Below are 57309 nucleotides of genomic sequence, written 5' to 3'. Positions count from 1 at the left end.
ATGGCAAAACCAAAACGATAACGAAACCTTAGCCGCCTGCACACCGCAAGCGGGCGACTTTTGCGTGTTAAATGACAAAGCCATTTGGCACAGTGCTTCGCCCGTTACTGCTATTGAAGAAGATCAAGCCGGCTACTGGGATTTGTTTGTCTTAACCGCCAACCGAACCTAAACACACCATTACAATAAAAAGGCCGTCTGAAAGCACCCCTGCCTTTCAGACGGCCTAATCGACCAAAGAGAACGAATATGAACTACCCTATTGATACCATCAGAAGCCATTTTCCCGCCCTGTCTCAAGCCGATGACAAAGGCCAGATGCCGCTGCTGCTCGACGGCCCCGGCGGCAGCCAAGTACCGACACAAGTATTGCTCGCCATCACCGATTATCTTGGCCGCTACAACAGCAATCTGGGCGGCTACGCCGAGGCCGGTTTGAAAACCCAAGCGGTAAATCAAGCTGCTCGCACCGCAGCCGCCGATTGGCTGGGCTGCAATGCCGATGAAATTGTGTTCGGCTTAAACTCTACCAGCTTGATGTTCAACATCAGCCGCGCGGTAGCGCAAACTTGGCAGGCCGGAGATAATATCATCGTCAGCAGCCTAGACCATTTTTCCCACGTTTCATCATGGCAGCGCGCCGCCGAAGATCGCGGCGTAGAAGTCCGCACCCTGCCGCTCACGGCAGATGGCACCGATTTGGATGCCGACAAACTGGCCAATTTGATTGATGACAAAACCCGCTTGCTGGCATTTTCACTCGCATCCAATGTGCTGGGCACCATTCCCGATGCCGCCAAACTGATTCAAATGGCCAAACAAAAAGGCGTATGGGTCAGCGTGGACGGCGTGCATGCGGCGGTGCATCGTTTGCCCGATGTGAAAGCCCTAGATTGCGATTTTTTCTTTGCTTCTGCCTACAAACTCGGCGGCCCGCACTTAGGCATGATGTACGCCAAAAAAGCGCATTTAACCGATTTGAAACCATACAAAGTTGAGCCCGCCGCCGAAATCGCGCCCAACCGTTGGGAGCAAGGCACGCAGTCATTTGAAGCGCAAGCCGGTTTTGTGGCCATGATTGATTACTGGGCAAACTTAGGCGGCAAAGTTTCAGACGGCCGCCGCGAAGCCTTAGCCGAAAGCTACCGCCGAGTCGAAGCCTATGAACAAAGCATCAGCGCGCGCGTGTTGGCGCATATCGCCCAACGCCCCTATATCCGCCTTTATGGCAAAAACAGCGAAAACGACCGCACGCCGACCTTTGCTTTCAATTTAGTCAAAGACGGCCAACTCTGCGATGCCGCCGCGGTCAGCCGCTGGTTGGGCGAAAAAAATATTGCACTTGGTGCAGGCAATTTCTATGCGCTGAATGTGGTACGCCATTTGGATTTGGTCGAACACGGCTTCTTGCGTATCGGTTGCCTGCATTACACCCACACCGATGAAATTGACCGCTTTTTTGCGCTGCTAGACGATTATGCGCGAGAGATTGGCGCTTTATAATACAAAAGGCCGTCTGAAAAAATATTTTTCAGACGGCCTTTGTTTATATCGTCGTTACATACGCCCCAATTCGCGTTGCAGGGCTTGAATGTTTTGCTGGCGGTCGAGTACCGAACCTTCCAGATTTTTGATTTGCTGGCGGTCGATGGTGCCGCCCTTCACGGCGCGTGCTTGTGCCAAAGATTTTTGCGCTTCAGACAAGGCTTTGCGCTCGTTGCTCAATTCGGTTTCCAAAATGGCGCGGCGGCTGTTGCTGGCTGCAGGTTTAGGCGCAGGTGCGGCAACAGATGGCGTGGTCGGGCGAATCGGTGCCGTCGGCGCTTTGGCTTTGGCACTCACTGTTTTATTTGAACTGCGCTTGGTGTGAGTAGCCGCTTTAGACGCTTTGGGCTGTGGTGCAGGTGCGGCCACCACTTCAGGCGCATCGTAGCGCGCGCTGCTGTATCGGCCAATCGGTGGCAAATCAGGCGCATGGCAGCCACCCGACGGGCGCGATGTATAGACGACTGTGCCATTGATTTCGCAGGTATAGATCTTGCTGGCTTCTGCTGCAACGCTAGAAACCGCGATGATGGCGGCAAATGTGTTTAAAGCAAAGTATTTCATGTTCATTCTGATACACCATGCCTGCTTTTCAGACGGCATGATGATAATAGTAAAGTGAGTGGGATAATGTGTATTTGGCCGCTTACGCAATCATTTCAACGATTTCTTTAAAATCATAATCTTGCCATGATTTTTCAGACGGCCTTTTTATTATTAAAATAGAAAGATTCAAGCAAACTCGGCATCAATTTGAGTCAAAATCTCTTCCAACTCTTCCTGCCACAGCAGCCAATTTTCTTCCAATTCGTTTAATTTTACTTTAGTTTCAGCCAATTGCGTGAGTGTTTCCTGCAATTTGGCTTTGTTTTCATCGGAATACGCGGCTTCTTGTGCCAAAAATGCTTCACAGGCCGTCTGAATCTCGGTCAGCTTGGCGATTTCTTTTTCGGCTTTGTCGATTTTCTGCTGAACCGGTTTGCCGCGCTTGGCTTTTTCCTGACGGATTTGCGCTTCGATGCGCTTGGTGTCTTTGCGGTTTTGCGATTGTGCGGATGCGGCCGGTGCGGCAGCAGCATTTTCCTGCGCCAAACGCCATTGGCGGTAATCGTTCAAATCGCCGTCAAACGGATTCAGACGGCCTTTGTCGATTAATAAGAAACCGTCAGTCGTGGCTTCCAGCAAGCTGCGGTCGTGCGACACCACAATCAATGCACCTTGGAAACTCTGCAAAGCCAGGGTCAAGGCGTGGCGCATGTCCAAATCCAAATGGTTGGTCGGCTCGTCAAGCAACAGCAGATTCGGCTTTTGCCACACAATCATCGCCAAAGCCAAACGCGCTTTCTCACCGCCGGAAAACGGTTCGATTTTCTGCAAAGCCATGTCGCCGACAAAGTTGAAACCGCCCAAAAAATTGCGGATTTCTTGCTCGCGCACTTCCGGTGAAAGCTGCTGAATATGCCAAACCGGGCTTTGGTCGTCGCGCAAGGTATCGAGCTGATGCTGCGCAAAATAGCCGATATTGAGTTTTTCCGAGCGCACAATCTGGCCGGAAAGCAAATCCAACTCGCCTGCCAATGCCTTGATAAACGTTGATTTACCGCTGCCGTTAACGCCCAGCAAACCATAGCGTGCGCCGCTTTCCAGCGACAAACTCAAATCGTGCAGCACCACATTGTCGCCATAGCTCAAATCCGCTTTATCCAGTTTCAACAATGGATTAGGTAAATGCGCCGGGCTTTCAAATTCAAACGAAAATTCACTGTCTAAATGTGCGGGAGCGATGCGCTCCAATTTTGCCAAAGCTTTCATGCGGCTTTGCGCCTGTGTGGCTTTGGTGGCCTTGGCTTTGAAGCGGTCGATAAACGACTGCAAATGCTTGATTTGCGTTTGCTGCTTCACATACGCGGCTTGCTGCTGCGCCAAACGCTGCGCGCGCTCGTTTTGGTAGAAATCGTAATTGCCGCCGTATTGGGTTAATTTTTGATTGGATAATTCAATCGTTTGCGTGGTAGTCGCGTTGAGAAAATCGCGGTCATGCGAAATGATGATTTGCGTGCAGGCCAAATTGGCCAAATGGTTTTCCAGCCATAACACGGTTTCCAAATCCAAGTGGTTGGTCGGTTCGTCAAGCAGCAGCAAATCAGCACGGCGCATCAAGGCTTGCGCCAAATTCAGGCGCATACGCCAACCGCCGGAAAACGCTTTCACCGGCTTGGTGTGTTCTTCTTGAGAAAAGCCCAAACCGCTCAATAATTTGGCCGCGCGTGCCGGTGCGGTGTAGGCATCGATTTCGTCTAACTTGGCATGATACTCCGCCTGCTTCATGCCGTCGTTTTGCGCTTCGGCTTGGCTTAAGGCCGTCTGAAACATTTGTAATTCCGTATCACCCTGCAACACATAATCCAGCGCCGAAGTTTCCAACGCCGGTGTCTCCTGCGCCACGGCAGCCAGCTTCCAAGTAGGCGGAATCAGAATATCGCCGCCATCCTGACTGATTTCGCCCTTAATTAACGCAAACAAGCTCGATTTACCCGTGCCGTTTTTACCAATCAAACCCACGCGCTGATTGGGGTTGATGGTGACGCTGGCTTTATCCAGCAACACTTTCAAGCCGCGTTGTAAGGTCAGGTTCTTTAATTCAATCATGGGAAACTCTATATCAAGATGGCTAAGCGTAAAGGCGGTATTTTACCTGAAATCGATACAAAAAGGCCGTCTGAAAAACAAGTTTTCAGACGGCCTGATCGGGTTTACAAATTAAGCATTTGTTTCTTTTCGTCCGTAAATATCGAAGCCCGGTTGCTTCACACGCAACAAGAAGGTAACGAAGAAAGCAAAAATATACAAAGCAGTACAAGCATAAACCACGCCGATAAAGCTAAACATTGGCAACACTAAAGTCGCAATCGCAGGAGCCACAAAGTTAGACAAACCGGCTGACAAGTTATACACCGAAATGGCCGCGCCTTGGTGTTTTGGTTCTAAAGTAGTGAATACCGCCGTCATTGGCACAAACGCCGCCACAAACCAACCCAGCAAAATCGCTGGAATCCACGCCATCATAAATTCGGAAGTGGATGCGCCTTCTACGCCTGCCGGTGCAACTTTGTTGTACCACTGAGGCAAATAGTAAAACACCAGTGACGATACCGCCATACCAATACAGCCAAACCAAAAATCAAAAACAACACGTGAAACACACACCACATGATAAAACCGATAATCATGGTTTTACGTGGCGTAATAATCTCGGCCAACACGCCGGAAATCCAAGCCAACAGCGCGGCAGCGAAACCATAAACCGCAAAAGCGGAAGAAGATTGCGCTTCGGTAAAGCCTAAATCGGTAATGTATTTCGACAAAAATGCCAACTCAAAACCGTCTCCGGTCATAAACAGGGCAATGGCAAGATAGCCCCATACCAAATTCAAGGGCATGCCCAGCCATTGTTTGTTTTCTGTTTCTAATTTATTCATCATCATCCTTTGATTTGAGATTCAATAAATGCCGTCTGAAAGCGAACAGACGGCATTCATCATTTGTTTATCATTGATAAAAATACTTTCAAAACTTTCAGACGGCCTCGGCTTGTCTAAAAGCTTTGTCTTGTTGGTACAAAGCACGGAAACGCGCATACCGCTCGGCCAAATAATCCGCATTAGCGGCTTCTGGTTCAAACACTTGTGCAATTTCAGGCTTGGTACAAACCTCTTTTTCATCGGCACCGACAGCTAAAGCCGCCAAACGTGCCGCACCCAATGCGCCGCCGGTTTCGCCACCTTTATGCGTCACAATCGGCAGTTGCAGCGTATCGGCCAGCAGTTTTACCCAGAGCGAGCTGCGTGCGCCGCCACCCAATAACGAACATTGTGCAATGTGCGTGCCACTTTCCTGTAATACACGCACACCGTCGGCAATGCCAAAGCCCACACCTTCAATCACGGCATAGCCCATTACTGCGCGGTCGCTGCTGTGGCGGATACCATGGAAAATACCGCTGGCAAACGGGTCGTTGTGCGGTGTACGTTCGCCTGAAAGATACGGCAGAAAAATTGGCGCATTGGCTTTTTGTTCCGCGCTCAAACTGGCGATTTCAACCAGCAAATCAGCCTCGCTCACGCCAATCAGTTTGCAATACCAGCTCAAGCAGGCTGCCGCACTCAACATCACACTCATTTGATGCCAACGATTAGGCAAAGCGTGGCAGAAGCAATGCACCGCATCTTTAGGCGCAGGACGATAGGCTTCATTCACCACAAACACCACGCCAGAAGTGCCCAGCGAAATAAACGCATCGCCCGGATTGACCGCACCGACACCGACCGCGCTGGCGGCATTGTCGCCACCACCGCCCGCCACAACAACTTCAGCGCTCAAGCTCCATTTTTCAGCAATTCCCGGCAAGAGCGTGCCGCTGTTGTCACTGCCTTCAATCAAGGCAGGCATGTGTTCGCGGGTCAAACCTGTGGCGGCCAATACTTCATCCGACCAATCGCGCTTGGCCACATCCAGCCACAACATACCGGCTGCATCCGACATTTCGGATACTTTTTTACCAGTCATCAAAAAGCGGATGTAGTCTTTCGGCAGCAATACCGAGGCCGTCTGAACAAAAATTTCCGGCTCGTGTTTTTTCACCCACAATAATTTCGGTGCGGTAAAACCGGGCATGGCCAAGTTGCCGGTGATGTCGTGCAAATCAGGAACAGCAGCTTCCAATTCGGTGCATTCTTCTGCACTGCGGGTGTCGTTCCACAAAATTACCGGACGCAACACTTGATTGTCTTTGCCCAGTAACACCGCGCCGTGCATCTGGCCGGATAAACCGATGGCCTTGACCGAATACCAAGCCTCACCGGCTTTTTCACGCATTTTCGCCATCAAGTCGTTGGTGACCTGCCACCATTCTGCCGCCGACTGCTCCGACCATTGTGGATGCGGGCGTTGAATGGAAAGCGGCAAGCCGTGTGTACACACGATATTGGCGTGTTCATCCAGCAATAAAGCTTTGATTTCGGATGTGCCGTAATCTAAACCGAGATACATAATGATTTCCTTCAAGCAATAAAAGGCCGTCTGAAAGACATCTTTCAAAGCTTTTTCTTTTCAGACGGCCTATTCGGTTTATTTCACAAATTCGCGTGCTTTGGCGACTTGTTCGCGCAACAAGGCTTCAAAATCGGCATTGGCAGACAATTCGCCGAACAAGGCTTTGTCAGTGGCGAAAACATGAATCGGATCATCAGATTCAAACATCGCATGCACCGCGGCTTCATCCAAAATACCGTCTTGATAGGCATAAGGCAGCTTACCTTGGTGCCATTGCTCCATAAAGACGAAGAAAATCGCCGGGATCAATGCGGTTGCCGCCGGACGCGCGCCTTGTTTGTAGCGCTCAATCAAGGTCGGCTGGATTTGCGCCGGAATTTTGAGAAGCCGTCGGCCGCCACGCGTTGGTTGGTGTCTTTGATGTGCGGATTGGTGAAACGCTCCAGCACCACGTCGCGGTATTTGCCCAAATCAATCAAATCGTTGCCCAAGCTGGCAATCACGTCTTCGGTGACATAGTCGTAGGCTACTTGGCGCACTTTGTCGTTTAAAGTGCTGTCGTGGATAAACAATTCACCTTGTAAAGTACCCGCCCATGCAATCGCTGCATGCGGCACGTTCAATACGCGGATTTTGGCTTCTTCGTAAGGAATCACCGACTCCACTAATTCCACGCCAACTTTTTCCAAAGCAGGACGGATATTGTCTTTGAAGTTGTCTTCGATGACCCATTGAATAAAGGTTTCGCCCATAACCGGGCGCCCTGTCGTCGATGCCGGTTTTTTCTTTGATACGCGCAGACAAATCTTCGGCAGGATGCGGCACAATGCGGTCAACCATGGTATTCGGCGTAGTAGCGTTTTGCGCTAGCCAATCGATCAAGTCGTTTTGCTTGGTCAATTGTAGAAACTCCACCAAACCGTCATGGAAGCGCTCGCCATTATGGCGCACGTTGTCGCAGCACAATAAAGTCACGCGGCCGTCTGAAAGTTTCATACGCTTACGCAGAATTTTGGCAATCACGCCATAGATGGTTTCATGACCGCCCTGCAAATCCGCCTGTAAAGCCACATCATTTTGTACCAGCTTGAATTTGCTGTCGAGATAATAGCCCGCTTCGGTAACGGTAAAGGCAATAACTTTAGTGTTTTCCGCCGCGCCCACGGCAATCAGCGACGCCAAATCGGCTGCCCAACGAATCGGCTGCTTGATGGATTTAATCACTTCATATTCACGCTCATCATGCGGGCTGACGGTTTCCAAGACATATTCGCCGTTTTGAGCCAACATTGCTTCCACAGTGTGTTCGCTGTCGTTGCGGATATTACCTGCCGCAATCGACCAACTGTCGTCGCCAGATTTAATCAATTCATTGATATACCATGCTTGATGCGCACGATGAAATGATCCAAGGCCGATGTGTAACCATGTATATTGTTGACTCATTGCAAACTCCTTAAAAAATTGCATTATCTGTGAAGCTGGTTTAACATAATTTAACGAATTTCGTCTTATATGTATGTAACTTACCGAAACTCAGATTCTGCTTTTACTTGAACTTAATTTCAGGTCAAGAATTTATTTTATTACAGAGCCTTCAATAAATTGTTAATATTATTTAGTCGTAAATTATTTAAATTCATAATGTTATATAAAACTACATGTGATAAAAGGTTAAGATTGATGATAAACTCGCTTAAATCAATTTTATATCTATCACCCTGTAAAGGTTAAATTATTTAAACTTACTACTACATGCCACTAGATTACTGATTTATGTCGGCTACATTTTTTGAAACATAATTTCACTGAAGTAATTCACATTTATGTCCTATTCAACAGTATTTTGAGTAATTTATATAAAAAACGTAAAGTTGATATTATTTTTTTAGGGGTCTTATCTCCTAAAAAGAGCTTCGTTTTCCCTTTAATAAAAGCATATCCCTTAAAAATTATCATTTTGAAACCAAAAAAGGCCGTCTGAAAAACAAGTTTTCAGACGGCCTCTAAATCGCTTTAATCAAATGCGAAACATTATGCGATTTCCAACCACATCACTTGATACGGACGCAATTCCACATCTTGATTCAATTTCACGGTTTCGCCGCTGATTAAATCTTTAGCTTGGAACGGCATCGCCTGCAATGCGTGTGCAGTAATGGTTTGCGGGAATTCGCTGAAGTTGGCAAAGGCCAAAAGCGCATTGTTGCGGATGTAGCCAATCACATGTTTATTGTGGGTGTAGAACGTGACCAAACGTCCACCATCAAAACGCGGATTATTTTGACGAATCTCAATCATGTGGCGCAAACCTTGGTAAATTTGGCCTGCCGTGGTCGATTCATCGTGACGCTGGTTGTACAACTCTTCGTTGTAACGCGGACGGTGCGCCCAACGGCTGTCGTCGCGTTTGTTTTCATCATGCGACCAATCGGTATCGTTTAAGGTACCGACTTCATCGCCCAGATAAATCAACGGCAAGCCGCCGGTGCTCATCACGATGCTGTAGAGCAGTTTCAAACGGTCAACGGCAAACGGATCGTTTTGCGCCAAACCCACCAAAGCCGCCGCCGTACCGCTCACGCGGCAATCGCCTGTGGTCGGATTGTATTGGAATGGTTCACCGCGGGCAAAGCTGCCATCGTAATGATTGACAAAGAAGCGGTTGAGAAATTGGCGGTGATCGTAGCCGTGAATGCCGAATTGGCCGGCATCTTCGTCGGCAAATGTCCAACCGATGTCGTCATGACTGCGTACATAGTTCACCCACGCAGTGTGTTCCGGCAAGTTGTGACGGTAAGTCAGCGCATGGTGCAACAGGTTCACTTCACGCGTGGCTAAGGTATTCCACAACAAGGCCATCTGCAATGGGTTGTAGCCGATTTGGCATTCGTTTTGGCCGATGTATTGCACCACTTCATCAGGGTGAACAATGGCTTCGGATTTGAAGAATACACCGGGTGCGGCAATGCGCATCACAGCATTAAACGCGCGAATCAAAGCATGGGCTTGCGGCAGGCTTTCGCAAGTAGTGCCCATTTGTTTCCAAATAAAGGCCACCGCGTCCATGCGCAGAATGTCCACGCCCAAATTGGCCAAGAACATCATCTCACCGGCCATGGCATTGAATACCCATGGATTGCTGTAGTTCAAATCCCATTGGAAGGAATTGAAGGTTGTCCATACCCAGCGGCCATCTTCCAATTGCGAGAAACCACCCGGATGCTGGTCAGGGAAGATTTCGCGCAAGGTGCGGTCGTATTGGTCGGGCATCCAGCGGTCGGGGAAAATATAGTAGAAATTGTCATACAACGGATTACCGGCCGCGCACTCTATTGCCCAATGATGCTCGTTTGACGTGTGGTTGAAAATAAAATCCACCACCGTCGAAATACCGGCTTCGTGCAAAGCCGCAATCACGTCGCGCAAATCGTCAATCGTACCCAAAGCAGGATTGACATCGCGGTAGCTGCTCACAGCATAGCCGCCATCGCTCTTACCCTCAGGACATTTAAACAGCGACATCAGGTGCAGATAAGTCAGTCCCAATTCTTTGAAATAAGGGATTTTTGCTTTCAAACCCTGCAAATCACCGGCAAACAAATCCACATAGCACACACCGCCGACTTGTTTATTCGACAAAATCCAATCCGGATCGGCTTCACGAGCGGCATCGGTTTGCTTCAGCGATTTGGCACGTTGCGAATAGCTTTGCCATGATTGGGCAAATAATTGCTCCAACATCGGCAAAACGGCTTCGTTATTGCCGTAAACATTATCCAACTCATACATTAAGCTCGGAAAATGCGTTTGCAAACGCTCGCTGAATTTTTGCCAATCTTCCGAACGCTCAATACTTGCGCGCTGCTCGGGCGTATAAATCGTCAATACACGCTCTTTTAAGTGCTGAAGGGTCAAATCGACCTGCTGGGTTTGAGTCAACATAATGCCTGCTCCGATTAAGGTAAAATATCAAACAGCCTGACTTAACAGGAAATTTTTTTTAAAATTCTTTTACATCGCCAAACATCATACTGCAACTCATAGCCCATGCCTAGTGGCTGCCGATAGCTTTTCATTACAATATTGACAATCGTTTCAGACGGCCATTTGCCTATTATGCGGATTTGATGAGATAACCATACTTATCCAATTGATTTAATGAGAACAAAATTTAAATCACGATTTAATTTTATCCATCATACGCTTTAAATAAATGGCCCTATTCAATAGCGAAATCGTGCATATCGTTTGACTCAAATCAAAGGCCGTCTGAAACTTAATCAGCCAAAAATCTGCTGATAATGCTCGGCCGAAAAGCCAACATAAAATTGGCCGTCTTTATCCAATACTGGGCGTTTAATCACGCTTGGATTGTCAACCATAATGCGGACAGCACCTTCCTGCTCGGCGGCTTGTGCCTGCGTTTGCTCATCTAATTTACGCCATGTTGTGCCGCGTTTGTTCAACAAGTTTTCTAAGGGGATTTGTGACAACCATGCCGTGATCAATTCAGGTGTCGGCGGTGATTTTTTGAAATCGACAAACTCGGCTTCTACACCGTTATCCGCCAGCCATACGCGGGCTTTTTTAACTGTGTCGCAATTCGGAATACCATATAATTTAATCATGTTCAGCCTTTCATTGATTTTTGCCCTGCCATTCTACCGAGAGCTTGTACAGTTTGCCACAAAATACGGTAGAATAAACAACAATGGCTTTGGCCGATATTCCGACACACGACATCATTACGGAGCGACCCGATGAAAAAAACCGTCACGCTTTCTTTAATTGCCGCTGCTGTGCTTATGGCCGGCTGTTCAGACGAAAAACCGAGCAATTCTTTATTTGAAAAAACCATCAATCAATATGCCAAAAATCAAGGTATTTGCCTGCCTTTGGTTTTGAATGTGCAAAATCCGCGCGGCAACGACAGCTTCACGCAAGTGCCGATTGGTACGCCTGAAATCAAGTTGGCGGAAAAAGACCGTAAAGGCAACGACATCAACAAAACTGCATTGAAGCAATTGAGTATTCTGGAAAAAGAAGATTTCTACGAAAAATCTAAAGAAACCATGCCGGTTGCTGCCAATAGCGATGAAACTGTCAAAGTATTGGTTTATAAGCTGACTGAAAAAGGCGAAAAACAAACCCGCGCCAAAGAAAAAATGCCGCATTTCTGCATCGGCCATCAAGAAGTCAATAAAATCAATTGGTACACCGAGCCTAGCCCATCCAACGGCATGACTGTTTCGCGTGTTTCTTACGAAGCAAAATTTGTGCCGGAAAAATGGATCGGTAATTTATTGAAAGCCGGTGGCAATGCCAAATTGCCATTGGATGAAGTGCGTGTGCAGACAGCCACATTGGTTAAAACCAGCGATGGTTGGAAAGACTCACGCGAATTACGTTGATTTGGTGAGTTTTATCAATATAAAAAGGCCGTCTGAAAATATTTAGGGGCTTAGGAAGCAAAATCATCAAAAAACCTGATAAGCTCCTAATATGAAACTAAAAAATAAGTATCAAAAGTTCAGCAAAATTTCAGAGCAAAAGTTTAGAGAAATAATCCGCTGTTTCGCTCTTGATTTGACCGCTTCCGATACTGCTAAAATGACCGGCATTAGTGTACGCAGTATCAATCCTATTTTCCTGAAAATCAGACACAGGATTGCTGCTCTGTGCGAACAAAGCTCACCACTGTCCGGTGTGGTCGAATTAGATGAATCTTACTTTGGTGCGCGACGTATCAGGGGTAAGCGCGGTCGCGGAGCGTCAGGTAAAACCATCGTATTTGGCATACTGAAACGCAATGGCGTGGTCTATACGGAAATCGTTCCCGACGCTTCGAAAGCCTCACTAATCAAGGTCATACGCGGTCACATATCTGCTGACAGTGAAATCAATACTGACGGCTGGAAAGCATATGACGGTCTTGTCGATATGGGCTATGAGAAGCATTACCGTATCCATCATGGTTCCAATGAGTTTGCTCGAGGAAAGTAACATATCAATGGTATTGAATCTTTTTGGAGTTATGCTAAGGGGCGTTTGGCTAAATTTCATGGTATTTCCAAAGAGATGTTTTATCTGCATCTCAAAGAAACGGAGTTTAGGTTTAACCACCGGCATGAAGATTTAGGTAAAATATTAATGAAGATGCTTCGAAATAACCCAATTTAATATTTTTGCTTCCTAAGCCCCATATTTATTTCAGACGGCCTTTTTATCTTTTTATATTTTATTTAATGCGCTTGAACACCAAATCCCAAACACCATGCCCTAAGCGTTTGCCGCGGGCTTCAAATTTGGTTTCCGGGCGGTAATCCGGTGTCGGCGCGTAATCTTCAGCCGTGTTTTGCAGGCTGTCGAAACCGCTTAATACTTCCAGCATTTGCACAGCATATTCTTCCCAGTCGGTCGCCATGTGGATGTAGCCGCCGATAGCTAATTTAGGCAATAGTTTTTCAACAAAATGTGTTTGCACCAAACGGCGTTTGTGGTGGCGTTTTTTGTGCCACGGGTCAGGGAAAAAGATGTGAATACCTGATAATGCGCCATCAGCCAGCATATTTTCAACCACTTCCACAGCATCATGGCGCATCACGCGAATGTTGCCGACTTGCTCTTCTTCAATCAGTTTCAAAATATTGCCGACACCAGGACCATGTACGTCAATTGCTAGAAAATCCGTTTCCGGCAAACGCTTGGCAATCTCGACCGTAGCCGTACCCATGCCGAAGCCGATTTCCAAAACTTTAGGATTGTCGCGGCCGAAATGTTGGTTTAAATCAATAATGGCATCTTGATAGTCGACACCGAATTGCGGCCACATGGTATCGATGGCGCGCTGTTGCGCTGCAGTCATATGACCTTGACGCAAAACAAAGCTGCGGATAGAACGCAAATGCTCGGCAGGCACTTGGTTTTCTTCGTGATTTTGAGTGGAATCTGTCATGCTGGTTAAATCTTTACAATCAAGATAAAAAGGCCGTCTGAAACAAACAGCTTGGAATATGGTGCGTAATTATACCTGATTATGCTTGTTCAGACGGCCTTTTCTTTGGGCTTATGCGTTCAGACGGCCTGTTGCCATTGTGCCAACAATGTTTTCAACACATCGGCTTGCTCATGGCCATTGTCAATCGCTTGTTGCAGCCATTTACAGGCTTTTGCAGGATTTTTCGGCACGCCCATGCCATGAAAATAGAGACAAGCTAAATTGTATTGCGCCATCGTATCTTGCTGTTCGGCAGCAGATTCAAACCATTGCGCGGCTTGGCTGAAATCATTCGCAACGCCCTGACCGCTGTAATACATCATGCCCAAATTGGTTTTGGCTTTGGTATGCCCTAATTCGGCTACTTGGAGGTAAAGTGGTAAGGCTTCGGCATAGCTTTGGCTGCGCTGTAAACCATAATGCGCGGCAAAGGCTTTTTGATAAAGGCTTTCTGCTTGCTGGCGTTGTAAAGCAGTTTGTTTGGCTGCTTCATAATGCTGATGGTCGTTCAAGGCGCTGTCGGACAATAATTTTTGATGCGCTGAGATGTCGCCCAAATCCGCCGCTTTTCGATAATATTCACGAGCTTTTTGCGGTTGCGCAGCCACGCCCAACCCATAGCGGTAAATATCACCCAATAAACGTAAAGCTTGCGGGTGATTGTTGGCAGCGGCTTGTTCAGCATGATGCTGCGCTTTTTGCGGATCGCGCTCAACATCTTGACCCAAAAGATAAATTTCTGCTAAAGCAGCATGGGCATCGTTATCGCCGTTTTCAGCGGCCGTCTGAAACCAAGTCAAGGCTTCGACACTGTTTTGCGGCAACAAAATCTCAGCCAATGCGGTTTGTGCAGGCGCAATGCCGTGTTGTGCGGCAACCTGCAAATGCGCCCTTGCTTGCGTTAAATCTTTTGCCACACCTTGTGCCAACTTGTATTGCAGCCCAAGCTGCCAATGCGCCGCGACAAAACCTTGCTCGGCAGCCAAACGGTAAAGCTGATGCGCTTTATATAAATCAGGTTCGGCAGCATATTGGTGATATTGCGCCACAAAATATTGTGCCTGCGGATGGTTTTGCTCCGCTGCTTTATTTGCCCACAGCAATGCCTGCTGGGCTTGCCCCATCTCGTTAAATGCACGCATCAAGCGCAATTGCGCATGCACCAAACCTTGTTCGGCCAATTCGATATAGTGTGGCAGAAGGGTTTGAATATCCGCATTTTCCGATTCTTGCAATTGCAGCAGATTATAACGGGCATACACATGCCCCGCTCTGGCCGCTTGCTTTAAATACTCAACACCGGCGGCAAAGTCCACTGCAATGCCATGGCCGTTAATCAGGCAGGCAGTGAGCTGAAAAGCCGCTTCGCTGTGGCCGGATTTGGCAGCGAGCTGCAATAATTGCGCTGCTTGCGCGTAGTCCGGCGGCGATTGCAACAAAAATTGATGGGCTTGTTGATAAAGATTTTCGGTTGTCTGTGTCATGTGGCGTTTTCTTATTGATATTGTTTTGACATTTTAGCTATATGTAAGAAGGTAAACTAAATTATGATGACAAACTGTTTGATTTTTGACTTAAGCGTAATCTGTTGTATTAAAAAGGCCGTCTGAAAAGCATTTTTCAGACGGCCTATCATTTAGATTAGCTGTTTTCCTTCAAAAACATATTCACACCGCTTTCGCAACGGATTTGCTGCGTTTCTAAAGTACGCTCTAAAAGCGCATCATTTTGTGGCAGAGAATCGCGTTCGGCTTCGTGATGCCACAAGTGATACGCAATGCCGGCGAATTTAAGATTGTGGCGTTTCATACCATTGTGGTAGCAGCGGGCAACAAACTCGCTGTCTTCGCGCCCCCAGCCGACAAACCAGTTATTAAAGCCGTTTACAGCTAAGGCATCTTCGCGGAAAAAGCTCATGTTGCAGGTTTTGATGCCACGGTGGTTTTGGCTGCCGTTTTTACCGACCAATGCAGACAAACAACGGCATCTTAAAGCAGAAAGGCGTTTCTCAATGCCTGAATCAAACACAGAAAGATTCGGCAATTGTTCGGAAGCCAAAATTTCTTGCGTGCGCGCTTCAGTCAAAATCACGCGTGAACCTTGTACCAAACGGCCTTTGAGTGCCAATTTTAAATGATCGGCAATAAATGATGCATCCAGCAACATATCGCCATCAATCAGCACAATATAATCGCCTTTTGCCATCGCCAATGCACGATTGCGCGATTCTGCGGCACGAAAACCATCATCAGGCCGCCAAGAATGCTTCACCGGCACCGGACTTTGCCGGTTAACGTATTGAATCACATCTGCCGTTTTGCGGGTTGAACCGTCATCGGCTACAATAATTTCATCAGGCAAACGAGTTTGCGACAAAGCCGATTGCAACACAAATGCAAGCGCATCCGGCCGGTTATAGGTGGTAATAATCAGCGATACTTTCAGATTTTGGTTACGCTCATGCAACTTCACATATTTATAGTAAGAACCTTGCGCGTTAGCCACTGAAATGGTGAGGCCGTCTGAACCATAGGCAAAACCGCGTTTCAGGAAATAATTTTTAATAAACGACACGCCGCCGTGCAGCAAAGCTTTGGCTGGTGAAGTTTTCTTTTTAAAGCGGTTTTCATCGGCATACAGCGAAGAATATTGCTGCATTTTTTGAATCAAGCCTTCTGCGTTTTCAAAAGAATAATGTTTCAGACGGCCTGATAAAGAATAGCTTTGCGCATCTTTGGGAATCATCAAAGATTCATGCACTTGACGGTCGGAAAAGCGGGTAAAACGACGATGATAAAGGCGCGGCAGAATATCCGGATACCAGCCGCAACCTTTAATCAAACGGCCGTTGTAATGATTCAGGCGGGACAAGGTATAAATACTTTGTGGGTCATTTTCCGACACTGCGGCGCGAATACTGTCGATTAATTCCGCATCGGGCACTTCGTCGCTGTCGATACTGAAAATCCAATCGTTTTGCGCCAAACGAGCAGCCATGTTTTTCATGGGGCCGAAACCGATAAAATCATGCTTGAAATAGCTGACATTTTTAAATTGCGCGGCAATCTCGAATGTGCGGTCAGTCGAGCCATTATCGAGCAGCAAAACTTCATCAAAATCGCCCAGCGCGGTCAGCACTTCCACCAAATAGCGTTCGGAATTTTTTACCAACATGGCGGCAGTTGCTGGAATTCTTGTGTTTATCATGGTCAGGCCGTCTGAAAAATATCTTAAACGGCTGTATTTTACCCGATATACCGCTACAATACGCATTTCATTTTTCAGACGGCCTATTGACTATGCGATTGCTGCTCGCCCCTATGCAAGGATTATGCGACGACGTGATGCGTGATTTGTTAACGCGTATCGGCGGTTACGACGAGTGTGTCAGCGAATTTGTGCGCATCACCCACACCGTGCATTCCCGCGCCACATGGCTGAAATATGTGCCGGAAATTGCCAACGGTAACCAAACTTTTGCCGGCACACCGTGCACCGTGCAACTCTTAGGCAGCGATGCCGACAATATGGCCGTCAATGCTTTGGAAGCCGTGCGCTTTGGTGCCGACAAAATCGATTTAAACTTCGGCTGCCCCGCCCCCACCGTCAACAAACACAAAGGCGGTGCGGTTTTGCTGAAAGAGCCGGAATTGATTCACCACATCGTCAAAACCCTGCGCAGCCGCCTGCCCGAACATATTCCGCTAACCGGCAAAATGCGCTTGGGCTTTGAAAATACCGATTTGGCTTTAGAATGCGCCGCCGCGATTGCCGAAGGCGGCGCATGCGGGTTGACCGTACATGCCCGCACCAAAGTTGAAGGTTACGAACCGCCGGCGCACTGGGATTGGGTACGCAAAATCCGTGATGCAGTCTCGATTCCGGTCACGGCAAACGGCGATGTGTTCACGCTGGAAGACTATTTAGCAATTAAAGAAGTCAGCGGTTGCGACAGCGTGATGTTGGGACGCGGTGCGGTCATTCGGCCGGATTTGGCACGACAAATCAAACAATACGAGTATGGTGAAACGGTAAAGCCCACCGATTTTGCCGAAATCGCCAGTTGGATTAATCTCTTCTTTGATTTGTGTGTTGCCAAAGAAGCCAACAACAAATACCCCGTGGCGCGTTTGAAACAATGGCTCGGCATGATGAAAAAAGAATTTCCGCAAGCGCAAGATTTGTTTGAGCGGGTGCGAACTTTGAAAGAAGCGGATGAGGTCAAACAAGTGTTGTTGGCCTTTGAAGCAGAGCAACAGGCCGTCTGAAAAAATGCCGTCTGAAAACGTTCAGACGGCATTTTTAGTTTGATAAAGGCAGCTTAAGAAGCCAACACACGAGGGAAAAATACTTCGTTTTCCAAATGGATATGGTCGGTCAAATCATTGACCATTTCTTCTGCTAAGCGGTACAAGCGCGTCCAGCTGCCACAAGCATTTTCCGGAATTTCAAAATTGTTGGTCAATTTGCGCAGGCGTTCGATGGCTTTATCGTGTTCTTCATGTTCGTGCATCATCACACTAATCGGCATTGCCGCACCACGCCCCACGCCCTGATTCACCATCGGAAACAGCATACGTTCTTCCTTCATCATGTGGCTCAATAATTCATTTTGCATATAGGCCAGCAACTCGGCAATTTCAGCCGGAAAAGTATCGGCATGCACTGTTGCCACTTTTTGCGCTAACGGCACCAGCTCATCAAATTGCGCGCGATGCACATTATGGTAACGCTGCAAAATATGGTCGATGGTGGCATTAAAAGGCGCAGTTTCCCAAACGGTAAAATCGGTCATGGTCAGGTTCCTTGTGTTGATGAAAGGCTTTCAGACGGCCTTTTTTAAAGATACATATTTTATGAATGTATTAGATAAGTGCAAGGATACACCGTTTCAGCCGCTTTGTATAGCGTTGAATAAATGAAATAAGTAATTAAAAATAAGCGTAATTTTCAAATATTTTTTAAAAATACTGGACATGAATAATAAAAAATCCCAAGTCATTCATGACTTGGGATTTATATTCGTGGCAGAGGGGAAGGGATTCGAACCCTCGATACGCTATTAACGTATACACACTTTCCAGGCGTGCGACTTAAACCACTCATCCACCCCTCTATAAGATAGATTATTTGCCGATTCACATCACGCAAATAATAAAAAATCCGGTTTCAAACCGGAAGTTTGGTGCCCAGGAGAAGACTCGAACTTCCACACCCGTGAGGATACTAGCACCTGAAGCTAGCGCGTCTACCAATTCCGCCACCTGGGCATTCAATTGTTAAAGCAAAGAGACCAATCATGGTGCCCAGGAGAAGACTCGAACTTCCACGCCCGTGAGGACACTAGCACCTGAAGCTAGCGCGTCTACCAATTCCGCCACCTGGGCTTTGCTTTATTTATCGTTTTACGTTACAGTACCGAAGGTGCTGCTGAAAACGAAGTGGCTATTATATATTTACAACGAAGAATGTCAACTGTAAAAATGAATAAAAAAATTAAATTATTAAATCTACGAGAAAAAGATCCTTACTTAGAGCGAGAAAAGCAACGTTACGCTGAGCCGTTGCCCAGCCGAGAGTGGGTGATTGAATTATTAGAACAAAAAGGCGTGCCAACCAAAATCGATGCCTTGGCACGCGAGCTTTCTATCAAAGAAGAAGAATACGAATTTTTCGAACGCCGTCTGAAAGCCATGGCGCGTGATGGTCAGGTATTGATTAACCGTCGCGGCGCAGTGTGTGCGGCGGATAAACTGGCCTTGGTTAAATGTCGTGTCGAAGCGCATAAAGACGGCTTCGGTTTTGCTGTGCCGCTGGAAAAAACCGGCGAAGGCGATTTTGTTTTATACGAACGCCAAATGCGCGGCGTGATGCATGGCGATATTGTCACCGTGCGCCCTGCCGGTATCGACCGTCGCGGCCGCCGCGAAGGCATGGTGCTGGATATTGTTGAGCGTGCGCAGGTTCAAGTGGTTGGTCGTTTCTATATTGATCGCGGCATTGCGATTTTGGAAGCAGAAGACAAACGCTTAACCCAAAGCATTGTGTTAGAGCCTGAAAGCGTGGCGCAATTTAAGCCTGAATCCGGCCAAGTGATTGTGGCCGAAATCGAAAGCTACCCTGAATTGCACCGCCCTGCCGTAGCCAAAATCATCGAAGTGTTGGGCGAATATGCCGACAGTGGCATGGAAATCGAAATTGCCGTACGCAAGCATCATTTGCCACACCAATTTAGCGAAGCCTGCCAAAAAGCCGCTGCAAAAATTCCTGATCATGTGCGTAAAAGCGATTTGAAAGGCCGCGTGGATTTACGCGATTTGCCTTTGGTGACCATCGATGGCGAAACCGCGCGTGACTTTGACGATGCGGTGTACGCCGAGCGTATCGGCCGCAATTTCCGCTTGGTAGTGGCGATTGCCGATGTCAGCCATTATGTGCGCCCGGGCGATGCGATTGACAATGATGCCATCGAGCGCAGCACCAGCGTGTATTTTCCGCGCCGCGTGATTCCGATGCTGCCTGAAAATCTTTCCAACGGCATTTGCTCGCTGAATCCTGATGTTGAGCGTTTGTGTATGGTTTGCGATATGTCCATCACTTATGCTGGTAATGTGAAAGAATATAAATTCTATCCGGCGGTGATGCGCTCCCACGCCCGCTTGACGTACAACCAAGTATGGCAATGGATTCAAGAAGGTTCTGATAATCCGCTGAAGCCGCAAATCGATACCTTATATAAACTTTTCCAAGTGCTGCAGAAAAAACGCCAAGATCGCGGCGCAGTCGAATTTGAAAGCGTGGAAACGCAGATGATTTTCGACGACAATGGCAAAATCGAAAAAATCGTGCCGGTGCATCGTAATGATGCGCATAAGCTGATTGAAGAATGTATGCTGGCGGCGAACGTGTGTGCGGCAGATTTTCTGCTGAAAAACAAACATACCGCCCTATTCCGCAACCACTTAGGCCCAACGCCGGAAAAATTGGCGACCTTGCGCGAGCAATTGGGTTTACTGGGCTTGACCTTGGGCGGTGGCGATAAACCGACCCCGAAAGATTATGCCGCCTTGGCGCAGCAATTCAAAGGCCGACCGGATGAAGAGTTGCTACAAGTGATGATGTTGCGCTCGATGCAACAGGCAGTATATGAACCTCATAACGATGGCCACTTTGGCTTGGCTTACGAATCATACGCCCACTTCACGTCACCCATCCGCCGCTATCCGGATTTGACCGTGCATCGTGCCATTAAGGCCGTGTTGCAAGGCGAAAAATACACGCCGCAAAAAACATGGCAGGCCTTGGGTGTGCATACTTCGTTCTGCGAGCGCCGTGCCGATGATGCCAGCAAAGACGTTGAAAACTGGCTGAAAACTTATTACATGCGCGATAAAGTGGGTGAAGTATTCAAAGGCAAAATTTCCGGCATGACCAGCTTCGGCATTTTTGTCACCTTAGACGACATCCACATCGACGGCTTGGTGCACATCAGCGACTTAGGCGAAGATTATTTCAATTTCCGTCCGGAAATCATGGCCATTGAAGGCGAACGCAGTGGGGTGCGCTTCAGCATGGGCGATGAATTGATGGTTAAGGTTGCCCGTGCCGATTTAGACACCAGCAAGATTGATTTGGTATTGGTAAACGGCAATGAAAACGGCACAAAAAGCCGTCGCTCAAATTCACGTGCTGCCGCCAAAAACGAAAGCAGACAGCCCGCCGTAGCCGAAAAAGCCCAAACCCGCAGTAAAAAACTGTCGACTAAAGAAATTGACGAGCAAATGGCTGCCGCTAAGCAAAAACCTTCACGCCATAAAACGGATGAGCACAAGCAAGCTGCCAAACCTAAAGCAGCAAAAAGCAAAAAATCATCGAAAAAGAAAGGCGTGAAAGTCAAAGTGAAAAGCAGCGGTGAGCATGCCGGCAAACGCAAAGGCCGCAGCAAAGCCAAGTCTTAATGTTTAGTATTTAGGCGTATGAAAGGCCGTCTGAAACTTAGTTTTCAGACGGCCTTTCATCTTATTAGTGCTTGCTAAAAATGAAGTTTTTTTACATAGCGCAAAAAAACCATAGCGTTTATGGTGTTATACTGTAATGAGGAAAACAGTCGGCTTCAATAAAAATCCAATCATGAGCCGACGCATAACAAAACACACAGTGAGGTCACGTCATGTCACCACGTCCCGTTACCATTACGTCCTACAATATGCACAAAGGCATGTCTGCGCTCAACCGCAAATACCAGCTCGACAGCATGGGCGATGCCTTGCAATCGCTCAATTCAGATGTATTGTTTCTTCAAGAAGTGCAAGGTATGCACACCAACCGCAGCAGCAAAATTCTCGAATACCCGAGCGAGCCGCATTATGATGTGCTGGGTAACCATCTCTCTTTCAACCGCAGCTACGGCAAAAATGCCATCTATCCGCAACGCCACCACGGTAATGCCATCCTCAGCCATCTACCGCTAGAAACCCGCAATAATCTGAATATTACAGTCAATAAACACGAGCAGCGCGGCATGTTGCATTGCGAAGTATTACCGGAAGGCTGGGATGTTCCTTTAGTGTGTTTGTGCGCCCACCTGAATTTGCGTGAACCCGACCGCGCCAAGCAATATCAGACGATTTTTGAATACGTCAGCCAACACATCGATACCCAAAGCCCATTGATTATTGCCGGCGACTTCAACGATTGGCGCTATAAATCGGCCATTTCGCTGGGCAAAGCCCTCAACCTAGATGAAGTGTTTCTCGACAGCAAGGGCAAACGCCCGAAAACCTTCCCTTCCCGCATGCCGCTGCTGAGCCTTGACCGGGTTTATACGCGCAATTTGGACATCATGGAAACCCAAATCCACAACAGCCGCAACTGGCAAATGCTTTCCGACCATCTGCCTTTAAGCGTGAAAGTCAAACCGAAATTGCCGTAAAGCAATGCAGCATGAAAACAGGCCGTCTGAAAGAATTTCCCCACGCAAAAATTCTTTCAGACGGCCTGAATTGCTGATAAGATAAACATCATTCAAGATTTAACAGAAAAGGCGCAGATGATGGATATCGAACACGATTACCTCAGCCGGATGCCGTTTCACATCGTATTCATCGACCCGCTGCACACCGATTTCAAAAGCAGCGCCCGCAAATTAAATGAATACATCCACCGCAATCCGCTCGCCCATGCCCGTTTACACCAGCCGAAGTTTGCCGCCAAAATTCTTGAAATGGCTGCATTCCGCAACAATATGCGCGTGGTGATACGCAAAGCCGATGCACAAGTCAAACACGATTTGCACTATCTCATTCGCAACGGCGTGTTTACCACCGATGAAAAAATGTGGTTGTTTATCAATGATCCCGATAACTTGGCGTTGGTGAAAAATTAGGTCGTCTGAAACCAGCCAATCAATAAGGGGGTAAACAATGGGGTATAAAGCAGATAAATTATCAATTTATCATATATAAATCAAAAGGTTATAAATTAAATGCTACTCTTTATTGATAACTACGATAGCTTCACCTACAACATCGTGCAATATTTTGCCGAACTCGGCCAAGAAGTCGTGGTGCGCCGTAATGACGACATTACATTGGAAGAAATCGCCGCGCTCAAACCACAATACCTGATTATCGGCCCCGGCCCGTGTTCACCGAAAGAAGCAGGCATTTCCGTGGCCGCCATGCAGTATTTTGCCGGTAAGCTGCCGATTATGGGCGTGTGTCTCGGCCATCAAACCATCGGCGAAGCGTTTGGCGGCAATGTAGTGCGTGCGCAAACCTTAATGCATGGCAAAGTTTCGCCGGTTCATCACACCAATCAGGGCATGTTTAAAGGTTTGCCTAATCCCGTGACTTGCACGCGCTATCACAGCTTGGTGATCGATCGCCACACCCTGCCCGATTGCCTTGAAGTTACCGCATGGACGGATGACCAAGAAATCATGGGCGTGCGCCACAAGCAATATGCCATCGAAGGCGTGCAATTCCATCCCGAAGCCTTGTTGACCGAACACGGCCACGACATGTTGCGTAATTTCTTGGAAGAATTCAAAGATTTTCGCCCCCAAGCTCAAGCTGCTTGAATAAAAAATTCAATTTCAATGAACTATCCGCCATGACAGCGGTCTGAAGTTTCATATAATAAATGCCGTCTGAATCTATTTATCCGAAAATATGTCCAGACGGCCTCATAATCTATGCTCTTTATGTGCTGAAACTCCTTTCGGCACGACACATTCGGCCATACGCTTGCTCAATATCGATTCCACAAACCACCGTAAATTTCAAATTTGCACTATCGGCAAATCCATAATTTATGGCAAGAATAATAAGGATATTGCCGCGTAATGGCCACTCCATCTTATCCCAGCCGCCAAGTGCTTCTCTATTCACTCATGGGCGGTTTCGGCGTATCATTGCTCGTTATCGAAGCCAATTGGCAGATTCTCCGATGGGCCGAACGGCAAGACGGTTATCATCCACCACCTGCCGGCATACCTGCCCATCTTTTTGAAATTCTGCTGTATGCCACCCTGACCTGCCTACCTTTGGTTTTGCTTACCGTTGCCATTTGCGTGGACAAACGGGTTTACCGCAACAAACGCGGCGGGTATATTATCGGCTTTTGCGCCACCGCTGTTTTCTTGGCTATTGTGATCGGCGCATGGCTGTTTAAAATGATTACCCACTACATGGAAGCGCACACCATTTGGCTGCCGCCTTCCGATTTTGGGTCTGCATTGGCTTATATTTGGCTGTGGTTTTGCATAAGCTCGGTAATGCTGTGTGCTTGGCTTGCCGGTACGCCGCCTAAACCTGAGCCTACGCTGCAAGAAAGCGCATAACATTTATCTGAAATACCGAAGGGAAAACACATGATTACGCCGCAACAGGCAATTGAACGTTTAATCAGCAACAACGAGCTTTTTTACGATGAAATGACCGATTTGATGCGCCAAATCATGAGCGGTCAAGTGCCGCCGGAGCAAATCGCGGCGATTATGACCGGCTTGCGCATTAAAGTGGAAACTGTATCTGAAATCACTGCTGCCGCAGCCGTGATGCGTGAGTTTTCCACCAAAGTGGCGGTGAACCATGCCGATAATTTGGTCGATATCGTCGGCACAGGCGGTGATGGTGCAAAAACCTTCAATATCTCAACCACGGCCATGTTTGTGGCGGCCGCAGCCGGTGCCAAAGTGGCGAAACACGGCGGCCGCTCGGTGTCTTCTTTCAGCGGTGCGGCCGATGTAATGGAACAAATGGGCGCGGTGTTGAATGTATCGCCCGAACAAGTTGCCCAAAGCATAGAGCAAACCGGCATTGGTTTTATGTTTGCACAAAACCACCACAGCGCCATGCGCCATGTTGCACCGGTGCGCCGCTCATTGGGCTTCCGCAGCATTTTCAATATTTTAGGTCCATTAACCAATCCGGCAGGTGCGCCGAACCAGCTTTTGGGCGTGTTCCACGTTGATTTGTGCGGCATTCTCTCACGCGTATTGCAGCAATTGGGTTCGAAACATGTGCTGGTAGTCTGTGGCAAAGGCGGTTTGGACGAAATCACCCTTACCGGCAATACTCGCGTGGCCGAATTGAAAGACTGCACCATCCATGAATACGACATCAACCCGCAAGATTTCGGCATGGAAATCCGCCGCAACCTTGACGACATCCGCGTGGAAAACAGCGAAGAATCGCTGCAAAAAATGGATGCCGTCTTAAACGGTGAACACGGTGCGGCGCGCGACATTGTGGTGCTCAACGCTGCCGCGGCTTTGTATGCAGGCAACGTAGTGGACTCTTTGGCTGCTGGTGTCGCAGCCGCCCAAGAAGCGATTGATTCGGGTAAGGCTAAAGCCAAAAAAGCGGAATTTATCGAATTTAGCCGACAGTTTGCCGCATAAGCTATTGTCTTCAAAGGCCGTCTGAAACATGAGTTTCAGACGGCCTTTTTATATTTAACGAAACCAATCCCCCACAAGCATATATAACAAAATCATCTTTGCAATAAACAAACCATTCTTTCCCTTTTTCAGACGGCTTCTATAAAGTGACGCCCATAATCACTATTCTGTTATCAAACCATGTTATTACTGAAAACCCCCAGCGTCTTACCCGGTTTTAAAATCAGCTTAGGGCTAACCGTGTTGTGCTTGTCGCTTTTGGTCGTGTTGCCGTTTGCCATGATGGCGGCCAAAGCCGGCGAAATCGGTTGGACGGCTTTTTGGCAAACCATCGCCGAGCCCAATGTTTTGGCAGCGGTATGGCTGACTCTGAAAATGTCGTTTTACGCCATGCTGACCAATATCGTGTTCGGCACTTTGGTCGCGTGGGTGTTGGTGCGCTATGAATTTCCCGGCAAAAGTCTGGTAAATGCTTTGGTGGATTTACCCTTTGCCCTGCCTACCGCCGTCATCGGTATTGCCTTGGCAACTTTATACGCGCCGAATGGCTGGATCGGCCAATGGTTCGAGCCTTTGGGCATCAAAATTGCCTTTACCCCCATTGGTATTTGGATTGCGCTGGTGGTGGTGAGCCTTCCATTTATCGTCCGTGCCGTGCAGCCGGTATTGGAGGAATTATCAGGCGAATACGAAGAAGCTGCGGCCACTTTGGGTGCCAACCGCTTCACCACTTTTCGCCGCGTGTTACTGCCGGAAATCATGCCGGCTTTGATCACCGGCGCAGGTATGATGTTTGCCCGCGCAACAGGCGAATACGGCTCGGTAATTTTTATTGCGGGCAATATTCCGATGGTTTCCGAGATTTTGCCGTTGATTATTACCGGCAAACTGGAGCAATTTGATGTGCAGGGTGCATCGGCGGTGGCGTTATTTATGCTGATGATTTCGTTTGCGATTTTATTTGCCTTAAACGTAACACAATGGGCATTAAGCAAACGTGCCGGCGCCAAAGCCTGATAGGCCGTCTGAAACTTTTGGAATAGAAAAAAGATATTGATTATGCAAACCCATTCTTCCAATCCAAACCTAACCGAGCCGCGCTGGCTGCGTTTCACCTTAACCGCGATTGCCTTGCTATTCCTGCTGGTGATGCTGGTGGTGCCGCTGGTGGCGGTGTTTTACGAAGCCCTAAAAGGCGGTTGGGATTTGTATGTGCAGTCGATTACCGATCCCGAAGCATGGTCGGCCATTCAATTGACCTTGATTACCGCTGCCATTGTGGTGCCGGTGAATGCTGTGTTGGGCATTGCCATGGCTTGGCTGCTCACGCGCTTTGATTTTCGCGGCAAACAATTGCTGACGACTTTGCTCGATTTGCCGTTTTCCGTGTCTCCGGTGGTGGCCGGTTTGATGTTTGTATTGCTGTTTGGCGCACACACTGTTTTGGGCGGCTGGCTCGAAGCGCAAGGCATTCAGATTATTTTTGCCATTCCGGGTATTGTGTTGGCCACTTTGTTTGTAACCTTTCCCTTTGTGGCGCGTGAACTGATTCCGCTGATGCAGGCGCAAGGCGACAGCGAAGAGCAGGCGGCCTTGACTTTGGGCGCGAGCGGCTGGCAAATGTTTTGGCGCGTGACCCTGCCCAATATCAAATGGGCGCTGCTCTACGGCGTGATTCTGACTAACGCGCGCGCCATGGGTGAATTTGGTGCCGTCAGCGTGGTGTCCGGCCATATTCGCGGTGAAACCAACACCATCCCGCTTTTGGTAGAAATCTTCTACAACGAATACAACTTTACCGGTGCCTTTGCCCTATCCGGCGTATTGGCCTTATTGGCCTTAGCCACCTTAGCCATACAAAACTTCATCACCAAAATGCAAGAGAAAAAACTCGCCGCAGCGGAGAGAAACGCATGAGCATCACCATTGAAAACTTAAACAAACATTTCGGAAATTTCCACGCGCTGAAAAACATCAATCTAAACGTGCCGACCGGCAAACTGGTTTCGCTACTCGGCCCATCCGGCTGCGGCAAAACCACGCTGTTGCGCATCATTGCCGGCTTGGAAACTTCCGACAACGGCAAGATTCTGTTCGACGGCCAAGACGTTACCGACAAACATGTGCGCGACCGCAAAGTCGGCTTTGTATTCCAACATTACGCCTTGTTCCGCCACATGAACGTGTTCGACAACGTGGCTTTCGGCTTGACCGTATTGCCGAAAAGCAAGCGCCCGAGCAAAGAAAAAATCCGCGCCAAAGTAGAAGAATTATTGGGTTTGGTGCAGCTTTCGCATTTGTCCAAATCTTATCCGCACCAGCTTTCAGGCGGCCAGCGCCAACGCATCGCCCTTGCCCGCGCTTTGGCGGTAGAACCCAAATTACTGCTGCTGGACGAACCATTCGGCGCGCTCGATGCCAAGGTTCGCAAAGAATTGCGCACATGGCTGCGCGACATTCACCATAATCTCGGCGTGACCAGCATTCTCGTCACCCACGACCAAGAAGAAGCCTTGGAAGTATCCGATGAAATTGTGGTGATGAACCACGGCCACATCGAGCAAACCGGCAGCGCAGACCACATTTACCGCCAGCCGGAAAATGCGTTTGTCACTGAATTTTTGGGCGAAACCGATGCCTTCGAAGGCCGTATCGAAAAAGGAGTGTGGCATTACGGCAGCTACCAATGGCCGCTCGACCGCCAATACAAATGGCAGGAACAATTGGCCACCGGCTATATCCGCCCGCACGAATGGCAAATCGCCCAAGCCGGCCAAACGCCGATGCTGACCGCCGCGGTTGAAAAAATCCACGCTGTCGGCGCTTTGACCCACGTCACCGTCAAACACGACAACCGCGACGTGCACATCACCCTAGCCGGCAGCGATGCCGCCCGATTGGCCTTGGCCGTGGGCAGCGAGCTGGCTTTGGTGCCGAAGCAAATCTACATCTTCTCGCAAAACGAATTAATCGAATATTCGATTTGATTGCGATGATTAAAGGCCGTCCGAAAATATCGTTTTCAGACGGCCTTTTGTCTTGAAAATCGTTAACAATCGGCGCATAATCAAAGGCTCATTTTTATAAAAAACAGCCAACCCATTTCAATAAAGGAAGCCGCCATGAGCAACTATCTCACCCCCAATTTCTCATTCGCCCCAATGATTCCCGAGCGCGCCTCGGGCAGCCGCGTATGGGATACCGAAGGTCGTGAGCTGATTGACTTATCAGGCGGCATCGCCGTGAATGCTTTGGGTCACAGCCATCCCGAGCTGATTGACGCGCTGAACCAGCAAGCGCAAAAAGTGTGGCACATTTCCAATATCTACACCACCCAACCTGCGCAAGATTTGGCTCGCCGCTTGGTAGAAAACAGCTTTGGCGACAAAGTGTTTTTCTGCAATTCCGGCGCCGAAGCCAACGAAGCCGCGCTGAAACTTGCCCGCAAACACGGCCGCGACCATTTTGGCGAACACAAAACCGAAATCATCGCCTGCGTCAACAGCTTCCACGGCCGTACGCTGTTTACCGTATCTGTCGGCGGCCAGCCAAAATACAGCCAAGATTACGCACCGCTGCCGCAAGGCATTACCCATGTTGAGTTTAACGATATCGCCGCGCTCGAAGCCACCATCAGCGAAAAAACGTGCGCGGTGATTATCGAGCCGATTCAAGGCGAAAGCGGCATCTTGCCTGCCACACAAGAATATCTCGAAGCCGCCCGCCGCTTGTGCGACCAACATAATGCCTTACTGATTTTTGATGAAGTGCAAACCGGCGTCGGCCACACCGGCAAATTGTTTGCCTACGAGCATTACGGCGTGAAACCCGACATCATGAGCTTGGCCAAAGCGCTCGGCTGCGGCTTTCCGATTGGCGCGATTGTCACCACCGATGCCATCGCCCCAACCTTTGGCCCCGGCACACACGGCTCTACCTTCGGCGGCAACCCATTAGCCTGCGCCGTTGCCAACCGCGCGTTCGACATCATCAACTCGCCTGAAACCTTAAGCCATGTACAAGCTCAAGGCGAAAAACTTCAGACGGCCTTACAACAAATCGGCGAGCGCACCGGCGTATTCAAACAAGTCCGCGGCATGGGCTTGCTGCTGGGTGCCGTGATGGCCGATCAATATGAAAACCGTGCCGGTGAAATCTTCAACGCCGCCTTAAAACACGGCCTGATGGTGCTGGTTGCCGGTCCAAATGTCGTGCGCTTTGCCCCAAGTCTGCTGCTGAACGATGAAGATTTGCAAGAAGCCATGCAACGCTTAGAAGCTGCGATTAATGAGTGGTTAGCTGCTTAAATACTGAGACCTTTACAAAACCCTAGATTTGAGTATAGTTCAAAGTTGTAGCAGCACAGAAAGCGCAGACATATCATAAAGATAGGCAAGCTTTCGATCAGCGCACAACGAAGAAATGTACCAAAGATGGGGATTTTGCAAAGGTCTCAGACTGCTTATCCATAATTAAAAGGCTGTCTGAAACAATCTGTTTCAGACGGCCTTTTTTTAATTAAACGCTTAGACTATCCTTGCATCACGACTGCGGTACGCTCCAATCGCTGTCGGTCAAATCATAGATTTTCTGAATTTCTTTCAGAATATTGTCAAAATCGATATTCAAATCTTTCAGACGGCCTGTGCGGATATCAAATACCCAACCGTGCACTACTGGAAATTTTTCTTTCAGATAACGTTTTTGCACGCCGGCACTTTTGATGACGTTGATGCATTGTTCTTGCACATTTAATTCGACTAACCGGTCATAACGCGCTTGCTCGTCTTCAATCGCATCCAATTCTTCACGATGCAGGCGGTAAACATCGCGGATGCAACGCAACCAAGGGTTCAGCATGCCGTAATCTTTGGCCTGCATGGCGGATTTTACGCCGCCACATTCATAATGGCCGCATACGACAATGTGTTTAACGTTCAAATGGTAAACTGCATAATTGATGACCGAAGCCACGTTAATATCAATGGCGTTGACCATATTGGCAATATTGCGGTGCACAAACACTTCACCCGGCTGCATGCCCATCATGTCTTCAGCGGTTACGCGGCTGTCGGAGCAGCCGATGTAGAGATATTCCGGCGTTTGGTTGATGGAAAGCTTATCAAAAAAATGTGGGTCGTTGCGCAATTGCTCTTCGGCCCATTGGCGGTTATGTTCAAAAATATCTTGTTTGGTTTTAGACATTCTATTTTCCTAGAAACAGACTCATGCGGAAGTCTAGGCTGATTTGTCCGATTAGACAAGCCCGAAGGCAGGAAAAGGCCGTCTGAAAGTCGTGCCACCGCCTAAAGTAGCAATCGCGACTGGCTTTAAGTATCAACTTACCGCTCCCAAATACGCCCATACAGAATCTTACACTCGCAAACATTGACCGCGTAAGTTGAAAAGACGACAATCAATCAACGAATCACGGCTTTCAATAAAGGCCGTCTGAACAAGAAAGCCATCATGACACGCAATGAATTAATCGCCGCCCTACCCAAAGCCGAACTCCATGTCCATATCGAAGGCACATTTGAGCCGGAATTGATGTTTGAAATCGCCCGCCGCAATCAGGTTGATATTCCTTACGCAAGTGTTGATGAAATCCGTGCGGCTTATGATTTTCATAATTTGCAGTCTTTTTTAGACATTTATTATGCCGGCGCGGCGGTATTACTGCATGAGTGCGATTTTTACGATTTGACCCGCGCCTATCTGCTGCGCTGCCGTGAAGACAACGTGACCCATACCGAAATTTTCTTCGATCCGCAAACGCATACCGAGCGTGGTGTAGCTTTTGAAACGGTGATTAACGGCATCGACCGCGCCTGCCGTGATGCGGCGCAAGAATGGGGCATTTCCAGTCACCTAATTATGTGTTTCCTGCGCCATTTATCGGAAGACTCGGCATTTGAAACCTTGGCACAGGCTTTGCCGTTTCGCGACAAAATCATCGGCGTGGGCTTGGATTCGAGCGAAGTCGGTCATCCACCGTCTAAATTCGAGCGTGTGTTTGCCAAAGCGCGCGAATACGGCTTGCTGGCCGTGGCGCATGCCGGTGAAGAAGGCCCGCCGGAATATGTGTATGAAGCCTTGGATTTGCTCAAAGTGGCGCGTATAGACCACGGCGTGCGCTCGGAGGAAGACGATGCGCTGATGCAGCGTTTGATTGATGCGCAAATGCCGCTAACGGTCTGCCCGTTGAGCAATCTCAAGCTGAAAGTGGTCAATCATTTGGGCGCACACAATTTACACCGTATGCTGCAGCGCGGCGTGTTGGTGACAGTCAATTCAGACGACCCTGCCTATTTCGGCGGCTATGTGAATCAAAATTTTACCGAGTTGGCCGATGCTTTGGATTTGAGCAACGACGACATCCGCACGTTGTGCAAAAATTCGTTCAAAGCATCGTTTATCAGTGATGCGGAAAAAGAAGCATGGTATCGTCGCATTGATGAGACCGTTTAACCGTAGGACTTAGCTTAATCAGAAAGGAATCAACATGGCTCAAGTAACATTTAAAGGCGATCCGGTAGAAGTAGGCGGCACCCTGCCACAAGTCGGCCAAACCGCTCCTGCATTTACCTTAGTGGCCACCGATTTATCCGAAAAAAGTCTGTCGGATTTTGCCGGTAAGCGCAAAGTGCTGAACATTTTCCCAAGCATCGACACGGGCGTGTGCTCGAAATCGGTACGCGAATTCAACGAGCGCGCCACCGGCTTGGATAACACCGTCGTTTTGTGTATTTCCGCTGATTTGCCGTTTGCCTTAGTACGTTTCTGCGGTGCTGAAGGCATTGAAAACGTGACCTCGCTTTCGACTTTCCGCTGCAAAAACTTTAAGCAAGACTATGGCACTGAAATTCAGTCTTCCCCGCTCAAAGGCTTGAACACCCGCGCGGTGGTGGTGCTTGACGAAAACGACCAAGTGCTGCACAGCGAATTGGTGCCTGAGATCGGTGAAGAGCCAAATTACGATGCGGCTTTGGCTGTGTTGTAAGCATTAAAAATCATCAAGGCCGTCTGAAATTTAAATTTCAGACGGCCTTGATGATTTAGATTGGTTTAACCTTCCAACACGCTGGCAGAAGCGGCTTCTGCTTTCACTTTGGTAATCGCAGCTTCACGCACAGCTTCGTCAGCAAAGAGCGGGCTGGTGCCAATGATTTGGCCGTTGGTGGCTTTAAGATTAAAGTAGAATTTGCCGTTGTTGCTTTCCTTTAACTCATAGCGCCCATCTTCGGCAGAATTTTTGCGAATCGACTCGATGCCGTTTTGCGCAGAAGCTTTGCTGTTGTATTGCTCGCTTTTCAATAAGGTCTTATCATCATCGCCCAGCAGGCTGAAGCTGAAATGACCGTCATCGCTCTTGCGTAATTCAAATGCTGCCATACTTACACTCCTTTTCGGTTGATTGTGCCGCGTCCTGACGCAGGGGCGGAAAATGAAAAATATTCCTAATAATATAAAAACAGCTTGCAATTGTGTCAATCAAATATATGCAAACTTTATAGATATCATATAAACATAATGATTTCGTGATGATACACAAATGCCGTCTGAAACGTTTCAGACGGCATTTGTGTATCAATAATCCACTTTAATGGCCGATGGTGCTTCAACCGCTTCTACTTGATGGTTCAGCGGCGCCAAATCCAATTTATCCATCAGCAGACGGTCGCCATCTTCATCCGGATTGTCGGTGGTGAGCAGCTTGTCACCGTAGAAAATCGAATTGGCGCCGGCCAAGAAACACATGGCTTGGGTAGATTCGTTCATGCCCGTGCGTCCTGCGCTCAAGCGCACAAAGCTTTTCGGCATCGTGATGCGCGCCACGGCGATGGTGCGCACAAATTCCGTCCAGTCTAAATCTTCCGCATCGGCCAACGGCGTGCCTTCAACTTTAACCAATTGATTAATCGGCACACTTTCCGGCTGCGGGTCGAGATTGGCCAAGCTGGCAATCAAGCCGGCGCGTTCGGCGCGGGTTTCATTCATGCCGACAATGCCGCCGCAGCATATTTTCAAACCGGCATGGCGCACTTTGCCCAAAGTATCCATGCGGTCTTCGTGTTGGCGTGTGTGGATGATGTCGTTGTAACGCTCGGGGTCGGTATCGAGATTGTGGTTGTAGTAATCCAATCCGGCTTCTTTCAAATCTTCGGCCATGCCGTCTTCCAACATGCCGAATGTGCCGCAGGTTTCTAAACCCAAGGCTTTCACGGCTTTGATGATTTCGGACACGGTTTCTACATCTTTCGGTTTCGGTCCGCGCCATGCCGCACCCATGCAGAAACGGCTGGCGCCGCGTGCTTGTGCGATTTTGGCTTTGGCGACGATTTCATCGACGTCCATCATTTGTTCTTTGCCCAAGTCGGTGTTGTGATGCGCCGATTGCGGACAATACGCGCAATCTTCGGGGCAGCCGCCGGTTTTGATGGAAAGTAAAGTGGAGAGTTGGATTTCGCGCGGATTAAATTGTTGGCGGTGAATTTCGGCAGCCTGATACACCAAGTCTAAAAACGGCAAGGCAAACAAAGCTTCTACATCGCATTTTTTCCAATAACGCGCAGTCGGATGCGGCTTGCGCTCGGTTTGGCGGCGCAAGGCTACGGGAGAGAGTGTCATGTTGTGTTCTTTCTAAATTCACAGCGGCGCAATGACGCTGATGGCTTGACTGCCGGCACAATGACGACAGCGGCGGATAGAGGCCGTCTGAAGCGAAACCGTATCTTTATGCAAGGATTTAGGCTATGATTTCAGACGGCGTGGAAAGTGTAACCTGTTTAAAAAACCACCGCAAAGGATTTTTAATGACTGCATTCAAATTAGCAATTTTCGATTGCGACGGCGTATTGGTCGACAGCGAACGCATTACCTGTGAAGTATTGACGCAATGCTTGGCCGAACAAGGCTTGGTAATGGACAGCCAAGAAGTCTGGCGGTTATTCGTTGGCAAATCCATTCCCAAAAGCATGGAGATGATTGGCGAAATGCTGGGCGAAAGGCCGTCTGAAAGCATGTGGCAGGAATTTGCCCAGCGAGCCAATGCCGCATTGAAAGAAGATGTTGAAGCGGTGAAAAACATCGAAGCCGCACTCGATGCGCTTGAAATTCCTTATTGCGTGGCATCCAACGGTGATTTTGCCAAGATGAACACCACGCTTGGCGCCACCGGCCTGCTGCCACGTTTTCAAGACAAAATGTTCAGCGCCACGCAAGTCAAAGCAGGCAAACCCGCGCCCGATTTGTTTTTGCTCGCCGCCCAAACCATGGGCTACGCGCCGCAAGATTGCGTGGTGATTGAAGACAGCCCCACCGGTGTTACCGCCGCGCTGGCTGCAGGCATGACACCGTTTGGCTATACCCAATGGACGCCGCGTGAGACTTTGCAGGAAGCCGGTGCGCTGGTGTTGTTTGACGACATGGCGCAATTGCCGCAATTGATTCGGGATTATTCAGCATCACAATAAAAGTTTCAGGCCGTCTGAAATATTAAGTTTCAGACGGCCTCAATTTAATCAGCTTTTGCCTGCTCAATCAAATAAGCCACCAAACTCGGCACACCCTCTGCCGCGCGTTTTGGAATCACTTCGATATTCGCCGCCACACTTTGCGGATTCGGGTCAACCAAATACAAATCGGCATGCTGCGGCGCGTAATGCACCAAAGAAGCGGCCGGATAAACCTGCATCGATGTGCCGACGATGATCACCACATCGGCATCGCGCATTTCCTCTACCGCCACATCAAACATCGGCACTTGTTCGCCGAAAAACACAATATGCGGCCGCATCGCACCACCGCTGCTGCTCAAAGTTTCCGCTGTTTGCTCGCCGTTAAACTCAATGATTTCATCAGGGTCAGCAACGCTGCGCAGCTTATTCAGCTCGCCATGCAGGTGCAACACATTTTTGCTGCCGGCTCTTTCGTGCAAGTTATCCACGTTTTGCGTGATGATTTGCACGCGGTAATGTTCGGCCAAATCCAGCAACGCTTTGTGCGCCGCATTCGGCTCTGCCGCATTGGCTTGGCGGCGGCGCTGGTTGTAGAAATCAATCACCAACTGCGGATTTTTCGCCAAGGCTTCGGGCGTGCAGACATCGGTAACTTTATACCCTTCCCACAAACCGCCCGCATCGCGGAAAGTCAATAAACCGCTATCAGCGCTGATGCCTGCGCCGGTTAAGACCACACATTTCTTCATGTTGCCCCCATTGTGATTAAGGCCGTCTGAATATGTTATTTTTTCAGACGGCCTCTATTAATTACAACAAACCTTGTGTTTTTAATGCTTTTTGCACGCCTTCATCGGCTTCCACGCGCTGATAAAAGCCTTCCAATTTATCTAAGTGGCTCAAATCGATATTGAATGCTTTCGCCCAACGCAGCACCACATACACGTACACATCAGCAATGGTTAATTCGCCGGTCAAATAATCCTGATTATGCAGGGCTTCGTTAACCAAGCCGAAATAATCGCTCACTTGCAGCATCGCACGCGCACGGATTTGCGCACCTTCACCCTCGCCTTCGATAAAACGGTTTGGATTAAACACATAAGCAAAAGTCGAATGCAAATCGGCATTGGCAAACGCCAGCCATTGACGTGCTTTGGCTTGTTGGTGCACATCGCCTTTGCCAAACAGCTTGGCTTCAGGGTATTGCGTGTTGATGAAATCCAAAATCGCCATATTTTGCGTCAGCGACCAATCGCCATCTTGCAAAACCGGCACCGAACCCAAGGAGTTCAAGGCCAAGAATCCCGGCGTTTTCAACTCATCGCGCGCCATTTTCACCGCTTCAAAATCGGCCTTCGCCCATTCCAAAGCCACATGCGGCACCAGCGGGCAAGCGCCCTGCATATAGTAAAGTTTCAACATGGTTTTTCCTTTTTTGTGTTGTGAAGCTATTGTACGCTATTTTAAAAAGCCGTCTGAAAGCTGCATTCATTAAAAAATTTCAGACGGCCTCAATCTCAATCATCAGGGTGAAGTCTGGCCGCCGCCCGCTCACGCGCTACGGTGCTTTTGTCTTTTAAGGTTGCGCCTAAACCCAGCTTTTTTTCATATTCAGATGGCGGCGTATCGTCGTCTTCCATGCCGAACGCGCTGGCATTGACCCAAAGCGACAGCAGCCCGGCCACCGCTGCTAAAAACCCAACAATATACCAAAACATAGCTCTTTCCTTTTGCCATACCCAATCGGCACGGTCTCTTGTTATATTGGGATAAACTGTATCATATTCTGATAGAAGGATAAATTGAACTTACTTAATACAATATTCGGCAGATTAAAACGTTAAAAAACGAAAAGGCCGTCTGAAAACCACGTTTTCAGACGGCCTAAGAAATAATCAATCAACCGCCGCACGCACCGCAGCAACCGCCTTCACTGTGGCCGCCACGTTTTTCTTGATTATCTAAAACCGGCAATTCCACTTCTTCTTTGGTTTCGGCTTCTTGATTCGGCAAATCGTTGACTTTGATTTTGTTTTCTTCGCTCATGGCTTCACTCTCGCTTTAGGGTTAAAGTTCGGTCATCATAACATGACTTTTATATTCATCTTTTGATAAAGCGCAAAAAACTGAGACCTTTGCAAAATCCCCAGATTTGAGTACAGTTCGAAGTGAGAGCAGCGCAGAAAGCGAAGACATATCATAAAGATAGGCAAGCTTTCGAGCAGCGCATAACGAAGAAATGTGCCAAAGATGGGGATTTTGCAAAGGTCTCAGGCCGCTGTTTCAGATGGCCTATCTCATCAACAATATTCACAATCCAAAATATCTTTGCGGATATTTTTCAGCAAGAATTCAGCAGCGGTATCAGATTCGGTTTGAATGAACACAAACAATTTCGCCACCACTTTGCCGATAAACACTTTCTTCAAGGCGCATGCTTCGGCGATTTTATAAGATGCCAAGAAATCGGTGATGTCTTGCGGCAGGCTGCGTTTATCCAGCTTCACGGCCGTCATGCGCTTGTCGCTGTTGAAACGTTGCAGCAGGGTTTGCTCTTTGTCGAGCTTGATGCCGGCTTCTTTTTCTTCGGCCGTAGCGCGGTTGAACGCATCGTAAATCTCGGCATACAGCATGTCGTTCGGCCCTTCAAAAATGGTGAACGGGCGGAAGTCGATGGCAATATTGCTGGCCACATGGCCGCTTTCAAAGCCTTTGGCACCGAGTAATTTTTGCAGCTTTTGCGCGGCATCGTAAGTGTATTCGGTCGCCAAGGTCTTGATAATATTGGCTTCCATCACCTGATGGCTAACCGGCTGATCCGGTGACACGCGGTTGCAAGTGAAATCGTACAACACTTGCGACACTTCATAGCGGCGCTCGATTTCACGGCGCTCGAATTCGACGAATTTAATGTCGTTACGCACGTATTTTTGCGTGTTGGCGACAATGTATTCCATGATGCCGTGCGTCATACCGACCAATTGCAGGCGGCTGCGGATGAAAATGTTTTGGAACGCACGCAAGCTGGCGGCATCGCTATCCGACAATTTCATCACCAAATTGGCCGGAATATTGCCGTCAATGCGGTTGATCGCGTAACGCACCGCGCGCAAACCTTCCGATTTCAATACTTCGCAGCGGATGTATTCTCTCGGCACCAATAATAAATTGATGACTTTAGACAATTTGCCGTTTTTGCGCTCTTTGGCCGCCACCAGCAGAAAATCGCTTTGAGAATTGCCCTGCCAATATTTCGCCGCTTTCACGTAAACGGTTTCGTCATCAACATACTCGTAAAACGACTGCATTTCACGCGCGATGGCTGCACCTGAAGTTTCCGGCTCGGTAACACCCAAGCCACCGCCCTCGCCTTTGAAAATCAAGTCCAAACCGAGCTTGATTTGCGACTCGCTGCCGAATTCTTGCAACGGCTGCAATACCAGCGCACCTTCAATACCGGTACGCAAAGTTACGGGCACGCCGTAATGGCCGGCCAAACGCAATACTTCTTGAATTTCAAACTGGCTGTTTTTGCGGCCGCCGTGTTTTTCATCCAAAAACGGCAGCAGCAAACCGGCATTTTTCAATTCCAGCCATTTGTCTTCCGGCAGATATTGCATCAAGCTTAATCCTGCGCCAAATACACGCGCAAAAGTCTCTTCGATATGTCGCAAAAAAGCAGCCGTATCCATGTTTACCGGCTGCAATGTAGATTCTGCAGATGCCATACAACCTCTTTTTAGATGATGTGTTTTAGAGTTTAGAGTTTATTTACTAATTTATATCACAATCTTTATCGGGCGACAATCGTTATCAAAAATTTTGACGGTATCATTGTGAAAAGCAATGATTTGGCGAATAAAAGCACGATCCAAGGCCGTCTGAATGCGGTATAAACACAAACAAAAATACAACACCTTGTTGAAAAACCTTAGTCCATACCGTCTGAAAAGTTTCAGACGGCATGAAGCGGCATGCGTATAATAACGGCTTCATCCCTTATTTTACGGAATCCGTCATGGCAAAAGCACCGAAAACCGTTTACCAATGCACCGAATGCGGCGGCACATCGCCCAAATGGCAAGGCAAATGCCCGCATTGCGGCGAATGGAATACTTTGCAGGAAAGCTTGGCCGCGCCCGAACCGAAAAACGCGCGTTTCCAATCGTGGGCGGCGGATACTTCGAGCGTGCAATCTTTATCTGCCGTGACCGCCACCGAAGTGCCGCGCAACCCGACCGGTATGGGCGAACTCGACCGCGTATTGGGCGGCGGTTTGGTTGATGGCGCGGTGATTTTGTTGGGCGGCGATCCGGGCATCGGCAAATCGACCCTGTTGTTACAAACCATCGCCAAAATGGCGCAAACGCGCAAAGTTTTGTATGTTTCAGGCGAGGAATCGGCGCAACAGGTCGCCTTGCGCGCGCAGCGTTTGGATTTGCCGACTGATGGCGTGAATCTGTTGGCTGAAATCCGCATGGAAGCGATTCAGACGGCCTTAAAACAACACGAACCGGAAGTGGTGGTCATCGACTCGATTCAAACCATGTATTCCGACCAAATCACGTCCGCACCCGGCTCCGTGTCGCAAGTGCGCGAATGTGCGGCACAACTGACGCGTATGGCCAAGCAAATGGGTATCGCCATGATTTTGGTCGGCCACGTCACCAAAGACGGCGCGATTGCCGGCCCGCGCGTGTTGGAGCATATGGTGGATACGGTACTGTATTTTGAGGGCGACCAGCATTCCAATTACCGCATGATACGCGCGATTAAAAACCGCTTCGGTGCCGCCAATGAGTTGGGTGTATTTGCGATGACGGAAACAGGTTTGAAAGGTGTGTCGAACCCATCGGCGATTTTTTTAGCGAGCTATCGCGACGATGTGCCGGGTTCGTGTGTATTGGTGACGCAGGAAGGCTCACGGCCTTTATTGGTGGAAATCCAAGCCTTGGTTGATGATGCCCACGGTTTTACACCCAAACGCCTCACCGTCGGCCTTGAACAAAACCGCCTGTCCATGCTGCTGGCTGTGTTAAACCGCCACGGCGGCATCGCCTGCTTTGATCAAGATGTGTTTCTCAACGCCGTCGGCGGCGTGAAAATCAGCGAGCCCGCAGCCGACTTAGCCGTCATCCTTGCCATGCTTTCCAGCTTCCGCAACCGCCCTTTGCCGGAAAAAATGGTCTCCTTTGGGGAAATCGGTTTGAGCGGCGAAGTACGCCCTGTTGCCCGCGGTCAGGAACGCTTAAAAGAAGCGGAAAAACTCGGCTTCAAACGCGCCATCGTGCCGAAAGCCAATATGCCGCGCAATGTGAAAGAATTTCCGAATTTGGAGATTTTCGGCGTGGGCAGCTTGCAGGAAGCAATTGATGTCTGCCGTAATGCACAAGATTAAATCATATTGCAAAGGCCGTCTGAAACGTTTCAGACGGCCTCACTTATTGATAATCGCCACTTTGCGAATCAGTTTCTCCGCATTGGCCAACGCATTTTCTACTTCAGCATAGTCAATTTTGCTGCCCGCAATCAGCGCGCGCGTGTCGTTGAACACCACTTTCACGCGCCCGTCGGCTTCCGTTACCAATACGCGCAACGGTAATTGCAAGGCAAATTCAGGATCTTTCACCATCAAAGGCGTGCCGGCTTTCGGTGTGCCGAACACAATCACTTTTGCCGGTTGCATATCCAAGCCACTCTCTTTGGCCGCCGCTTGATGATCAATCACGGCAAACACATTCATGCCTTTTTCTTTGACTGCGTTTTGCAGGCGGTTAACCGTTTCATCGAAAGTGTATCGGCTGTCAACTGAATGCGTTTGGTTCATCTGCTTTCCTGGTCGCATGATCGGGATGGGGTTACTGGTTGAGGTAGAACAAGCAGCAATTACTGTGGTAGCAAATACTGCAACAGCTAAAGTTTTTAACGCTTTCATAAAATCTCCTTTTTTATGTTTTTAAAATCAAGGCCGTCTGAACATATTTTATTTCAGACGGCCTCAATGATTATTTCAAACCTTTTTTCAATAAATCTTCATAGCCGCCATGATTGGTTACATTGGTGTAACCTTCTTTTTTCAAGGCTTCTAAAGCGGCTTCGGCACGGCGGCCGCTGCGGCAATAAAGGTTAATCGGCGCATTTTTATCCGGGCTGACTTGTTTGATTTTGGTGGTAATTTCATTTGCCGGAATATTGACCGCATTGCGCAAATGACCTTGAGAAAATTCTTCCGGTGTACGCACATCAATCCATACGCCTTTTGCTTTGGCAGGTTGTGAGGCGGCTGCTTCCTCAGTCGGCTTCGTGCCCATAGCCTGTGCAGACAAAGGGGCAATCAGAGCAGCAGCAACGATTAATAACAGGAATTTTTTCATGTTTTTTTATCCTTGAAATAGTTTATGAAACGATTTGAAATGATTCTACACGATATTATTTTCAGACGGCCATTATTTTATTTAATTTTAATCAAATAAAAAAAGCCGTCTGAAAGATTCAGACGGCCTTTGAGTCAGTTTTAAATTTAAGCCAATTTCAATTTGGCATTCACATCGCGCAATGCGGTGCGCAAGCCTTCTTCAATCACCGGATGATAGAAAGGCATATCCAACATTTGCGGAATGGTCATTTTCATTTGATGCGCCCAAGCCAACAGATGCGCTAAGTGTTCGGCAGCCGGACCAAAGATTTCTGCACCCAAGAATAAGCCGGTGCCTTGCTCGGCGTAAACACGCATATGGCCTTTGTTCACCAGCATCACACGGCTGCGACCTTGGTTTTTAAACGATACTTCACCGCTGACAAATTGGTCTTCTGAGTATTTGGCAGAAACCTGTGCATATTTCAAACCAATCGAAGCGATTTGCGGCGTGGTGAACACGACACCGATGGTGCTGCGGCGCAAGCCTTGTTCCAGATTTGGGCAGCGGCCAGCATTGTCACCGGCGATTTTGCCTTGGTCTGAAGCTTCGTGCAACAATGGTAATTGGTTCGATGCGTCACCGGCGATGAAGATATTTGGAATGCTGGTTTGCATGGTCAGCGGATCGGCAGTCGGTACACCGCGGTCGTCCAATTTGATATCCAAGTTTTCCAAGCCGATATTGTCCACGTTCGGGCGACGGCCAACGGCAGCCAACAGGTATTCGGCAGTAAATTCACCGCTTTCGCCATCTTGTTCCCATTTCACCACGACATTGCCGTCTGCATCCAATGCAGCTTCGGTTTTGGCATCCAAATGCAGGGTCATTTCTTCACCGAATACGGCTTTGGCTTCTTCCAATACCACTGGGTCAGAAATGCCGCCCAACGCACCACCCACACCGAACACTTCAACTTTCACACCCAAACGATGCAAGGCTTGGCCCAATTCCAAACCAATCACGCCCGGACCAAATACCGCTACGCTTTTCGGCAGTGTATCCCATGAGAATACATCGTCGTTGATGATGACTTTGTTGCCCAATGCTTGCCATTGCGGCAACACAACCGGACGCGAACCGGTCGCAATTACGATGGTTTTGGCTGTGATTTCGGTGTGATCGTCAATTTGCACGGTATTGGCATCGATAAATTTGGCAGTGCCCATGATGCGTTTATCAGCAGGCCATTCTTCTACATCGCTCACCACAAAGCCGACAAAACGGTCACGCTCAGATTTGACGCGGCTCATCACCTCCTCACCGTTAACCGTTACGCTGTCTTTATCCAAATGAATACCGAATGGATCGGTATGCAAGGCATGGTGACGGGCTTCGGCAGCGGCAATCAATAATTTAGAAGGCATGCAGCCAACGCGTGCGCAGGTTGTGCCATAGACATGGTTTTCAATCAGGTAAACATTGTCTGTGTGCAAACGGGCATTACGAAACGCGCCCATACCGGCAGTACCGCCGCCCATTACCACTACATCTGCTTGAATTTTTTTCATTGTCGAGTCCTTTATAAGTGCAGCCTAAACGTGTTCAGACGGCCTAATTGTTTTTTCAGAAACCCCGATTAAATTTCATAATAGCCGGATTTCCTTGTAAATATAGAGTTACTCAGGTAATACCGCGCAATGTTCGGCATTACCTGAATAACTCTAACATTATTCAGGAAAGCAGCCCGAAGACTGTTTTTTATTTTTTAGCGATTAATCATGAATGATTAAACAGTCGCCAAGTAAGCATCCAGCTCTTCGCTGCCGCCGATGTATTTACCACCAACGAATACTTGAGGAGCAGTCATCTTACCGGTAATGGCGCGAACAGAAGTCACAGTAGCGTCTTTACCCAATACGATTTCTTCATAAGACAGGCCTTTGTCTTCCAAAGCTTTTTTAGCTTTAGCGCAGAATTGGCAGCCTGGTTTGGTGAAGATCGCGATAGACTCTTGAGATTTCCACTCTGGAGCGATGTAGTTCAACATGGTATCAGCGTCAGATACTTTGAATGGATCACCTGGTTCTTCCGGCTCGATGAACATTTTTTCTACTACGCCGTCGTTAACCAGCATAGAGTAGCGCCATGAGCGTTTGCCGAAGCCCAGATCATTTTTGTCAACCAGCATACCCATGCCTTCGGTAAATTCGCAGTTACCATCAGGGATCATCACGATGTTGTCAGACTCTTCTTCAGCAGCCCAAGCATTCATTACGAATGTGTCGTTTACAGATACGCAGTATACAGCATCTACACCGTTCTCTTTGAACGCTTTAGCCAATTCGTTGTAGCGTGGCAAGTGTGAAGATGAACAAGTTGGGGTAAATGCGCCTGGCAATGAGAATACCACTACTTTTTTACCGGCGAACAAGTCATCGGTAGAAACATCTTTCCAAGCGTCGCCAACGCGAGTGTGGAATACACAGCTAGGTACTTTTTGACCAGTACGATCTTGCAAAGCCATTTTGAGCTCCTTTTAGATTAGGTTTAATAAGGGTGTTGAAAATCAATGTGCACATTCTAACCCACCGACTTTCATTTGTATAATTTATAGTTCAAATAATCTTAATAATCTTAAACTATAAATTATATCACTGCTTCTAAAAATATAAATAGAGGCCGTCTGAAAAATTTCAAGGCTTATTCAAAACTATTTTTATCTGCTTCAATATTTAGGCGCACATAATTTTCCGCAATATCCTTTAGCGCATAACGGTCGCTATTCGGATATTCAGACGGCCTGTATAAAGGCGCAAAGTCCAAGCGAATGCGGATTTTTTTCATGGAAATGATACGCCACAAGGATGACACCAAGTTTACATCGGCATAAGAAGGCTCAATACTGCGCCGCCCCAAGCTGTCGTAATAGCGCAAAGTCACCACCTGAATCGGCGCATCGGCATCAATAGCAGATTGGAATAAGGCCGCTTTAAAAGGCAAAACTTCTTTGCCTGAAGACGTCCGCGCTTCGGGAAAGAAGCTCACGTTTTGCCCCGAACGCAAAGCCGCGCCAATCGCTTGGTTAATCGGCTCAATGTCGCGACGGGAATTGCGGTTGATAAATACGGTGCCGGCATTTTTGCCCATTTTGCCCAATACCGGCCATTTGCTGATTTCCTGCTTCGCGATAAAGCTGCTCGGATACACCGCGCTCATGGCAAAAATATCCAGCCACGACACATGGTTGGCCACGACTAAAGTGCCGTTTACCGATTGCTGCTGTGGCGGAGTGCCGATTTCCAGCTCAACATCCAAAGCATTCAGCGCGCCTTGACCTAAAGCCAACACCGCCTGATTGCGTTGTTCTGGATTATTGCCATCGATGTTGCTCAGGTTTTTAGCAGTTTGATAAAGCCACGCCGTCAAGCGCGATAAGCGGCGCAGGCGTGTGGTGAATGAGGCTTTTGGAGAAGACATATTTTTCTTATATTCCATTTGTTTTCAGACGGCCGAGACCTTACCCGACCTTATTTCTGGCAATGCACACAATAAAAAGTACCCCGCTGACCCAAAGTCTGTTTTTGAATCAACTGACCACATTGCAAACAAGGCTCGTTGTGTCTGCCGTACACGGCGTATTCCTGCTGAAAATAACCGCTTTTGCCATCGCTGTTGACGAAATCGCGTAAAGTGCTGCCACCGGTATCAATCGCGCGTTGCAATACTGCTTTGATGGTTTCAACCAATAAAGCGCATTCTTTTTTAGTCACTTTATTCGCTGGGCGCTGCGGCAAGATGCCTGCTTTAAACAGACTTTCGTTTGCATAAATATTACCCACACCCACCACAACGGCATTGTCCATCACAGCCAACTTCACCGCGCGCTTAAGCGGTTTCAATTTTTGATACAGATATTCAGCGTTAAAATCATCAGACAACGGCTCAGGACCTAATTTTTCCAATAGCGGATGGTGCTCGGCAATACCTTCATACCATAAAAATGCGCCAAACCTGCGCGGGTCATGATAACGCAGCAATGTGCCGTCTGAAAAACGGATTTCAACATGATCATGTTTGTCGTGTGTCTCTATGCGTTCGTCACTGGCGGTAAAAATCCGCAAGCTGCCTGACATACCCAAATGAATCAGCAAAATACCGGTATCAAATTGAATCATCAAATATTTCGCACGGCGCTGACAATCAAGCACGGTTTGTCCGTGTAAAATCTGCGCCAATTCAGGATGAATCGGCCAACGCAATTTAGGCTGGCGCACTTCAACCGATGAAACCGTTTTTTTGGCTATGTGCGGGCTAATTCCACGCAATGTGGTTTCCACTTCAGGTAATTCGGGCATAATCTTTGAATGAAAATAATCTTAAATTAAAGAAAACAAAACAATAAAGCCAACCGCATTTATTTTAAAGTATTAGGCCGTCTGAAAAAGGTAAAACTCTGCAAAAATGCCCTATTTTCCTTCTACTCTGGCAATCGTCAAAGCCACCGGCTGCTCTGCCAACTCTTCTTCAAGTTCCGGCAACGGCGTTACCCCAGCCATGCGCTTGACCAAGACCAAACCATAGACGGCAGCACATTGTGGCCACCAACGATCCCCTGCCTTTTCCAAAAATTGCCAAAATTTCAACGCTGATTCTTGCTCAACCGGCGGCACATATACCATAAATTGCCCGTATTCGATTTCGAAACCCAAATTCTGAATCTGCTGCTTAAATTGCGGCAAGGTCAAACAATTTTCTTTATGCGGCAGACGTTTACCATCAAACCATTTACTGCCACACCAAAGTGAGCTCACATTAAAACCGGTCACAATCAATTTGCCGCCATGCTTCAATACTCTGGCAGCTTCAGTCAATGCCAGCAGCGGCGAATCGCTGTATTCATGGCTGTGCGGCAGCAGCAACATATCCAATGATTGACTTTCCCAAGCCATTTCGGTTGCAACCATACGCACATCATCGGGAACATAAATCAGCTGTTCAGACGGCCTCAACCAAGCCTGCCCGATTTGCGCTGCCTGTTGATTATCGGCAATGCATACATGCTTTTGAAAAAACTGCCGCTCTTTTTGCGCAACATATTGCCCCATTACGGTTTGTTCAAACCAATTATTCATCTGCGCTCCTTACTTTCAGACGGCCTCATTATAAATTGGGTATCAATTTATACCATAGCGTCAAGTTTTTACACGCAAGGCCATGACTTTTGTCAAAAAGTTGGCATTAAGGCCACAGTGTCTGCAAATACCGAGCTTATCGGCTTGACGTGTACAACGTCAAACAGTAGTATCCAACTGACTAAATTTATTCTATCTTACTATCATTTTTGACTATGGCAAAACTGAAAACGATTGCACTCACCATTTCCGGTATTTCCGCCGTTTCCGGCGCTACTTACGCACAAGCAGCCAACAACGCCACTCCGAATCAGGTCGGCATGGCGATGATGCGTTTGAATTCCGCTTTGCTTGACCAAGCCAAATCACAAACCTTTGGCTCGGGCAGCTTGTGGGCTTCTCTGCGTAAAGACTTCCGCATGAATGAAGTCAACACCGAATTGGTTCGCCGCCATGAAGGCAAATTTGCGGCTGGTCGTGCTTATTTTGACCGCACCATCAACCGCAGTAAACCTTATATGTATCATATTGCTACCGAAGTTAAAAAACGCAATATGCCTGCCGAAATTGCTTTGCTGCCTTTCATTGAAAGTGCCTATGTAACCAAAGCAAAATCACATGTTGGCGCTTCAGGTTTGTGGCAGTTTATGCCGGCAACCGGCCGCCATTACGGCTTAGAAAAAACCGCATTATATGATGGCCGCCATGATGTGTATGCTGCAACCAATGCCGCATTGAATTATTTAGAATATCTGCATCGTATGTTTGGCGATTGGTCTTTGGCTTTGGCTGCCTATAATTGGGGCGAAGGCAATGTCGGCCGTGCAATCAACCGCGCACGCGCACAAGGCTTGGAGCCAACCTACGAAAACCTGCGTATGCCGAATGAAACACGCAATTACGTGCCGAAATTATTGGCTGTTCGTAATATTGTCGCCCATCCGCAAGCATATGGCATGAACGTGAGCGAAATCAGCAATCAGCCATATTTCAAAGCTTTGGATATCGATCAGCCGATTGACCACAGCGCCATTACCCGCTTGGCGAATATTGGCGAAAGCGAATTTTTGGCATTGAATCCAGCGTTTAACGCGCCTGTATTCATTCCTAAAGCCAACCGCAAATTATTGTTGCCAGCCAGCGCTGCTGCAACCTTTGAGAAAAATTACCGCAACGCTAAACCGGAAACCTTACTGTCTTGGGATGTATACACCTCATTCAGCAATACCCGCTTAAGCGATATCGCCGCAGAAACCGGCATGAGCGTAGCCGAAATTAGACGTTTAAACGGCATCAGCGGTCATTCATTGTCTGCCGGTCGCAGTATTTTGGTGGCGAAAAACAGCTTGAGCGGTGGCAATAATGCACCGATTAACTTTATCGATAACGATAATACGCCGGATACTTATCGCTCAAACATGCCTGAAATGGCACCAATTCAATTGGCCAGCAATGCTAAAGTGGCTGATACATTGGCTGCCAACATCGTGACACCGATTGCCAAATCAAGCAAACCGATTGACTTTGTCAGCCGTACTCAAGCTGAATATGTTGCGGTTGCCGCTGCCAAAGCACCTGTTGCTGAAACAGTTGTAGCCGTGGCTGAACCACAACCGGCATCTGTTGAGCCTACCCCAGCTCCGGTTGATGTGATGGCGGCTGTTGCCCAAACCCAAACCGTGGTTGCAGAAGCAAAACCACAAGCACCTGCGCCAATGAGCTTGGCTTCAGGCTTGGTTGCCAACGCAGCGGATAATACGGCCGAAAAAGCAGTTGAAATCGCCGTTGAAACCACGCCGGAACCGGTTGCGACAGAAGTGGCTTTGACTGAACCGTTGCCGCTGCCGACTCAAGGCCAACAAGCTGAAGAGCCTAGCCAAGAAGCTGATTCTTTGATGGTTTTGGTACAAGACTCTACTTCGCGTATTCAAGCGGCGGAGACGGTTCAAGAAACCGTTGCCAAGCTGACTGAGCAAGAAAACGCAGCGAAAGCCCGTGCAGCACGATTGGCTGAAAATAAAGCCAAACAGCAACAACGCGTTGCTACTCGCTTAGCACGCGCGAAAACAACCGAATCGGCACAAACCGTTGCCGGCGGTATGCACCGTGTAGCGGAAGGCGATACTTTGTACAACATTTCGCAACGCTATAATTTGAGCGTGGCCGATTTGATTACCGCCAACAACATCAAAGGCAACAACATCCGCAAAGGCCAATTGTTACGCGTTGCTGCAGCCAAGCCAAAAGCCAATACGGCTAAAGTGCAAAACGTAGCTTACACAGTACGCAAAGGCGATACATTGAACACCATCGCCAGCCGCTTTGATGTGAATGTCAATGATATTCGCCGCTGGAACAAAAACACCCGCACGGTTACCCCGGGCCAACGCTTGAAATTACAAGGCAGTTAATGCCATAAAAAAAGAACCGCAATGCGGTTCTTTTTTTGTTCGTGACTATTGATGATTACGATAAATAAGCTAGGGCGTGTCCCTAATTTGAATAAGCCCAAAAGAGCCCTATTTTAACCCTATATTCCAACGAAATATAGGCAAACACAAACAATGGCGAGAACCGCAATAACTGACAACATATGGGAACAATTACAAACAACCATGAAAGCGCACGGCTGTCATCAATGGAAGAACGACCGTACCGTGATGGAAGCCATACTATGGAAGCTAAGAACAGGTGCACCATGGCGAGACATACCTATTGAGCTAGGGTCATGGAAAACCGCTTATAACCGCTTTAACCGATGGTCTAAAAAAGGCTTGTGGCAGAATTTTTTTTTGATCTACGAAAAGAAATTGACAAAGAATGGGTATTCATCGACGGAAGTTATGTACGGTGTCATCAACATGCAAGTGGAGCTCGGCGTGGTTTCGATAGAGCAATTGGACAAAGCCGTGGCGGAAACACGACAAAAATACACCTATGTGTGGACTCGCATGGAAATCCGCTCGATTTTAAAGTCACTGGGGGTAACGTGCACGACAGTCAAGTTGCAAACGACTTGATAGAAGTCATACAAGAAGCCCAGTATTTTATCGCTGACAAAGGGTATGACTCGCAAGAAATCAGAGATAAAGCGATAGAACACGGTATGAAAGCTATTATACCAAAGCGTAAAAATGCCAAGAAAACTAACCCTGATTTTGATAGCTACCTTTATAAATTACGCCACTTAGTCGAGAATGCATTTGCACGATTAAAGCAGTTTCGTAGTATTGCTACTCGCTATGAGAAATTAGCTCGTAATTTTAAATCGATGCTTTACTTGGCTTGCTCTATTATTCATGCTAAGTTAAATTGAGGACACGCCCTAATCAGTGATACAAAAAAAAGGAATGCAGAAAACTGCATTCCTTTTATTTTCAGACGACCTTTAGGCTATTAACCGCGCTTACCTGCCGGACGGCTTGATTTACCATAGCCGCCTTTACCGCCAAAGTCACCGCCTGATTTGCGTTTGCCTTTAAAATCCGAGCCGCTCTTTTTGAAGCCTTCCGATTTTTTAAAGCCTTCGCTGCGTGGTTTAAAGCCATCTTCACTGCGCTCACTGCGGGCTTTACCACCAAAGCCACCTTCGCTGCGCGGTTTACCGCCTTTGCGATCACCGAATTTACGGTCACGATCGCCGTAGCCACCTTTAGCAAATCGGCCACCGCTGCCTTTCGGTTTACCGCCGGTAGATTTGCGTTTGCGAGTCGGCTCCATGCCTTCCACGGTTACTTCATTCAATTTGCGGTCGATGTATTTTTCAATTTTGTGTACTTTAATGTATTCGTTCACTTCAGCAAACGTCACCGCGATACCGGTGCGGCCAGCACGGCCGGTACGGCCGATACGGTGTACATAATCTTCCGCCTGTTTCGGCAAATCGTAGTTAATCACGTGGGTGATGGTCGGCACGTCGATACCGCGTGCAGCCACATCAGTCGCCACCAAAATTTTGCAACGGCCTTTGCGCAAATCCATCAAGGTGCGGTTGCGCCAGCCTTGCGGCATGTCGCCGTGCAAACAGTTGGCAGCAAAACCTTTTTCATACAATTCATCAGCCAACACTTCGGTCATGACTTTAGTTGAGGTGAAAATCACGCATTGGTCGATATTGGCATCGCGCAGAATATGGTCGAGCAAGCGGTTTTTATGGCGCATATCGTCGCAATACAATAATTGCTCTTCGATTTTGCCTTGGTCGTCAACGCGCTCAACTTCAATCACTTCCGGATTCTTGGTCAGCTTACGCGCCAGTTTACCAACGGCACCGTCCCAAGTCGCAGAAAACAACAAAGTCTGGCGGTCTTCCGGTGTGGCTTCAACGATGGTTTCGATGTCGTCGATAAAACCCATATCCAACATGCGGTCGGCTTCATCCAGAATCAGCACTTCCAAGCGGTCGAAATCAATTTTGCCACTGCTCATCAAGTCCATCAAACGGCCCGGGGTAGCCACTACCAAATCAACCGGTTTGCTCAACGCGCGGGTTTGATAACCGAATGATGCGCCGCCAACAATGCTGACGGTGCGGAACCAACGCATATTTTGCGCATAAGTCAGCGCGCTTTTCTCGACTTGTGCCGCCAATTCGCGGGTTGGAGTCAGTACCAAAGCGCGCGGGCCTTTGCCGTTTTTTTCGCTGCGTTTGGTTAAGCGTTGCAGGGTCGGCAGCAAGAAAGCAGCGGTTTTACCCGAACCGGTTTGCGCCGAAGCCATGATGTCACGGCCTTCCAAAGCCACCGGCACCGACTGTGCCTGAATCGGGGTTGGTGAATCGTAGCCCGCGCTTTGCAACGCAGACAAAATGTTTTTATCAAGATTTAAATCAGCAAATTTAATAGACATGACTATCCTAAAGACACAACAACAACTTCCGACTGAACATTTCAGACGGCCTGAAGCAAAGGATAAGTAACGGGAAATCAGTTACAAGGTTGTCGCAAGCCCTGTGGCTTGTAAGTTAACATCGACGACAACCTGCAAATATGCGTGAAAGCAAAAAGATATAAGAAACGCGGCACAATACCGGTTAATAGGTTTGAAGACGATGGCTTCATAAAAATAAAGACGAATGGCGGATAATATAGACTTCGCCATATTCGGTCAAGCACAAATGCGTTAATTGGCGTAAAATAGCCATTTTATTCAGCAGGCCGTCTGAAAATGACCGACATCACACCATTCGCCAACCGCTTGGGCAAAAACATCAAACACCTGATGAAATGGGCCAAACGCAACCAAATCGAAGCATGGCGCATTTACGACCGCGATATTCCACAATTCCCTTTTGCCATCGACGTGTATGGCGACCACATTCATTTGCAGGAATACGACACCGGCTGGCTGATGCAACCGGAAGAATACGAAGCATGGCTGAACGATGTGTTGGAAGCCATCGGTTTTGTCACCGGCTTTGCGCCCGAGCAAATCCACCTCAAACGCCGCGAGCGCCAAAAAGGCACGCAGCAATATGAGAAAACCGGCAAATCCGGCGAAGATTTCATCATCAGCGAAAACGGCCGCCGCTTTTGGGTCAATCTTGATAAATATTTAGACACCGGCCTTTTTCTCGACCACCGCAATACCCGCAAAAAAGTCGGCGACAGCACCCAAGGCAAACGCTTTTTAAACCTGTTTTCCTACACCGGCAGCTTTACCGTGTATGCCGCAACCGGCGGCTCCATCAGCAGCGAAACCGTCGATTTATCTAATACTTATCTGGATTGGGCAAAACGCAATTTTGAATTAAACGGCATTGATTCAGTTGCACACAAAATCGTACGCGCCGATGTGTTTCAATACTTAAAAAATGCTGAAGCCGAAGGCAAAAAGTTTGACCTGATTGTGATGGATCCGCCGAGCTTTTCCAACAGCAAAAAAATGCTCGATATTCTCGACATCCAGCGCGACCAAATGACTTTAATCAACGGCGCCATGAAGCTGCTCGCTTCAGACGGCCTGATGTATTTTTCAAACAATTTACGCAGCTTTGAATTGCATCCCGAAGTCAGCGAAAAATATGCCGTGAAAGATGTGAGCAAGCAATCCGTTCCCGATGATTTTCGCAACAAGAAAATCCATCAATGCTGGGAAATCCGCCACAAATAATTTCAGACGGCCTAAAATCAAATCAGGCCGTCTGAAAAAGAATTCATGAAAAATAAGGAGCTATGATGTCTGCACTCGAATTGATTTCACGCAACAAAATGTTCAACGGCCACCAAGAGCGCTACCGCCACGCTTCCGGCGTCAACGGCTGCGACATGACCTTCAGCATTTACCTGCCGCCACAAGCCTTGCAAGGCTACCGTGTGCCGGTGTTGTATTGGCTCTCCGGCCTGACCTGCACCGATGAAAACTTTACCCAAAAATCCGGCGCGCAACGCTTTGCCGCACAATGGGGTATCGCTTTAGTTATGCCGGACACTTCACCACGCGGCAACAACATAGCCGATGACGAAGGCTACGACTTGGGCAAAGGCGCAGGCTTTTATGTCAACGCCACACAAGCACCTTGGGCAGAACATTACCGCATGTACGACTACATCGTCGAAGAATTGCCGGCGTTGATTGAAGCCAATTTTCTGGTGACCGACCAGCGCAGCATTTTCGGCCACAGCATGGGTGGCCACGGCGCATTGCAAATCGCTTTGAAAAATCCCGAGCGCTACGCTGCCGTTTCCGCCTTTGCACCGATTGTCAACCCGAGCGAAACACCTTGGGGACAAAAAGCCTTTGCCGCCTATTTGGGCAACGACCAAACCGCATGGAAAAACTACGACAGCACCGCCCTCGTTCAGACGGCCTCGAAAAAACTGCCGATTCTCATCGACCAAGGTGATGCCGACCAGTTTTACCCGAAAGAATTGCAGCCGGAAACCTTTGTTAACGCTGCCCGTGGTAATGGGTTTAACGTTCAATTCAAAAAACGCGAAGGCTACGACCACAGCTATTTCTTCATCGCCAGTTTTATCGACAGCCACATTGAATTTCATGCCGAAGCATTGGGGTTGTAATCTGCCATAATCAATTAAAGGCCCTTACATTCGCATTTCAAGTGCAACGCTCAAATGCCATTGGCAAGGGCTGCTGAAAACAGATCACCCGGTGTCTCATAGTCCAATGTCTTTCTCGGTCGGCGGTTAAGGGCCTCCTCAACCGCTTTAATCTTTTTAGCACCCAGTTTCCTAAAATCCGTCCCCTTTGGGAAGTATTGTCTGATCAGCCCGTTGGTATTCTCCACCAAGCCTTTTTCCCAAGAATGGTATGGACGGCAGAAGTAGGTTTCCGCACCCAGGGCTTTGGCAAAGGTTTTATGTCGGTAAAACTCTTTACCGTTATCCAAAGTAATCGTTTGAATGATATCTTTAAACGGCTTCAATGCCCGAATCACTACCCGGGCTACATCTTCTGCTTTGAAATTGCTGATTTTGCGGATAACGACAAATTTGGTTTTTCTTTCAACAGCAACCACCAGTCCGCTTTTTTGATCTTTACCGACAATGGTGTCCATCTCGAAATCGCCGACCCGCTCTTTTTGATCGACAATGGCAGGTCTGTGTTCAATGTCGGTTCTGTCCGGTACGCTGCCTTTTGTCCATGCACCGCTGCCGTATTTTCTGCGGTAGGGTTTGGAAACGATACGCAGATGGGTGTACAGGTCGCCGCCGTTTTGACGGTCTTTGGCGAGATAGCGGTAAAGGGTGCTGTGGTGCAGTTTGATGTGTTGATGTTTCAGCAGGTAGCCGCAGACTTGTTCGGGGCTGTATTTTTGGGTAATCAGTTTGTTAACAGTCTGTTTGACGGCAGTAGTCAGTTTGGTTGGCTTTTTGTTTTTCTTTTTAACTTCGCTTTGCTGTTGTGCTTTTCGGTAACAGTAGGTTCCGTTGACGGAATGCCGTCTGATTTCCCGACTGACGGTGGCGGGATGACAACCGATGTTCTGTGCGATTTGGTTTAGGGGTAGGTTGCGGTAATGTCTGGAAATGTAGTATCTTTGGTGTGAGGTCAGTTGTGTGTAGGCCATATTGCAATCTTTCTTGTCAGGAAAGGCAGTATACTACCGCATACTGGCCTTTTCTGTTATTGGAAATTGCACTTGTTAGGCGAATGTAAGGCCGTCTGAAAAGCCAACACAGCTTTTCAGACGGCCTTTTGCTATAATCGACATTCTGAATTTGAGTTTTGTCACACGGAAAATTACCATGTCCCGAATTGCCGCCCTGCCCGATCATCTTGTCAACCAAATTGCCGCCGGCGAAGTGGTTGAACGGCCTGCCAATGCGTTGAAAGAAATTGTTGAAAACAGCATCGATGCAGGCGCGACGGCGATTGATGTCGAGCTTTCCGGCGGCGGCATCCGCCTGATTCGCGTCACCGATAACGGTTCGGGCATTCACGCCGATGACATTAAATTGGCATTACACCGACACGCCACCAGTAAAATCAAAAGCTTAAACGATTTGGAACACGTCGCCAGCATGGGTTTTCGCGGCGAAGGTTTGGCGAGTATCGCGTCAGTATCGCGCCTGACTTTAACCAGCCGCCAAGCCGACAGTGCACACGCCAATCAAGTCAAAGCGGAAGACGGCAAAATCAGCGAGCCGAGCGCGGCGGCGCATCCTGTCGGCACCACCATCGAAGTAGCCGAACTCTTCTTCAACACGCCCGCACGGCGCAAGTTTCTCAAATCGGAAAACACCGAATACGCCCATTGCGCCACCATGCTCGAGCGTTTGGCCTTGGCGCATCCGCACATTGCCTTTTCACTCAAGCGCGACGGTAAAAGCGTGTTCCATTATCCAAGCCAAAACCTGAATCAGCGTATTGCGGCGATTGTCGGCGATGACTTTCAGACGGCCTCGTTGGAAATCGACAGCGGCAACGGCGCTTTGCGTTTATACGGCGCGATTGCGAAACCAACCTTTGCCAAGGGTAAAACCGACAAACAATATTGCTTTGTTAATCATCGCTTTGTGAAAGACAAAGTCATCATGCACGCGGTAAAACAGGCTTACCGCGATGTGTTGCACAATGCGTTGACACCGGCTTTTGTATTGTTCCTCGATTTGCCGCCGGAAGCGGTAGATGTCAACGTGCATCCGACCAAAACCGAAATCCGTTTCCGCGACAGCCAGCAAGTGCATCAATTGGTGTTCCACACGCTCAACAAAGCCTTGGCCGATACCCGCGCCGACCAAACCGAAAGCGTTACCAACGCCGGCGGCATTTTGCACGATATGCTGGGCATGAACAGGCCGTCTGAAACGGAAAACATGCCAAGCGATAGGCCGTCTGCGCACTCCGCCCAAGCGGAAAACCAAGTGTTTCACACCAGCTATGCCGATATCGCTCGCCCAAATGTTTCAGACGGCCTACGTTCATCCGCTTCTGGCAAAACCGCGCCCATGCCTTATCAAGCCGCACGCGCGCCGCAGCAGCGTTCACTGTCTCTGCGCGAAAGCCAAGCAGCGATGAACACTTATGCCGAATTATTCAAGCACACCGAGCCTGATGACGACATCGAGCTGGCGCAATTCGAGCAAGCCCGATTTGGCAGCACCGAGCCTTATGTTTCCGCAGCCTCCAATCCGCTTTCAGACGGCCTAAGCCGCCCCGAAACGCCGCCGCTTGGTTTTGCCATCGCCCAATTATTAGGCATTTACATCCTTGCCCAAGCTGAAGAAAGCCTACTGCTGGTCGATATGCACGCCGCAGCTGAGCGCGTGAATTACGAAAAGATGAAAAGCCAACGCGACAATCTTGGCAGCCTGCAAAGCCAGTGCCTGCTGATTCCCGTTACCTTTGCCTCCAGCCACGAAGAATGCGCCACTCTTGCCGACCACGCCGAAACCTTACAAGCATTCGGCTTGGATATGTCAGATATGGGCGGCAACACCATCGCCGTGCGCGCCGTGCCGAATATGCTGGGCAAAGCCGATGTCGCCGCGCTGGCCAAAGACGTGTTGCAAGAATTGGCGCAAACCGGCGAGAGCCAAACCATTGCCGCGCGCGAAAACCAAATTTTAGCCACTATGTCATGCCACGGCTCCGTGCGCGCCGGCCGACAGCTCACCATCCCTGAAATGAACGCCCTGTTGCGCGATATGGAAAACACCCCACGCAGCAACCAATGCAACCACGGACGCCCGACTTGGGTGAAACTGACTTTGAAAGAATTGGATGCGCTGTTTTTGCGTGGGCAGTAAGCGATTGAATTTGTATTGATTGTGAATTAAATAACACAGCCAAGACTTTTCACAAAACTTATAAACTTGCAGAAGCCTTTAAGCCGTCATTCCCGCGCAGGCGGGAATCCAGACTTATCAGCTTCAGGAATATTGAGCTATTACGGTAATTTGAAATTCTGGATTCCCGCCTGCGCGGGAATGACGAGCATGATTTTCTTGGCTCAAATTAAAGTGTACAAAAATCTCAGGCCGTCTGAACGTTTCAGACGGCCTAAAATATAGAAATAACAAAGATATAGTTTGTCGTCATTACCCAATATTTTCTAAATCTCAACGGTTGGTCAGATTGAACAACCTAATCTACAAAATTCGGTTAAAGAAATGCCGTCTGAAATTTAACCTTTCAGACGGCATTTTGTAAGTCGCCAACACCTTTTGCACGAATTTTTGGCAGCTTTTGCACTTTTTGAAAATATAAATCCTACCACCTTTTGCACATGATTAAAGCCCATTTAAATTATTTTTAAATGGGCTTTAATCAATCCAGCTCTTATGAAATAGCATTACTCTTTAGGGCTGTGATTGCGCTCACGCTCTTGGTTGTATGCGCCTCGGCAATGGTTGGCCTGCCAGAAAAACAGTTTATTAATTACGGCCAT

Annotated in this window: 55 protein-coding genes, 3 tRNA genes and 2 pseudogenes (2 of these 60 cut by a window edge); 24 read left to right on the top strand and 36 right to left on the bottom strand. The window is 48.3% G+C overall.

The features are described 5' to 3' along the window. Window positions 1-172, top strand: partial view of a 2OG-Fe dioxygenase family protein gene (locus GJV52_RS11780; RefSeq protein ID WP_095501789.1) — the final stretch only. The gene continues 473 nt to the left of window position 1, outside the view; only the last 172 of its 645 coding nucleotides appear in the window; its start codon lies beyond the left edge, outside the window; the stop codon is at window positions 170-172. 77 nt (window positions 173-249) lie between these two features. Then, window positions 250-1503 (top strand): cysteine desulfurase-like protein, encoded by a 1254-nt coding sequence (locus GJV52_RS11775; RefSeq protein ID WP_100564135.1) that lies wholly within the window; start codon window positions 250-252, stop codon window positions 1501-1503. Window positions 1504-1557: 54 nt separating this feature from the next. Here the strand turns inward: GJV52_RS11775 and GJV52_RS11770 are convergent, their stop codons facing one another. From GJV52_RS11770 to GJV52_RS11740, 10 genes are all read right to left on the bottom strand, one after another. Next, window positions 1558-2109: a hypothetical protein gene (locus GJV52_RS11770; RefSeq protein ID WP_095502750.1), complete on the bottom strand. Its 552-nt coding sequence runs from the start codon at window positions 2107-2109 to the stop codon at window positions 1558-1560. Between the two features lie 168 nt (window positions 2110-2277). Next, window positions 2278-4194: an ATP-binding cassette domain-containing protein gene (locus tag GJV52_RS11765; RefSeq protein ID WP_095502745.1), complete on the bottom strand. Its 1917-nt coding sequence runs from the start codon at window positions 4192-4194 to the stop codon at window positions 2278-2280. Between the two features lie 111 nt (window positions 4195-4305). Further along, on the bottom strand, window positions 4306-4704 hold the full coding sequence (locus GJV52_RS13470) for an MFS transporter (RefSeq protein ID WP_304528864.1): 399 nt from the start codon (window positions 4702-4704) through the stop codon (window positions 4306-4308). After that, window positions 4635-5024 carry an MFS transporter gene (locus GJV52_RS13465; RefSeq protein ID WP_304528863.1) on the bottom strand — a complete coding sequence of 130 codons (390 nt, stop codon included), beginning with the start codon at window positions 5022-5024 and terminating at the stop codon, window positions 4635-4637. Before GJV52_RS13465 ends, GJV52_RS13470 begins: the two co-directional genes overlap by 70 nt. A 97-nt stretch (window positions 5025-5121) precedes the next feature. Next, window positions 5122-6594, bottom strand: a complete 1473-nt coding sequence (gene xylB, locus GJV52_RS11755; RefSeq protein WP_095502746.1) for a xylulokinase — start codon at window positions 6592-6594, stop codon at window positions 5122-5124. A 78-nt stretch (window positions 6595-6672) separates the two neighbouring features. Then, window positions 6673-6951 carry a hypothetical protein gene (locus GJV52_RS13405; protein ID WP_229437050.1) on the bottom strand — a complete coding sequence of 93 codons (279 nt, stop codon included), beginning with the start codon at window positions 6949-6951 and terminating at the stop codon, window positions 6673-6675. Next, the gene (locus GJV52_RS13400) at window positions 6948-7271 is read right to left on the bottom strand and encodes a mannitol dehydrogenase family protein (protein ID WP_198511410.1); all 324 of its coding nucleotides are present in this window, start codon (window positions 7269-7271) and stop codon (window positions 6948-6950) included. Before GJV52_RS13400 ends, GJV52_RS13405 begins: the two co-directional genes overlap by 4 nt. Further along, complete coding sequence (locus GJV52_RS13550) at window positions 7171-8043, bottom strand: mannitol dehydrogenase family protein (protein WP_198511409.1); 873 nt, start codon at window positions 8041-8043, stop codon at window positions 7171-7173. The genes GJV52_RS13400 and GJV52_RS13550 overlap by 101 nt, the downstream gene beginning before the upstream one ends. A 588-nt stretch (window positions 8044-8631) precedes the next feature. Then, window positions 8632-10542, bottom strand: a complete 1911-nt coding sequence (locus GJV52_RS11745) for an alpha-amylase family protein (RefSeq protein WP_095502747.1) — start codon at window positions 10540-10542, stop codon at window positions 8632-8634. A 338-nt stretch (window positions 10543-10880) separates the two neighbouring features. Further along, a complete protein-coding gene (locus tag GJV52_RS11740; protein WP_095502748.1) occupies window positions 10881-11228 on the bottom strand; it encodes an arsenate reductase in 348 nt (115 codons plus the stop codon). Window positions 11229-11360: 132 nt separating this feature from the next. Here GJV52_RS11740 and GJV52_RS11735 point away from each other — a divergent pair, with 132 nt between their 5' ends. Continuing rightward, window positions 11361-12011, top strand: coding sequence for a hypothetical protein (locus GJV52_RS11735; RefSeq protein ID WP_095502749.1), 651 nt, complete (start codon window positions 11361-11363; stop codon window positions 12009-12011). Between the two features lie 91 nt (window positions 12012-12102). Next, a pseudogene (locus GJV52_RS11730) lies at window positions 12103-12780 on the top strand (IS1595-like element ISNme3 family transposase). Between the two features lie 58 nt (window positions 12781-12838). Here the strand turns inward: GJV52_RS11730 and trmB are convergent. From trmB to GJV52_RS11715, 3 genes are all read right to left on the bottom strand, one after another. After that, complete coding sequence (gene trmB / locus GJV52_RS11725) at window positions 12839-13555, bottom strand: tRNA (guanosine(46)-N7)-methyltransferase TrmB (protein ID WP_100563732.1); 717 nt, start codon at window positions 13553-13555, stop codon at window positions 12839-12841. A gap of 119 nt (window positions 13556-13674) precedes the next feature. Beyond that, a complete protein-coding gene (locus GJV52_RS11720; protein WP_100563734.1) occupies window positions 13675-15081 on the bottom strand; it encodes a tetratricopeptide repeat protein in 1407 nt (468 codons plus the stop codon). Window positions 15082-15238: 157 nt separating this feature from the next. Further along, complete coding sequence (locus GJV52_RS11715) at window positions 15239-16801, bottom strand: glycosyltransferase family 2 protein (protein ID WP_369832065.1); 1563 nt, start codon at window positions 16799-16801, stop codon at window positions 15239-15241. Window positions 16802-16896: 95 nt separating this feature from the next. On the opposite strand from GJV52_RS11715, the gene GJV52_RS11710 reads away from it, so the two are divergent. Next, a complete protein-coding gene (locus GJV52_RS11710) occupies window positions 16897-17865 on the top strand; it encodes a tRNA dihydrouridine synthase (RefSeq protein WP_095503670.1) in 969 nt (322 codons plus the stop codon). 53 nt (window positions 17866-17918) lie between these two features. On the opposite strand, the gene dnrN is transcribed toward GJV52_RS11710, so the two are convergent. The 4 genes from dnrN to GJV52_RS11690 form a co-directional block, all read right to left on the bottom strand. Further along, complete coding sequence (gene dnrN / locus GJV52_RS11705) at window positions 17919-18392, bottom strand: iron-sulfur cluster repair protein DnrN (protein WP_095503671.1); 474 nt, start codon at window positions 18390-18392, stop codon at window positions 17919-17921. A 230-nt stretch (window positions 18393-18622) separates the two neighbouring features. After that, window positions 18623-18713 (bottom strand) — tRNA-Ser (locus GJV52_RS11700). A 67-nt stretch (window positions 18714-18780) separates the two neighbouring features. Beyond that, window positions 18781-18867, bottom strand: a tRNA-Leu gene (locus tag GJV52_RS11695). 30 nt (window positions 18868-18897) lie between these two features. Continuing rightward, window positions 18898-18984 (bottom strand) — tRNA-Leu (locus GJV52_RS11690). Between the two features lie 81 nt (window positions 18985-19065). Between GJV52_RS11690 and rnr the strand changes: the two genes are divergently transcribed. The 10 genes from rnr (at window position 19066) to GJV52_RS11640 (ending at window position 29809) form a co-directional block, all read left to right on the top strand. Next, entirely contained in the window at window positions 19066-21555 is a 2490-nt protein-coding gene (gene rnr, locus GJV52_RS11685; protein WP_195690044.1) for a ribonuclease R, read from the top strand. A gap of 212 nt (window positions 21556-21767) precedes the next feature. Then, complete coding sequence (locus tag GJV52_RS11680) at window positions 21768-22529, top strand: endonuclease/exonuclease/phosphatase family protein (RefSeq protein ID WP_100563738.1); 762 nt, start codon at window positions 21768-21770, stop codon at window positions 22527-22529. A 120-nt stretch (window positions 22530-22649) separates the two neighbouring features. After that, window positions 22650-22982, top strand: coding sequence for a hypothetical protein (locus GJV52_RS11675; RefSeq protein WP_095503673.1), 333 nt, complete (start codon window positions 22650-22652; stop codon window positions 22980-22982). Between the two features lie 99 nt (window positions 22983-23081). Continuing rightward, window positions 23082-23678, top strand: coding sequence for an aminodeoxychorismate/anthranilate synthase component II (locus GJV52_RS11670; protein WP_095503674.1), 597 nt, complete (start codon window positions 23082-23084; stop codon window positions 23676-23678). A gap of 264 nt (window positions 23679-23942) precedes the next feature. Beyond that, the gene (locus GJV52_RS11665; protein ID WP_095503675.1) at window positions 23943-24440 is read left to right on the top strand and encodes a hypothetical protein; all 498 of its coding nucleotides are present in this window, start codon (window positions 23943-23945) and stop codon (window positions 24438-24440) included. A 30-nt stretch (window positions 24441-24470) separates the two neighbouring features. Then, window positions 24471-25502 (top strand): anthranilate phosphoribosyltransferase, encoded by a 1032-nt coding sequence (trpD, locus tag GJV52_RS11660; protein ID WP_095503676.1) that lies wholly within the window; start codon window positions 24471-24473, stop codon window positions 25500-25502. Between the two features lie 180 nt (window positions 25503-25682). Next, window positions 25683-26519 carry a sulfate ABC transporter permease subunit CysT gene (gene cysT / locus GJV52_RS11655; RefSeq protein WP_095503677.1) on the top strand — a complete coding sequence of 279 codons (837 nt, stop codon included), beginning with the start codon at window positions 25683-25685 and terminating at the stop codon, window positions 26517-26519. A gap of 42 nt (window positions 26520-26561) precedes the next feature. Next, window positions 26562-27419 carry a sulfate ABC transporter permease subunit CysW gene (gene cysW, locus GJV52_RS11650; RefSeq protein WP_100563740.1) on the top strand — a complete coding sequence of 286 codons (858 nt, stop codon included), beginning with the start codon at window positions 26562-26564 and terminating at the stop codon, window positions 27417-27419. After that, window positions 27416-28489 (top strand): sulfate/molybdate ABC transporter ATP-binding protein, encoded by a 1074-nt coding sequence (locus tag GJV52_RS11645; RefSeq protein ID WP_095503679.1) that lies wholly within the window; start codon window positions 27416-27418, stop codon window positions 28487-28489. The genes cysW and GJV52_RS11645 overlap by 4 nt, the downstream gene beginning before the upstream one ends. A 135-nt stretch (window positions 28490-28624) precedes the next feature. Next, complete coding sequence (locus tag GJV52_RS11640) at window positions 28625-29809, top strand: acetylornithine/succinyldiaminopimelate transaminase (RefSeq protein ID WP_100563742.1); 1185 nt, start codon at window positions 28625-28627, stop codon at window positions 29807-29809. A gap of 235 nt (window positions 29810-30044) precedes the next feature. On the opposite strand, the gene GJV52_RS11635 is transcribed toward GJV52_RS11640, so the two are convergent. Then, the gene (locus GJV52_RS11635; RefSeq protein WP_095503681.1) at window positions 30045-30707 is read right to left on the bottom strand and encodes a carbonic anhydrase; all 663 of its coding nucleotides are present in this window, start codon (window positions 30705-30707) and stop codon (window positions 30045-30047) included. Window positions 30708-30971: 264 nt separating this feature from the next. Here GJV52_RS11635 and GJV52_RS11630 point away from each other — a divergent pair, with 264 nt between their 5' ends. Then, complete coding sequence (locus GJV52_RS11630; RefSeq protein ID WP_100563744.1) at window positions 30972-31973, top strand: adenosine deaminase; 1002 nt, start codon at window positions 30972-30974, stop codon at window positions 31971-31973. A 34-nt stretch (window positions 31974-32007) separates the two neighbouring features. Beyond that, window positions 32008-32505 (top strand): thiol peroxidase, encoded by a 498-nt coding sequence (gene tpx / locus GJV52_RS11625; protein WP_100563746.1) that lies wholly within the window; start codon window positions 32008-32010, stop codon window positions 32503-32505. Window positions 32506-32570: 65 nt separating this feature from the next. Here the strand turns inward: tpx and GJV52_RS11620 are convergent, their stop codons facing one another. Together GJV52_RS11620 and bioB are read right to left on the bottom strand one after the other, a co-directional pair. Beyond that, window positions 32571-32897: a YegP family protein gene (locus tag GJV52_RS11620; RefSeq protein WP_095503684.1), complete on the bottom strand. Its 327-nt coding sequence runs from the start codon at window positions 32895-32897 to the stop codon at window positions 32571-32573. Between the two features lie 195 nt (window positions 32898-33092). Further along, window positions 33093-34133, bottom strand: coding sequence for a biotin synthase BioB (gene bioB / locus GJV52_RS11615; protein WP_095503685.1), 1041 nt, complete (start codon window positions 34131-34133; stop codon window positions 33093-33095). Between the two features lie 185 nt (window positions 34134-34318). Between bioB and GJV52_RS11610 the strand changes: the two genes are divergently transcribed. After that, window positions 34319-34978, top strand: a complete 660-nt coding sequence (locus tag GJV52_RS11610) for an HAD family hydrolase (protein ID WP_095503699.1) — start codon at window positions 34319-34321, stop codon at window positions 34976-34978. Window positions 34979-35022: 44 nt separating this feature from the next. Here the strand turns inward: GJV52_RS11610 and GJV52_RS11605 are convergent, their stop codons facing one another. The 6 genes and pseudogenes from GJV52_RS11605 to GJV52_RS11590 form a co-directional block, all read right to left on the bottom strand. After that, window positions 35023-35712, bottom strand: a complete 690-nt coding sequence (locus tag GJV52_RS11605; protein WP_095503686.1) for an SIR2 family NAD-dependent protein deacylase — start codon at window positions 35710-35712, stop codon at window positions 35023-35025. 61 nt (window positions 35713-35773) lie between these two features. Further along, window positions 35774-36388 (bottom strand): glutathione S-transferase family protein, encoded by a 615-nt coding sequence (locus GJV52_RS11600; RefSeq protein ID WP_100563748.1) that lies wholly within the window; start codon window positions 36386-36388, stop codon window positions 35774-35776. 95 nt (window positions 36389-36483) lie between these two features. After that, window positions 36484-36684: a hypothetical protein gene (locus GJV52_RS11595; protein ID WP_095503688.1), complete on the bottom strand. Its 201-nt coding sequence runs from the start codon at window positions 36682-36684 to the stop codon at window positions 36484-36486. Between the two features lie 181 nt (window positions 36685-36865). Further along, complete coding sequence (locus tag GJV52_RS13125; protein ID WP_095503689.1) at window positions 36866-37012, bottom strand: hypothetical protein; 147 nt, start codon at window positions 37010-37012, stop codon at window positions 36866-36868. Window positions 37013-37047: 35 nt separating this feature from the next. Then, a pseudogene (locus GJV52_RS13345) lies at window positions 37048-37240 on the bottom strand (lipoprotein signal peptidase). 26 nt (window positions 37241-37266) lie between these two features. Further along, window positions 37267-38694 (bottom strand): acyl-CoA dehydrogenase family protein, encoded by a 1428-nt coding sequence (locus GJV52_RS11590; protein ID WP_195690043.1) that lies wholly within the window; start codon window positions 38692-38694, stop codon window positions 37267-37269. A gap of 290 nt (window positions 38695-38984) precedes the next feature. On the opposite strand from GJV52_RS11590, the gene radA reads away from it, so the two are divergent. Beyond that, window positions 38985-40364: a DNA repair protein RadA gene (gene radA, locus GJV52_RS11585; protein ID WP_095503690.1), complete on the top strand. Its 1380-nt coding sequence runs from the start codon at window positions 38985-38987 to the stop codon at window positions 40362-40364. Window positions 40365-40403: 39 nt separating this feature from the next. Here the strand turns inward: radA and GJV52_RS11580 are convergent, their stop codons facing one another. From GJV52_RS11580 to GJV52_RS11550, 7 genes are all read right to left on the bottom strand, one after another. Further along, window positions 40404-40901 (bottom strand): DUF302 domain-containing protein, encoded by a 498-nt coding sequence (locus GJV52_RS11580; RefSeq protein WP_100563750.1) that lies wholly within the window; start codon window positions 40899-40901, stop codon window positions 40404-40406. Window positions 40902-40971: 70 nt separating this feature from the next. Next, entirely contained in the window at window positions 40972-41340 is a 369-nt protein-coding gene (locus GJV52_RS11575) for a rhodanese-like domain-containing protein (RefSeq protein ID WP_100563752.1), read from the bottom strand. Window positions 41341-41486: 146 nt separating this feature from the next. Continuing rightward, entirely contained in the window at window positions 41487-42893 is a 1407-nt protein-coding gene (locus tag GJV52_RS11570; RefSeq protein WP_100563754.1) for a dihydrolipoyl dehydrogenase, read from the bottom strand. A gap of 218 nt (window positions 42894-43111) precedes the next feature. Further along, a complete protein-coding gene (locus GJV52_RS11565; RefSeq protein WP_095503694.1) occupies window positions 43112-43849 on the bottom strand; it encodes a glutathione peroxidase in 738 nt (245 codons plus the stop codon). Between the two features lie 176 nt (window positions 43850-44025). Further along, window positions 44026-44802: a 1-acylglycerol-3-phosphate O-acyltransferase gene (locus GJV52_RS11560; protein WP_100563762.1), complete on the bottom strand. Its 777-nt coding sequence runs from the start codon at window positions 44800-44802 to the stop codon at window positions 44026-44028. 50 nt (window positions 44803-44852) lie between these two features. Then, window positions 44853-45680 carry a bifunctional DNA-formamidopyrimidine glycosylase/DNA-(apurinic or apyrimidinic site) lyase gene (gene mutM / locus GJV52_RS11555; protein ID WP_100563756.1) on the bottom strand — a complete coding sequence of 276 codons (828 nt, stop codon included), beginning with the start codon at window positions 45678-45680 and terminating at the stop codon, window positions 44853-44855. Window positions 45681-45791: 111 nt separating this feature from the next. Further along, complete coding sequence (locus GJV52_RS11550; protein ID WP_095503696.1) at window positions 45792-46457, bottom strand: class I SAM-dependent methyltransferase; 666 nt, start codon at window positions 46455-46457, stop codon at window positions 45792-45794. Window positions 46458-46672: 215 nt separating this feature from the next. Between GJV52_RS11550 and GJV52_RS11545 the strand changes: the two genes are divergently transcribed. Continuing rightward, window positions 46673-48868, top strand: coding sequence for a LysM peptidoglycan-binding domain-containing protein (locus tag GJV52_RS11545; protein ID WP_100563758.1), 2196 nt, complete (start codon window positions 46673-46675; stop codon window positions 48866-48868). A gap of 153 nt (window positions 48869-49021) precedes the next feature. Further along, a protein-coding gene (locus GJV52_RS11540) for an IS5 family transposase (RefSeq protein WP_195690028.1) occupies window positions 49022-49773 on the top strand; the annotation gives its coding sequence in 2 pieces (ribosomal slippage) (window positions 49022-49241 and window positions 49241-49773; 753 coding nt in all). Between the two features lie 80 nt (window positions 49774-49853). On the opposite strand, the gene GJV52_RS11535 is transcribed toward GJV52_RS11540, so the two are convergent. Further along, window positions 49854-51305: a DEAD/DEAH box helicase gene (locus GJV52_RS11535; RefSeq protein WP_095501926.1), complete on the bottom strand. Its 1452-nt coding sequence runs from the start codon at window positions 51303-51305 to the stop codon at window positions 49854-49856. A 318-nt stretch (window positions 51306-51623) separates the two neighbouring features. Here GJV52_RS11535 and GJV52_RS11530 point away from each other — a divergent pair, with 318 nt between their 5' ends. Together GJV52_RS11530 and fghA are read left to right on the top strand one after the other, a co-directional pair. Beyond that, window positions 51624-52568 (top strand): class I SAM-dependent methyltransferase, encoded by a 945-nt coding sequence (locus GJV52_RS11530; protein ID WP_100564608.1) that lies wholly within the window; start codon window positions 51624-51626, stop codon window positions 52566-52568. 65 nt (window positions 52569-52633) lie between these two features. After that, complete coding sequence (fghA, locus tag GJV52_RS11525) at window positions 52634-53476, top strand: S-formylglutathione hydrolase (RefSeq protein ID WP_100564610.1); 843 nt, start codon at window positions 52634-52636, stop codon at window positions 53474-53476. A 50-nt stretch (window positions 53477-53526) separates the two neighbouring features. Here fghA and GJV52_RS11520 read toward each other — a convergent pair whose 3' ends face one another. Beyond that, window positions 53527-54486 carry an IS30 family transposase gene (locus GJV52_RS11520; RefSeq protein ID WP_154143172.1) on the bottom strand — a complete coding sequence of 320 codons (960 nt, stop codon included), beginning with the start codon at window positions 54484-54486 and terminating at the stop codon, window positions 53527-53529. A 178-nt stretch (window positions 54487-54664) separates the two neighbouring features. Between GJV52_RS11520 and mutL the strand changes: the two genes are divergently transcribed. Next, window positions 54665-56668 carry a DNA mismatch repair endonuclease MutL gene (mutL, locus tag GJV52_RS11515; RefSeq protein ID WP_100564620.1) on the top strand — a complete coding sequence of 668 codons (2004 nt, stop codon included), beginning with the start codon at window positions 54665-54667 and terminating at the stop codon, window positions 56666-56668. 545 nt (window positions 56669-57213) lie between these two features. Here the strand turns inward: mutL and GJV52_RS11510 are convergent. After that, window positions 57214-57309: the final stretch of a hypothetical protein gene (locus GJV52_RS11510; protein ID WP_097784572.1), read on the bottom strand. Its footprint extends 153 nt past the window's final position; only the last 96 of its 249 coding nucleotides appear in the window; its start codon lies off the right edge, out of view; the stop codon is at window positions 57214-57216.

This window comes from Neisseria brasiliensis (assembly GCF_009671065.1).
Classification (GTDB): Bacteria; Pseudomonadota; Gammaproteobacteria; order Burkholderiales; family Neisseriaceae; genus Neisseria; species Neisseria brasiliensis.
Note: the sequence above shows the minus strand (reverse complement) of the source record. Positions and strands in the feature narration are given on the sequence as shown.

What these genes read in the sequence shown, in the direction of transcription:
- GJV52_RS11775 (WP_100564135.1), top strand. Translation starts at nt 250, where the DNA reads ATGAACTACCCTATTGATACCATCAGAAGCCATTTTCCCGCCCTGTCT.
- GJV52_RS11770 (WP_095502750.1), bottom strand. Translation starts at nt 2,109, where the DNA reads ATGAAATACTTTGCTTTAAACACATTTGCCGCCATCATCGCGGTTTCT.
- GJV52_RS11765 (WP_095502745.1), bottom strand. Translation starts at nt 4,194, where the DNA reads ATGATTGAATTAAAGAACCTGACCTTACAACGCGGCTTGAAAGTGTTG.
- GJV52_RS13470 (WP_304528864.1), bottom strand. Translation starts at nt 4,704, where the DNA reads ATGGCGGTATCGTCACTGGTGTTTTACTATTTGCCTCAGTGGTACAAC.
- GJV52_RS13465 (WP_304528863.1), bottom strand. Translation starts at nt 5,024, where the DNA reads ATGAATAAATTAGAAACAGAAAACAAACAATGGCTGGGCATGCCCTTG.
- xylB (WP_095502746.1), bottom strand. Translation starts at nt 6,594, where the DNA reads ATGTATCTCGGTTTAGATTACGGCACATCCGAAATCAAAGCTTTATTG.
- GJV52_RS13550 (WP_198511409.1), bottom strand. Translation starts at nt 8,043, where the DNA reads ATGAGTCAACAATATACATGGTTACACATCGGCCTTGGATCATTTCAT.
- GJV52_RS11745 (WP_095502747.1), bottom strand. Translation starts at nt 10,542, where the DNA reads ATGTTGACTCAAACCCAGCAGGTCGATTTGACCCTTCAGCACTTAAAA.
- GJV52_RS11740 (WP_095502748.1), bottom strand. Translation starts at nt 11,228, where the DNA reads ATGATTAAATTATATGGTATTCCGAATTGCGACACAGTTAAAAAAGCC.
- GJV52_RS11735 (WP_095502749.1), top strand. Translation starts at nt 11,361, where the DNA reads ATGAAAAAAACCGTCACGCTTTCTTTAATTGCCGCTGCTGTGCTTATG.
- trmB (WP_100563732.1), bottom strand. Translation starts at nt 13,555, where the DNA reads ATGACAGATTCCACTCAAAATCACGAAGAAAACCAAGTGCCTGCCGAG.
- GJV52_RS11720 (WP_100563734.1), bottom strand. Translation starts at nt 15,081, where the DNA reads ATGACACAGACAACCGAAAATCTTTATCAACAAGCCCATCAATTTTTG.
- GJV52_RS11710 (WP_095503670.1), top strand. Translation starts at nt 16,897, where the DNA reads ATGCGATTGCTGCTCGCCCCTATGCAAGGATTATGCGACGACGTGATG.
- dnrN (WP_095503671.1), bottom strand. Translation starts at nt 18,392, where the DNA reads ATGACCGATTTTACCGTTTGGGAAACTGCGCCTTTTAATGCCACCATC.
- rnr (WP_195690044.1), top strand. Translation starts at nt 19,066, where the DNA reads ATGTCAACTGTAAAAATGAATAAAAAAATTAAATTATTAAATCTACGA.
- GJV52_RS11680 (WP_100563738.1), top strand. Translation starts at nt 21,768, where the DNA reads ATGTCACCACGTCCCGTTACCATTACGTCCTACAATATGCACAAAGGC.
- GJV52_RS11675 (WP_095503673.1), top strand. Translation starts at nt 22,650, where the DNA reads ATGGATATCGAACACGATTACCTCAGCCGGATGCCGTTTCACATCGTA.
- GJV52_RS11670 (WP_095503674.1), top strand. Translation starts at nt 23,082, where the DNA reads ATGCTACTCTTTATTGATAACTACGATAGCTTCACCTACAACATCGTG.
- GJV52_RS11665 (WP_095503675.1), top strand. Translation starts at nt 23,943, where the DNA reads ATGGCCACTCCATCTTATCCCAGCCGCCAAGTGCTTCTCTATTCACTC.
- trpD (WP_095503676.1), top strand. Translation starts at nt 24,471, where the DNA reads ATGATTACGCCGCAACAGGCAATTGAACGTTTAATCAGCAACAACGAG.
- cysT (WP_095503677.1), top strand. Translation starts at nt 25,683, where the DNA reads ATGTTATTACTGAAAACCCCCAGCGTCTTACCCGGTTTTAAAATCAGC.
- cysW (WP_100563740.1), top strand. Translation starts at nt 26,562, where the DNA reads ATGCAAACCCATTCTTCCAATCCAAACCTAACCGAGCCGCGCTGGCTG.
- GJV52_RS11645 (WP_095503679.1), top strand. Translation starts at nt 27,416, where the DNA reads ATGAGCATCACCATTGAAAACTTAAACAAACATTTCGGAAATTTCCAC.
- GJV52_RS11640 (WP_100563742.1), top strand. Translation starts at nt 28,625, where the DNA reads ATGAGCAACTATCTCACCCCCAATTTCTCATTCGCCCCAATGATTCCC.
- GJV52_RS11635 (WP_095503681.1), bottom strand. Translation starts at nt 30,707, where the DNA reads ATGTCTAAAACCAAACAAGATATTTTTGAACATAACCGCCAATGGGCC.
- GJV52_RS11630 (WP_100563744.1), top strand. Translation starts at nt 30,972, where the DNA reads ATGACACGCAATGAATTAATCGCCGCCCTACCCAAAGCCGAACTCCAT.
- tpx (WP_100563746.1), top strand. Translation starts at nt 32,008, where the DNA reads ATGGCTCAAGTAACATTTAAAGGCGATCCGGTAGAAGTAGGCGGCACC.
- GJV52_RS11620 (WP_095503684.1), bottom strand. Translation starts at nt 32,897, where the DNA reads ATGGCAGCATTTGAATTACGCAAGAGCGATGACGGTCATTTCAGCTTC.
- bioB (WP_095503685.1), bottom strand. Translation starts at nt 34,133, where the DNA reads ATGACACTCTCTCCCGTAGCCTTGCGCCGCCAAACCGAGCGCAAGCCG.
- GJV52_RS11610 (WP_095503699.1), top strand. Translation starts at nt 34,319, where the DNA reads ATGACTGCATTCAAATTAGCAATTTTCGATTGCGACGGCGTATTGGTC.
- GJV52_RS11605 (WP_095503686.1), bottom strand. Translation starts at nt 35,712, where the DNA reads ATGAAGAAATGTGTGGTCTTAACCGGCGCAGGCATCAGCGCTGATAGC.
- GJV52_RS11600 (WP_100563748.1), bottom strand. Translation starts at nt 36,388, where the DNA reads ATGTTGAAACTTTACTATATGCAGGGCGCTTGCCCGCTGGTGCCGCAT.
- GJV52_RS11595 (WP_095503688.1), bottom strand. Translation starts at nt 36,684, where the DNA reads ATGTTTTGGTATATTGTTGGGTTTTTAGCAGCGGTGGCCGGGCTGCTG.
- GJV52_RS13125 (WP_095503689.1), bottom strand. Translation starts at nt 37,012, where the DNA reads ATGAGCGAAGAAAACAAAATCAAAGTCAACGATTTGCCGAATCAAGAA.
- GJV52_RS11590 (WP_195690043.1), bottom strand. Translation starts at nt 38,694, where the DNA reads ATGGCATCTGCAGAATCTACATTGCAGCCGGTAAACATGGATACGGCT.
- radA (WP_095503690.1), top strand. Translation starts at nt 38,985, where the DNA reads ATGGCAAAAGCACCGAAAACCGTTTACCAATGCACCGAATGCGGCGGC.
- GJV52_RS11580 (WP_100563750.1), bottom strand. Translation starts at nt 40,901, where the DNA reads ATGAAAGCGTTAAAAACTTTAGCTGTTGCAGTATTTGCTACCACAGTA.
- GJV52_RS11575 (WP_100563752.1), bottom strand. Translation starts at nt 41,340, where the DNA reads ATGAAAAAATTCCTGTTATTAATCGTTGCTGCTGCTCTGATTGCCCCT.
- GJV52_RS11570 (WP_100563754.1), bottom strand. Translation starts at nt 42,893, where the DNA reads ATGAAAAAAATTCAAGCAGATGTAGTGGTAATGGGCGGCGGTACTGCC.
- GJV52_RS11565 (WP_095503694.1), bottom strand. Translation starts at nt 43,849, where the DNA reads ATGGCTTTGCAAGATCGTACTGGTCAAAAAGTACCTAGCTGTGTATTC.
- GJV52_RS11560 (WP_100563762.1), bottom strand. Translation starts at nt 44,802, where the DNA reads ATGTCTTCTCCAAAAGCCTCATTCACCACACGCCTGCGCCGCTTATCG.
- mutM (WP_100563756.1), bottom strand. Translation starts at nt 45,680, where the DNA reads ATGCCCGAATTACCTGAAGTGGAAACCACATTGCGTGGAATTAGCCCG.
- GJV52_RS11550 (WP_095503696.1), bottom strand. Translation starts at nt 46,457, where the DNA reads ATGAATAATTGGTTTGAACAAACCGTAATGGGGCAATATGTTGCGCAA.
- GJV52_RS11545 (WP_100563758.1), top strand. Translation starts at nt 46,673, where the DNA reads ATGGCAAAACTGAAAACGATTGCACTCACCATTTCCGGTATTTCCGCC.
- GJV52_RS11535 (WP_095501926.1), bottom strand. Translation starts at nt 51,305, where the DNA reads ATGTCTATTAAATTTGCTGATTTAAATCTTGATAAAAACATTTTGTCT.
- GJV52_RS11530 (WP_100564608.1), top strand. Translation starts at nt 51,624, where the DNA reads ATGACCGACATCACACCATTCGCCAACCGCTTGGGCAAAAACATCAAA.
- fghA (WP_100564610.1), top strand. Translation starts at nt 52,634, where the DNA reads ATGTCTGCACTCGAATTGATTTCACGCAACAAAATGTTCAACGGCCAC.
- GJV52_RS11520 (WP_154143172.1), bottom strand. Translation starts at nt 54,486, where the DNA reads ATGGCCTACACACAACTGACCTCACACCAAAGATACTACATTTCCAGA.
- mutL (WP_100564620.1), top strand. Translation starts at nt 54,665, where the DNA reads ATGTCCCGAATTGCCGCCCTGCCCGATCATCTTGTCAACCAAATTGCC.